This window comes from Hydrogenophaga sp., from assembly GCF_035481345.1.
In the GTDB taxonomy this organism is placed as follows: domain Bacteria; phylum Pseudomonadota; class Gammaproteobacteria; order Burkholderiales; family Burkholderiaceae_C; genus Hydrogenophaga.
This window is the reverse complement of record NZ_DATIGV010000106.1, coordinates 1-56,235: the sequence shown is the minus strand read 5'-3', so window position 1 is coordinate 56,235 and position 56,235 is coordinate 1. Positions and strand designations below refer to the sequence as shown.

51 protein-coding genes and 1 riboswitch (1 of these 52 only partly in view) are annotated in these 56,235 nt (G+C 69.5%); of the genes, 16 read left to right on the top strand and 35 right to left on the bottom strand.

From position 1 onward, the window contains the following. Window positions 1–383, bottom strand: the 5' portion of a protein-coding gene (rpsI, locus tag VLG41_RS11565; RefSeq protein ID WP_325349551.1) for a 30S ribosomal protein S9. 10 nt of this gene lie to the left of the window's left edge; the window shows 383 of its 393 coding nt (coding positions 1–383); it begins with the start codon at window positions 381–383; its stop codon lies off the left edge, out of view. 10 nt (window positions 384–393) lie between these two features. Further along, on the bottom strand, window positions 394–825 hold the full coding sequence (gene rplM / locus VLG41_RS11560) for a 50S ribosomal protein L13 (protein ID WP_009516680.1): 432 nt from the start codon (window positions 823–825) through the stop codon (window positions 394–396). Between the two features lie 176 nt (window positions 826–1,001). Between rplM and VLG41_RS11555 the strand changes: the two genes are divergently transcribed. Next, window positions 1,002–1,919, top strand: a complete 918-nt coding sequence (locus tag VLG41_RS11555; protein WP_325349550.1) for a 23S rRNA (adenine(2030)-N(6))-methyltransferase RlmJ — start codon at window positions 1,002–1,004, stop codon at window positions 1,917–1,919. A gap of 12 nt (window positions 1,920–1,931) precedes the next feature. Here VLG41_RS11555 and VLG41_RS11550 read toward each other — a convergent pair whose 3' ends face one another. Beyond that, on the bottom strand, window positions 1,932–2,489 hold the full coding sequence (locus tag VLG41_RS11550) for a CAP domain-containing protein (RefSeq protein ID WP_325349549.1): 558 nt from the start codon (window positions 2,487–2,489) through the stop codon (window positions 1,932–1,934). Between the two features lie 146 nt (window positions 2,490–2,635). On the opposite strand from VLG41_RS11550, the gene paaA reads away from it, so the two are divergent. The 5 genes from paaA to VLG41_RS11525 all read left to right on the top strand — a co-directional run bounded on the left by paaA (window position 2,636) and on the right by VLG41_RS11525 (window position 6,530). Beyond that, window positions 2,636–3,646, top strand: coding sequence for a 1,2-phenylacetyl-CoA epoxidase subunit PaaA (paaA, locus tag VLG41_RS11545; protein ID WP_325349548.1), 1,011 nt, complete (start codon window positions 2,636–2,638; stop codon window positions 3,644–3,646). Between the two features lie 121 nt (window positions 3,647–3,767). Beyond that, entirely contained in the window at window positions 3,768–4,064 is a 297-nt protein-coding gene (paaB, locus tag VLG41_RS11540) for a 1,2-phenylacetyl-CoA epoxidase subunit PaaB (protein ID WP_325349547.1), read from the top strand. After that, window positions 4,064–4,903 carry a 1,2-phenylacetyl-CoA epoxidase subunit PaaC gene (gene paaC, locus VLG41_RS11535; protein ID WP_325349546.1) on the top strand — a complete coding sequence of 280 codons (840 nt, stop codon included), beginning with the start codon at window positions 4,064–4,066 and terminating at the stop codon, window positions 4,901–4,903. Before paaB ends, paaC begins: the two co-directional genes overlap by 1 nt. Beyond that, window positions 4,903–5,421 carry a 1,2-phenylacetyl-CoA epoxidase subunit PaaD gene (gene paaD / locus VLG41_RS11530; RefSeq protein ID WP_325349545.1) on the top strand — a complete coding sequence of 173 codons (519 nt, stop codon included), beginning with the start codon at window positions 4,903–4,905 and terminating at the stop codon, window positions 5,419–5,421. The genes paaC and paaD overlap by 1 nt, the downstream gene beginning before the upstream one ends. Window positions 5,422–5,423: 2 nt before the next feature. Next, the gene (locus VLG41_RS11525; protein WP_325349544.1) at window positions 5,424–6,530 is read left to right on the top strand and encodes a 2Fe-2S iron-sulfur cluster-binding protein; all 1,107 of its coding nucleotides are present in this window, start codon (window positions 5,424–5,426) and stop codon (window positions 6,528–6,530) included. A gap of 12 nt (window positions 6,531–6,542) precedes the next feature. Here VLG41_RS11525 and VLG41_RS11520 read toward each other — a convergent pair whose 3' ends face one another. Genes VLG41_RS11520 through ahcY form a run of 4 tightly spaced genes read right to left on the bottom strand, consistent with a single transcriptional unit; the run spans window position 6,543 to window position 9,993 of the window. Next, entirely contained in the window at window positions 6,543–6,968 is a 426-nt protein-coding gene (locus tag VLG41_RS11520) for a septal ring lytic transglycosylase RlpA family protein (protein ID WP_414652487.1), read from the bottom strand. Window positions 6,969–6,971: 3 nt separating this feature from the next. After that, a complete protein-coding gene (metF, locus tag VLG41_RS11515) occupies window positions 6,972–7,802 on the bottom strand; it encodes a methylenetetrahydrofolate reductase [NAD(P)H] (protein ID WP_325349543.1) in 831 nt (276 codons plus the stop codon). Then, window positions 7,799–8,554, bottom strand: a complete 756-nt coding sequence (locus VLG41_RS11510) for a TlyA family RNA methyltransferase (RefSeq protein ID WP_325349542.1) — start codon at window positions 8,552–8,554, stop codon at window positions 7,799–7,801. The genes metF and VLG41_RS11510 overlap by 4 nt, the downstream gene beginning before the upstream one ends. Before the next feature lie 8 nt (window positions 8,555–8,562). Further along, window positions 8,563–9,993, bottom strand: a complete 1,431-nt coding sequence (gene ahcY, locus VLG41_RS11505; RefSeq protein WP_325349541.1) for an adenosylhomocysteinase — start codon at window positions 9,991–9,993, stop codon at window positions 8,563–8,565. 66 nt (window positions 9,994–10,059) lie between these two features. Continuing rightward, window positions 10,060–10,151, bottom strand: a riboswitch (S-adenosyl-L-homocysteine riboswitch). A gap of 94 nt (window positions 10,152–10,245) precedes the next feature. On the opposite strand from ahcY, the gene VLG41_RS11500 reads away from it, so the two are divergent. The 4 genes from VLG41_RS11500 (at window position 10,246) to VLG41_RS11485 (ending at window position 13,724) form a co-directional block, all read left to right on the top strand. Continuing rightward, window positions 10,246–11,046, top strand: a complete 801-nt coding sequence (locus tag VLG41_RS11500) for an HAD-IIB family hydrolase (protein ID WP_325349540.1) — start codon at window positions 10,246–10,248, stop codon at window positions 11,044–11,046. After that, complete coding sequence (locus VLG41_RS11495; protein ID WP_325349539.1) at window positions 11,043–12,266, top strand: MFS transporter; 1,224 nt, start codon at window positions 11,043–11,045, stop codon at window positions 12,264–12,266. The genes VLG41_RS11500 and VLG41_RS11495 overlap by 4 nt, the downstream gene beginning before the upstream one ends. Before the next feature lie 39 nt (window positions 12,267–12,305). Further along, a complete protein-coding gene (locus VLG41_RS11490) occupies window positions 12,306–12,686 on the top strand; it encodes a hypothetical protein (protein WP_325349538.1) in 381 nt (126 codons plus the stop codon). Window positions 12,687–12,803: 117 nt separating this feature from the next. Continuing rightward, entirely contained in the window at window positions 12,804–13,724 is a 921-nt protein-coding gene (locus VLG41_RS11485) for a hypothetical protein (RefSeq protein ID WP_325349537.1), read from the top strand. On the opposite strand, the gene mdeB is transcribed toward VLG41_RS11485, so the two are convergent. After that, the gene (gene mdeB / locus VLG41_RS11480) at window positions 13,703–16,288 is read right to left on the bottom strand and encodes an alpha-ketoglutarate dehydrogenase (protein WP_325349536.1); all 2,586 of its coding nucleotides are present in this window, start codon (window positions 16,286–16,288) and stop codon (window positions 13,703–13,705) included. The genes VLG41_RS11485 and mdeB overlap by 22 nt on opposite strands. A gap of 105 nt (window positions 16,289–16,393) precedes the next feature. On the opposite strand from mdeB, the gene VLG41_RS11475 reads away from it, so the two are divergent. After that, on the top strand, window positions 16,394–16,861 hold the full coding sequence (locus VLG41_RS11475) for an Lrp/AsnC family transcriptional regulator (protein ID WP_325349535.1): 468 nt from the start codon (window positions 16,394–16,396) through the stop codon (window positions 16,859–16,861). A gap of 21 nt (window positions 16,862–16,882) precedes the next feature. Here VLG41_RS11475 and VLG41_RS11470 read toward each other — a convergent pair whose 3' ends face one another. The 3 genes from VLG41_RS11470 to VLG41_RS11460 all read right to left on the bottom strand — a co-directional run bounded on the left by VLG41_RS11470 (window position 16,883) and on the right by VLG41_RS11460 (window position 24,221). Further along, window positions 16,883–17,212 carry a hypothetical protein gene (locus VLG41_RS11470; protein WP_325349534.1) on the bottom strand — a complete coding sequence of 110 codons (330 nt, stop codon included), beginning with the start codon at window positions 17,210–17,212 and terminating at the stop codon, window positions 16,883–16,885. 10 nt (window positions 17,213–17,222) lie between these two features. Beyond that, window positions 17,223–23,045, bottom strand: coding sequence for an excinuclease ABC subunit UvrA (gene uvrA, locus VLG41_RS11465; RefSeq protein ID WP_325349533.1), 5,823 nt, complete (start codon window positions 23,043–23,045; stop codon window positions 17,223–17,225). Window positions 23,046–23,255: 210 nt separating this feature from the next. Next, window positions 23,256–24,221, bottom strand: a complete 966-nt coding sequence (locus VLG41_RS11460) for a Bug family tripartite tricarboxylate transporter substrate binding protein (RefSeq protein ID WP_325349532.1) — start codon at window positions 24,219–24,221, stop codon at window positions 23,256–23,258. Between the two features lie 256 nt (window positions 24,222–24,477). Here VLG41_RS11460 and VLG41_RS11455 point away from each other — a divergent pair, with 256 nt between their 5' ends. The 3 genes from VLG41_RS11455 to VLG41_RS11445 are packed head-to-tail and all read left to right on the top strand — an operon-like array spanning window position 24,478 to window position 29,177. Beyond that, window positions 24,478–24,921, top strand: a complete 444-nt coding sequence (locus VLG41_RS11455; protein ID WP_325349531.1) for a CesT family type III secretion system chaperone — start codon at window positions 24,478–24,480, stop codon at window positions 24,919–24,921. A 22-nt stretch (window positions 24,922–24,943) separates the two neighbouring features. Then, on the top strand, window positions 24,944–25,462 hold the full coding sequence (locus tag VLG41_RS11450) for a CesT family type III secretion system chaperone (protein ID WP_325349530.1): 519 nt from the start codon (window positions 24,944–24,946) through the stop codon (window positions 25,460–25,462). A 34-nt stretch (window positions 25,463–25,496) separates the two neighbouring features. Then, window positions 25,497–29,177 (top strand): hypothetical protein, encoded by a 3,681-nt coding sequence (locus VLG41_RS11445; RefSeq protein WP_325349529.1) that lies wholly within the window; start codon window positions 25,497–25,499, stop codon window positions 29,175–29,177. A gap of 224 nt (window positions 29,178–29,401) precedes the next feature. Here the strand turns inward: VLG41_RS11445 and VLG41_RS11440 are convergent, their stop codons facing one another. The 6 genes from VLG41_RS11440 to VLG41_RS11415 all read right to left on the bottom strand — a co-directional run bounded on the left by VLG41_RS11440 (window position 29,402) and on the right by VLG41_RS11415 (window position 39,746). Then, window positions 29,402–29,839 carry a universal stress protein gene (locus VLG41_RS11440; protein WP_325349528.1) on the bottom strand — a complete coding sequence of 146 codons (438 nt, stop codon included), beginning with the start codon at window positions 29,837–29,839 and terminating at the stop codon, window positions 29,402–29,404. Window positions 29,840–29,909: 70 nt separating this feature from the next. Further along, complete coding sequence (locus tag VLG41_RS11435) at window positions 29,910–32,738, bottom strand: molybdopterin-dependent oxidoreductase (protein ID WP_325349527.1); 2,829 nt, start codon at window positions 32,736–32,738, stop codon at window positions 29,910–29,912. Then, window positions 32,735–34,459 carry an NAD(P)H-dependent oxidoreductase subunit E gene (locus VLG41_RS11430; RefSeq protein WP_325349526.1) on the bottom strand — a complete coding sequence of 575 codons (1,725 nt, stop codon included), beginning with the start codon at window positions 34,457–34,459 and terminating at the stop codon, window positions 32,735–32,737. The genes VLG41_RS11435 and VLG41_RS11430 overlap by 4 nt, the downstream gene beginning before the upstream one ends. A gap of 87 nt (window positions 34,460–34,546) precedes the next feature. Then, on the bottom strand, window positions 34,547–38,542 hold the full coding sequence (locus VLG41_RS11425; protein WP_325349525.1) for a hypothetical protein: 3,996 nt from the start codon (window positions 38,540–38,542) through the stop codon (window positions 34,547–34,549). A 67-nt stretch (window positions 38,543–38,609) separates the two neighbouring features. Next, window positions 38,610–39,092, bottom strand: coding sequence for a hypothetical protein (locus tag VLG41_RS11420; RefSeq protein WP_325349524.1), 483 nt, complete (start codon window positions 39,090–39,092; stop codon window positions 38,610–38,612). Window positions 39,093–39,176: 84 nt separating this feature from the next. After that, complete coding sequence (locus tag VLG41_RS11415) at window positions 39,177–39,746, bottom strand: type III secretion system chaperone (RefSeq protein ID WP_325349523.1); 570 nt, start codon at window positions 39,744–39,746, stop codon at window positions 39,177–39,179. 182 nt (window positions 39,747–39,928) lie between these two features. On the opposite strand from VLG41_RS11415, the gene VLG41_RS11410 reads away from it, so the two are divergent. Continuing rightward, window positions 39,929–40,999, top strand: coding sequence for a substrate-binding domain-containing protein (locus VLG41_RS11410; protein ID WP_414652489.1), 1,071 nt, complete (start codon window positions 39,929–39,931; stop codon window positions 40,997–40,999). An 8-nt stretch (window positions 41,000–41,007) separates the two neighbouring features. Here VLG41_RS11410 and VLG41_RS11405 read toward each other — a convergent pair whose 3' ends face one another. From VLG41_RS11405 to VLG41_RS11320, 18 genes are all read right to left on the bottom strand, one after another. Next, on the bottom strand, window positions 41,008–41,679 hold the full coding sequence (locus VLG41_RS11405) for a 2-hydroxychromene-2-carboxylate isomerase (RefSeq protein WP_325349521.1): 672 nt from the start codon (window positions 41,677–41,679) through the stop codon (window positions 41,008–41,010). A gap of 58 nt (window positions 41,680–41,737) precedes the next feature. Beyond that, window positions 41,738–41,962: a DUF1289 domain-containing protein gene (locus tag VLG41_RS11400; RefSeq protein WP_325349520.1), complete on the bottom strand. Its 225-nt coding sequence runs from the start codon at window positions 41,960–41,962 to the stop codon at window positions 41,738–41,740. Beyond that, entirely contained in the window at window positions 41,959–42,474 is a 516-nt protein-coding gene (locus VLG41_RS11395) for a YbaK/EbsC family protein (protein WP_325349519.1), read from the bottom strand. The genes VLG41_RS11400 and VLG41_RS11395 overlap by 4 nt, the downstream gene beginning before the upstream one ends. Beyond that, window positions 42,471–42,887: a type II toxin-antitoxin system VapC family toxin gene (locus tag VLG41_RS11390; RefSeq protein WP_325349518.1), complete on the bottom strand. Its 417-nt coding sequence runs from the start codon at window positions 42,885–42,887 to the stop codon at window positions 42,471–42,473. The genes VLG41_RS11395 and VLG41_RS11390 overlap by 4 nt, the downstream gene beginning before the upstream one ends. Then, entirely contained in the window at window positions 42,880–43,104 is a 225-nt protein-coding gene (locus VLG41_RS11385; RefSeq protein WP_325349517.1) for an AbrB/MazE/SpoVT family DNA-binding domain-containing protein, read from the bottom strand. Before VLG41_RS11385 ends, VLG41_RS11390 begins: the two co-directional genes overlap by 8 nt. Window positions 43,105–43,161: 57 nt before the next feature. Continuing rightward, a complete protein-coding gene (locus VLG41_RS11380; protein WP_325349516.1) occupies window positions 43,162–44,073 on the bottom strand; it encodes a hydroxymethylglutaryl-CoA lyase in 912 nt (303 codons plus the stop codon). A gap of 13 nt (window positions 44,074–44,086) precedes the next feature. Next, window positions 44,087–45,007 (bottom strand): glyoxylate/hydroxypyruvate reductase A, encoded by a 921-nt coding sequence (locus VLG41_RS11375; protein ID WP_325349515.1) that lies wholly within the window; start codon window positions 45,005–45,007, stop codon window positions 44,087–44,089. A gap of 100 nt (window positions 45,008–45,107) precedes the next feature. Next, window positions 45,108–47,141 (bottom strand): acetyl/propionyl/methylcrotonyl-CoA carboxylase subunit alpha, encoded by a 2,034-nt coding sequence (locus tag VLG41_RS11370; RefSeq protein WP_325349514.1) that lies wholly within the window; start codon window positions 47,139–47,141, stop codon window positions 45,108–45,110. Then, window positions 47,134–47,844 (bottom strand): dethiobiotin synthase, encoded by a 711-nt coding sequence (bioD, locus tag VLG41_RS11365; protein WP_325349513.1) that lies wholly within the window; start codon window positions 47,842–47,844, stop codon window positions 47,134–47,136. The genes VLG41_RS11370 and bioD overlap by 8 nt, the downstream gene beginning before the upstream one ends. Then, window positions 47,844–49,073 (bottom strand): 8-amino-7-oxononanoate synthase, encoded by a 1,230-nt coding sequence (locus tag VLG41_RS11360; protein ID WP_325349512.1) that lies wholly within the window; start codon window positions 49,071–49,073, stop codon window positions 47,844–47,846. The genes bioD and VLG41_RS11360 overlap by 1 nt, the downstream gene beginning before the upstream one ends. Then, window positions 49,063–50,379: an adenosylmethionine--8-amino-7-oxononanoate transaminase gene (gene bioA / locus VLG41_RS11355; RefSeq protein WP_325349511.1), complete on the bottom strand. Its 1,317-nt coding sequence runs from the start codon at window positions 50,377–50,379 to the stop codon at window positions 49,063–49,065. The genes VLG41_RS11360 and bioA overlap by 11 nt, the downstream gene beginning before the upstream one ends. Continuing rightward, window positions 50,376–50,579 (bottom strand): hypothetical protein, encoded by a 204-nt coding sequence (locus tag VLG41_RS11350; RefSeq protein ID WP_325349510.1) that lies wholly within the window; start codon window positions 50,577–50,579, stop codon window positions 50,376–50,378. The genes bioA and VLG41_RS11350 overlap by 4 nt, the downstream gene beginning before the upstream one ends. A gap of 113 nt (window positions 50,580–50,692) precedes the next feature. Further along, complete coding sequence (locus VLG41_RS11345; protein ID WP_325349509.1) at window positions 50,693–51,475, bottom strand: enoyl-CoA hydratase/isomerase family protein; 783 nt, start codon at window positions 51,473–51,475, stop codon at window positions 50,693–50,695. A 1-nt stretch (window position 51,476) separates the two neighbouring features. Further along, window positions 51,477–52,613: an acyl-CoA dehydrogenase family protein gene (locus tag VLG41_RS11340; RefSeq protein WP_325349508.1), complete on the bottom strand. Its 1,137-nt coding sequence runs from the start codon at window positions 52,611–52,613 to the stop codon at window positions 51,477–51,479. Window positions 52,614–52,641: 28 nt separating this feature from the next. Continuing rightward, window positions 52,642–53,169, bottom strand: coding sequence for a DinB family protein (locus VLG41_RS11335; RefSeq protein ID WP_325349507.1), 528 nt, complete (start codon window positions 53,167–53,169; stop codon window positions 52,642–52,644). Continuing rightward, window positions 53,157–53,564 carry a type II toxin-antitoxin system VapC family toxin gene (gene vapC / locus VLG41_RS11330; protein WP_325349506.1) on the bottom strand — a complete coding sequence of 136 codons (408 nt, stop codon included), beginning with the start codon at window positions 53,562–53,564 and terminating at the stop codon, window positions 53,157–53,159. The genes VLG41_RS11335 and vapC overlap by 13 nt, the downstream gene beginning before the upstream one ends. Then, entirely contained in the window at window positions 53,561–53,887 is a 327-nt protein-coding gene (locus VLG41_RS11325) for a type II toxin-antitoxin system VapB family antitoxin (RefSeq protein WP_325349505.1), read from the bottom strand. The genes vapC and VLG41_RS11325 overlap by 4 nt, the downstream gene beginning before the upstream one ends. A 44-nt stretch (window positions 53,888–53,931) precedes the next feature. Continuing rightward, window positions 53,932–55,539 (bottom strand): carboxyl transferase domain-containing protein, encoded by a 1,608-nt coding sequence (locus tag VLG41_RS11320; RefSeq protein WP_325349504.1) that lies wholly within the window; start codon window positions 55,537–55,539, stop codon window positions 53,932–53,934. A gap of 120 nt (window positions 55,540–55,659) precedes the next feature. Between VLG41_RS11320 and VLG41_RS11315 the strand changes: the two genes are divergently transcribed. Further along, the coding region (locus VLG41_RS11315; RefSeq protein WP_325349503.1) for an AraC family transcriptional regulator at window positions 55,660–56,235 on the top strand (576 nt) is incomplete at its 3' end.

Below are 56,235 nucleotides of genomic sequence, written 5' to 3'. Positions count from 1 at the left end.
CTGAACTGCTTGCGGCGCCGCGCGGAGCGCAGACCGACCTTCTTGCGTTCGACTTCGCGGGCGTCGCGCGTGACGAAGCCGGCTTGCGACAGTTGGGACTTGAGCCCCGCGTCGTAGTCGATCAGCGCGCGGGTGATGCCGTGGCGCACCGCGCCGGCCTGGCCCGACTCGCCGCCGCCATGCACGTTGACCTGAACGTCGAAGGTCTCGGCGTTGTCGGTCAGCAGCAGGGGCTGCTTGGCGATCATGATCGAGGTCTCGCGGCCAAAGTAGGCGGCGATGTCCTTGCCATTCACCGTGATCTTGCCGCTGCCCTTCTTGAGGAACACGCGGGCGACGCTGGATTTGCGACGGCCGGTGCCGTTGTTCCATTCACCAATCATTCAGGGCTCCTTAGATGTCCAGCGTTTGCGGCTGTTGAGCGGTGTGCGGGTGCTCCGCGCCGCCGTAGACCTTGAGCTTCTTGATCATGGCGTAGCCCAGAGGACCCTTGGGCAGCATGCCCTTGACGGCCTTCTCGAGCGCGCGGCCGGGGTGCTTGGCCTGCATGTCGCGGAAGTTGGTCGAGTAGATACCGCCCGGGAAGCCCGAGTGGCGGTAGTACATCTTGTCGGTGGACTTGGTGCCGGTCACGCGCAGCTTGGCTGCGTTGATGATGACGATGTAGTCACCCGTGTCGACGTGAGGCGTGTAGATGGCCTTGTGCTTGCCGCGCAGTCGGAGAGCCACTTCACTGGCAACTCGTCCGAGGACCTTGTCGGTCGCGTCAATCACAAACCACTCGTGCTTCACGTCAGCGGGTTTGGCGCTGAACGTTTTGGTCATGTTGAACCTGATAGCGAGGGTTTGGCGGCCCTTTTCCACGGTCGGTGGTTCTCTGGTGGAACCCTCTTAGGTGGTGGTTTGAACTTCGCCGCGGGGCCAGCAGAAAACGCTGCGAAGCCCTCGATTGTACGAAATCGGCGCCGGCCGGGCAAATCCGGCGCTACCATCGCCGGCCCATGTTCTCCTACCGCCACGCTTTCCACGCCGGCAACCACGCCGACGTGCTCAAGCACCTCGTGCTGATCGCCACCCTGCGCCACCTGCAGCTCAAGGAGCCGTCGATCACGCTGATCGACACGCACGCGGGGGCCGGCCTGTACCGACTGGACGGCGAGTTCACCGACAAAGGCGGCGAGGCGGTGGACGGGGTGGTGAAGCTGCTCGCTGCCTGCCGGCCGGCGTCGGGTGCGCCGGCCGTGGAGACGACGCCCCTGATCGACGACTACCTCGACATGGTCGCGGGCTTCAATCCCTCGGGCTCGCTGCGCGTCTACCCGGGCTCGCCGTTCGTGGCCCAGCGCCTCATGCGCACCGAGTCGCGCGACCGGCTCAAGCTGTTCGAGTTGCACCCCACCGACGGCAAGACCCTCACGGCCAACATCGGCCAGCTCGACGCGGGACGCGCGGTGGTCGTGAAACGCGAAGATGGCTTCGAGGGGCTCAAGCCCCTGCTGCCCCCACCCGCCGACGCCAAAGGTTCTCGCCGGGCGCTGGTGCTGATCGATCCGAGTTACGAGGTCAAGAGCGATTACGCCAGAGTGAGCGCCTGCATACAGGACGCTCTCCAGCGTTTCGCCACCGGCACCTACATCGTCTGGTACCCGGTGATTCCGCGCCAGGAAGCCCACGACCTGCCGCGCAAGCTGCGCGGCCACGCGCAGCGCGCCGGGCGCCCCTGGTTGCACGCCACGCTGGCGCTCGGGCACCCCCCGCTGGAGCCGGACGAGCGCCCCGGCCTCACCGCGAGCGGGGTGTTCGTGATCAACCCGCCACACACCCTGGCGGCTGGGCTGAAGGCCGCCCTCCCCGTGCTCGTGGACGTACTGGGACGCGGTCGCGGGCAAGGCCAGGCCGTCGAGGCCTCGGCGAACTGAAGACCCTCCCGCTCAGGGCCGGGCCAGCACCATCGTCCAGTAAGGCGTCTGACCGCCGCCCTGTCGGCGCACGCAGGCCAGCCCCACCTGCGTCACTGTGGCCAGCATCAGGTTCTGGCAGTGGCCTGGGCTGTTCATCCAGCCGCTGAGCGCCACGGACAGGTCGCCCGGACCGGCCGCCAGGTTTTCGGCCACCACGGTCCAGGCATAGCCGGCGGCCGTCACCCGGCCGCCCAGGGTGGACGCCTGACTGCCCGTGTGCGAGAAGAAGTTGTTCGCGGCCATGTCGGTCGAGTGCGCTCGTGCGGCTTCCGCGAGGCGCGCGTCCCAACTGACGGCACCCACCGCGGAAAAGCTGTTCCCGCCACACACCTGCGCCACCGATCGCAAGGCATTGATGGCTGGAACGGCCGTGTTGCTCAGATCTCCCACCGGACACGGCTCCACCGGCACGGACCCCTGGGCCACGGGCGGTGCGGCTTCGTCACCACCACTGCCGCCACCGCCCCCTCCCCCACAGGCGGCAAGCAATACAGACAGGCTCAAGGTGGCAAGGCGGCTCTTGAACATGGAGATCCCAAGAATATGTAGAGCTTTGACACTACAAAACCGTGCCACTTGGCGTCGCAGCAATTGGTGACCAAAATTAACCGACCGACCGGTCGGCTAACTTGATAAACTGCGCCCAGCGAAAGCCCGCCCGCGAGGAGACCCACGTGTACACCCAATCCTTCAACGTGCCCGATGGCACCACCCCCGGCCCGCAGGCCGTGCCGGCCGTGGCCGACCCCGCCCTGCAGGCGCACTTCGACAGCGTCATCGACGCCGACGGCAAGATCGAACCGCGCGACTGGATGCCCGAGGCCTACCGCAAGACCCTCGTGCGGCAGATCAGCCAGCACGCGCACAGCGAGATCGTGGGCATGCTGCCCGAAGGCAACTGGATCAGCCGCGCGCCCAGCCTCAAACGCAAGGCCATCCTGCTGGCCAAGGTGCAGGACGAAGGCGGCCACGGCCTGTACCTCTACAGCGCGGCCGAAACGCTGGGCACCAGCCGCGACCAGATGTTCGACGCCTTGCACAGCGGCAAGGCCAAGTACAGCTCCATCTTCAACTACCCCACCCTCACCTGGGCCGACGTGGGCGTGATCGGCTGGCTGGTGGATGGCGCGGCGATCATGAATCAGATCCCCCTGTGCCGTTGCAGCTACGGACCTTATGCGCGCGCCATGATCCGCGTCTGCAAGGAAGAGAGCTTCCATCAGCGCCAGGGCTACGAATCGCTGCTGACCATGATGCAGGGCACGGCCGAGCAGAAGGCCATGGTGCAGGACGCGGTGAACCGCTGGTGGTGGAAGTGCCTGGCCATGTTCGGCCCGCCGGACGACAACAGCCCCAACAGCGTGCAGGGCATGCGCTGGGGCATCAAGCGCATCAGCAACGACGCCCTGCGCCAGAAGTTCGTCGACGCCACCGTGCCGCAGGCCGAGGTGCTGGGCGTCACGCTGCCCGATCCCGAGTTGAAGTGGAACGAGGCCAAAGGCCAGCACGATTTCGGCGCCATCGACTGGGACGAGTTCTGGCAGGTCGTCAATGGCAATGGCCCCTGCAACAAGGAACGTCTGGCCACCCGCGTGAAGGCCTGGGACGATGGCGCCTGGGTGCGCGAGGCCGCGCTGGCCCACGCGCGCAAGCAAGAACAACGCACGATGAAGGAGGCCGCATGAGACCCGCACGGCCGCCCGAAGGGGCTCACACCGCAGTGCGCTGCACGGAGGTGTTCCGAATTCGCCCCGCACGACCGCCCGAAGGGGCTTGCACCGCAGCTCGCTGCGCGGAGGTTTCCCAATGAACACGCCCGCATTGAAAGAATGGCCTCTGTGGGAGGTCTTCGTCCGCAGCAAGCAGGGTCTGGAGCACAAGCACTGCGGCAGCCTGCACGCCAGCGACGCGCGTCACGCGCTGCAGATGGCGCGCGACGTGTACACGCGCCGCCAGGAAGGCGTGAGCATCTGGGTCGTGCCCTCGGCCAGCATCACCGCGAGCGAACCCGATTCGAAGGACGCCTTCTTCGATCCCGCCGCCGACAAGGTCTACCGCCACCCGACCTTCTACGAGATCCCCGACAAAGTGGGGCACATGTGATGAGCGCCGCGCCGGTGGACTATCTGCTGCATCTGGCCGACAACGCCCTCGTGCTGGGCCAGCGCAACGCCGAGTGGTGCGGCCATGGGCCCATCCTTGAGGAAGACCTGGCCCTGGCCAACCACGCGCTCGACCACCTGGGTCAGGCACGCCTGCTCTACCAGCACGCCGCCACGCTCATCAACGCCGACGCCTCGCAGGCCAAGCGCTTCGTCCACCTGCAGGGCGCGCGCGCCGACGGTGCCGTGACCGAGGACACCCTTGCCTACTTCCGCACCACGCACGAGTTCCGCAACTTCACGCTGCTCGAGTTGCCGCACCATGGCCCGCTCGCCGGCCCCGCGCGCGCCGATCGCGACTTCGCCACCACCACCGTGCGCAACGTGCTGTACGCCGCGCTGATGAACCTGTGGTGGGAACGCCTGCAAGCCAGCGCCGACGCGCAGCTCGCGGGCATCGCGGCCAAGTCGCTCAAGGAAGCGCGCTACCACCTGCGCCACGCGGGCGACTGGCTGATCCGCCTGGGCGACGGCACCGACGAGAGCCATGCGCGCGCCCAGGCCGCGCTGGACCACCTCATGCCGCACACGCAGGAGTTCTGGATCGGCGACGAGGCCGAAGCCGCCGCCGTGGCCACTGGCACCGGCGTGGCCCTGGCCGAGCTGAAACCGGCGTGGGACGCGCTGGTGGATGAAGTCCTTGCCGAAGCCACGCTCAAGCGCCCCGCCGAGGGCGGCTACGTGACGCAGGGCCGCCGCGGCGTGCATTCCGAGCACATGGGCTTCCTGCTCGCCGAGATGCAGAGCCTGGCGCGCGAGCACCCGCAGGCGGTGTGGTGATGGACGCGGTGCGCCAACCTTCGCTGGACGCCGTGCGCGCGGTGATCGCGCACCTGAGCGACCCGGAAATTCCGGTGGTGAGCCTGGCCGAGCTGGGCATCCTGCGCGAGGTGCGCACGGGCGAGGACGGCGTGGCCGAGATCGTCATCACGCCCACCTACAGCGGTTGCCCCGCCATGGGCCAGATCGAGGACGACATCCGCGCCGCGTTGCATGGCGCGGGCCTGGCCGCGCGCGTGACGACGCAGCTATCGCCCGCCTGGACGACCGACTGGATGAGCGCCGAGGCGCGCGAGAAGCTGCGCGCCTACGGCATCGCGCCGCCCAACGGCCGCGCGGCCCACGTCAGCGACAAGGTGGTCAGCTTCGCGCGCCGCGCCGCCACACAGCCCGTGCCTTGCCCGCGCTGCGGCTCCACACACACCACCGAAACCTCTCCCTTCGGCTCGACCGCGTGCAAGGCGCTCTACCGTTGCCTGGACTGCCTCGAACCCTTCGACCTCTTCAAACCCTATTGACCATGAGCACCAGCCCCCGCGGATTCGTCGAGTTGCCCATCGCGCGCGTGAGCCCCGAGGCCGCGGGCTCGGTGGCCGTCACCCTGGCCGTGCCCGCCGAGCAACGCGGCGCCTTTGCCTTCGAGCCCGGCCAGTTCCTCACCGTGCGCGCGCGCATCGATGGCCAGGAGGTGCGCCGCAGCTACTCCATCAGCAGCCCGCGCAGCATTTACACCAGCAAGGGCGAACTCACGCTGGGCATCCGCCCGGTGGACGGTGGCGTGTTCAGCAACTGGGCCGCCACGCAGCTCAAGGCCGGGAACACGCTGCAGGCCATGCCACCCGACGGGCGCTTCACCGTGCACCGCCCGCGCGCCATCCACCGCGTGGGCTTCGCGGCCGGCTCGGGCATCACGCCCATCCTGTCCATCATGACCAGCACGCTGGAGGAATCGCCCACCGCCAAGTTCACCCTGGTCTACGGCAATCGGCGCATGGCCAGCGTCATGTTCAACGAGGCCCTGCAGGACCTGAAGGACCGCTACCGCGACCGACTCACGCTGATCCACGTCCTCTCGCGCCAGGCGCAGGAGGTGCCACTGCTCGAAGGCCGCATCGATGGCGACAAGGTGCGCGCCCTCATCGGCGCGCTGCTGCCCGTGCCCAGCCTGGACGAGGTCTTCATCTGCGGCCCCGAGGCCATGATCGAGGCCACCGAGCAGGCCCTGCTCGGCGCGGGCGTGAAGCCCGAGCGCATCCACACCGAGCGCTTCACCTCGCCCACGCTGGAGGCCATGCCGCGCGCGCAACGCGCCGGCGTACAGCTGAGCCATGTCGAGCGCAGCGAGGGCGAGGTTGCCCTCACCGTGGTGCTCGACGGCAAGCCGCACGAGCTGCGCATGGGCCGCGACGAGCGCGTGCTCGACGTGGCGCTGGAGGCGGGGTTAGACCTGCCCTGGTCCTGCCGCGGCGGCGTGTGCTGCACCTGCCGCGCCAAGGTGATGGAAGGCCAGGTGGAAATGGAGCGCAATTTCACGCTCGAACCCTGGGAGATGGAGCAGGGCTTCGTGCTGAGCTGCCAGGCGCGGCCGACCACGGACCGCGTGGTCGTGAGCTACGACGAGCGCTGAACGATCCGCCGCTCAGTCGGCGTAGAGCACCACGGGCCCCACGCCCGCCTTGACCAGACCGATGCGTTCGGCGGCCTCGCGGCTGAGGTCGATGACCCGCCCCGGCTTGAACGGCCCGCGGTCGTTGATGCGCACCACCACCGCTTGGCCCGTGGCCGGGTTCTCCACGCGCACGCGCGTGCCGAAGGGCAGCGTCTTGTGCGCGGCAGTGAGCGTGTTCATGTCGAAGACCTCGCCGTTCGCGGTACGCCGACCGTGGTGCGGTTCGCCGTACCAAGAGGCCAGGCCGCGTCCGATCTCGCGCGCTTGATGGGCGGCCGGCCCGCTGTCCGACGGTGCCTCCGTCCCCGAGCCTTCGCCTGGCAGCCCACCCCGGCTCGCACAGCCCACGAGGGCGATGGCGAGCGCGGCGAGAACCAGGCAGCGGGCGATGTTCATGCGTCAGGCGGCGTCAAGGCGGCGCAGGATCTCCAGCGTCGCCGCGCTCTGGTTCATCGTATAGAAGTGCAGGCCCGGCGCGCCGCCGCGAAGCAATTGCTCACACAAGGACGTGACCACATCGAGGCCGAAGGACTTGATCGAGGCCGTGTCGTCGCCATAGGCCTGCAGGCGCAGGCGGATCCAGCGCGGGATCTCCGCGCCGCAGGCGTCCGAGAAGCGCATCAACTGCGTGGAGCTGATGATGGGCATGACGCCCGGCACCACGGGGATGTCGGCACCGAGGCGGCGCGCATCGTCCACGAAGCGGAAGTAGGCGTCGGCGCTGTAGAAATACTGCGTGATCGCCGAGTGCGCGCCGGCCTTCACCTTGGTCACGTAGGCCTTGAGGTCGGCCTCGGGCGACTTCGCCTGCGGGTGCACCTCGGGGTAGGCCGCCACCTCGATGTGAAAGTCCTCGCCGGTCTCGGCGCGGATGAAGGACACGAGGTCGCTGGCGTAGTGGAACTCGCCGCCCAGGCCGTAGCCGCTGGGCAAATCGCCGCGCAGGGCCACCAGGCGCTTGACGCCCATGGCCTTGAGCTGCGCGAGCTGCTCGCGCACGCTGGCGCGCGTGGCGCCGATGCACGAGAAGTGCGAGGCCGCGTCCACGCCCTCGGCGAGGATGTCGCGCACGGCGCCGAAGGTGCCTTCCTGCGTGGAGCCGCCGGCGCCGTAGGTCACGGAGCAGAACAGCGGCTGGCGCGCGTAGAGCTGCTGGCGCACGGCGCGCAGCTTCTCGGTGCCTTCAGGCGTCTTGGGCGGAAAGAATTCGAAGCTGAGGGGCAGGTTCATGCCGGTTTCCGAATGAAGACGAAGAACTCGCGGTTGCCATCGCCACCAGCGATGGGGCTGTCGAAATGGTCACGCACCTCCAGGCCCAGGCCTTGCAGCGCAGTGGTGATGCGCTCGCGCACCAGCGCGTAGGACGCGGCGTCCTTCACCAGGCCGCCCTTGCCGATGTGCTCGGGCTGCAGTTCGAACTGCGGCTTCACGAGCATCAGGCCATGGCCGCCCGGCTTGAGCAGCGGCACCAGCGCGGGCCACACCAGGGTCTGCGAGATGAAGGACAGGTCGCCGACGATCAGGTCGAACGGTGGCTCGGCCCCGGCCTCGCGCAGGCGTTGCGCCGTCAGCTCGCGCGCGTTGCAGTGCTCGATGGCGATCACCCGCGGGTCGCCGCGCAGGCGCGGGTTGAGTTGCCCGCTGCCCACGTCCACGCCCACCACCTGCGCAGCACCGCGCTGCAGCAGGCAATCGGTGAAGCCGCCGGTGCTCTGGCCCACGTCGAGCGCGCGCAGGCCATGCACCTCGAACCCGGTGTGAACCAGCGCGCCTTCCAGCTTCAGGCCGCCGCGCGAGACGAAGCGCGTCTCGGCCGTGTCGAGCAGTTCCAGCTCGGCGGTGCCAGGCAACTCGTCGCCGTTCTTGGCCACGGGCTTCCACTCGCCGCCAGCCCGCCAGCGCACGCCGGCGGCGATCAGCCGCTGGGCCTGCGAGCGCGACGCCGCCAGCCCGCGCTCGACGAGCAACTGGTCGGCGCGCACGGTGCCGATCAGTACCGGTAGGTGTCCGGCTTGTACGGACCTTGTTTGGGCACGCCGATGTAGGCGGCCTGGTCGTCCGTCAGCTCGGTGAGCTGGGCGCCGACCTTCTTCAGGTGCAGGCGCGCCACCTTCTCGTCCAGGTGCTTGGGCAGCACATAGACCTTGCCCACGTCGTAGCCCTCGGGGTGCGTGAACAGCTCGATCTGCGCGATCGTCTGGTTCGCGAAGCTGGAGGACATGACGAAGCTCGGGTGGCCCGTGCCGCAGCCCAGGTTCACCAGCCGGCCCTTGGCCAGCAGGATGATCTTCTTGCCGTCCGGGAAGATCACGTGGTCCACCTGGGGCTTGATCTCTTCCCACTGGCACTTCTCTTCCAGCCTGGCGACCTGGATCTCGTTGTCGAAGTGGCCGATGTTGCAGACGATGGCCTGGTCCTTCATGGCGGCCATGTGCTCGAAGGTGATGACGTCGCGGTTGCCCGTGGTCGTCACGAAGATGTCGGCCTTGTCGGCGGCGTACTCCATGGTGACGACGCGGTAGCCTTCCATCGCGGCCTGCAGGGCGTTGATGGGGTCGATCTCGGTCACCCACACCTGGGCCGACAGCGCACGCAGCGCCTGGGCCGAGCCCTTGCCCACGTCGCCATAACCGGCCACCACGGCCACCTTGCCGGCGATCATCACGTCGGTGGCGCGCTTGATGCCGTCCACCAGCGATTCGCGGCAGCCATAGAGGTTGTCGAACTTGGACTTGGTGACCGAGTCGTTCACGTTGATGGCGCGGAACATCAGCGTGCCCTTGACCGACATTTCCTTCAGGCGGTGCACGCCCGTGGTGGTCTCTTCGGTCACGCCGATGATCTGGGCGCTCTTGCGGCTGTACCAGGTGCTGTCTTCGGCCAGCTTGGCCTTGATGGCCGCGAACAGGATGCGCTCTTCCTCGCTGCCCGGCTTGGCCAGCACCGACGGGTCCTTCTCGGCCTGCTTGCCCAGGTGCATCAGCAGCGTGGCGTCGCCGCCGTCGTCCAGGATCATGTTGGGGCCTTCGCCTTCCGCGCCCTTGGGGCCGAAGTCGAAGATGCGGTGCGTGTAGTCCCAGTAGTCCACCAGCGTCTCGCCCTTGACGGCGAACACCGGCGTGCCGGCGGCGGCGATGGCGGCGGCCGCGTGGTCCTGGGTGGAGAAGATGTTGCACGAGGCCCAGCGCACCTGCGCGCCCAGCGCCTGCAGCGTCTCGATGAGCACCGCGGTCTGAATGGTCATGTGCAGCGAGCCGGTGATGCGGGCGCCCTTCAGGGGCTGCTTGGCCGCGTACTCCTCGCGGATGGCCATCAGGCCGGGCATCTCGGTCTCGGCGATGCGGATTTCCTTGCGGCCCCACTCGGCCAGGCCGATGTCGGTGATCACGCAGTCGGTGGTCGGGTTGATTCGTGCATTCATGTGGCGCTCCAAAACGTTGAAAGCCACCGCACGGGAAAGGGAGATGAAGGAACCCATCGCACGTGCAGTGGATGAGCGTCGTTGCCGGTTGAAGGGTCCGAGCCTCACGCCCGCGGCCCGCTGTGGGCGGGTGGGGCGCTGCAACGCTCCTCGGATGGGCGCGGATTCTACCCGGCCCCAGGGCCGCATGGGGACATCGCCCCGGGGGTATCCGACGGGTGTGCCACCCCTGTGAGAAACTGCCGCCCCGCCATGCAACCCACGCCCCTGGCCGACTGGCCCTTGCCCGAACGCGCGCGCATCCACGGCGTGCTCACCGACATCGACGACACCCTCACGGCCGACGGCGCGATCGCGCCCGAGGCCGGGGCCGCGCTGCGCCGCCTGCGCGCGGCCGGCCTGCCGGTGTTCGCCGTCACCGGCCGGCCCGCGGGCTGGAGCGAGCCCTTCGCCCTGGCCTGGCCGATCGACGCGATCGTGGCCGAGAACGGCGCGGTGGCGCTGTGGAACGAAGGCGGCCAACTGCGCAAGGCCTACGCCCAGGACGCGACCACGCGGGCGGCCAACTTCACCCGCCTGCAAGCCGCCGCCGCGCGCGCGCTGCGCGAACTGCCGCACGCGCGCCTGGCCACCGACAGCGCCGGCCGCGAGACCGATATCGCCATCGACCACAGCGAACACGCGCACCTGAGCGAGGCCGACGTCGCGCGGATCGTGGACATCCTGCGCGACGAGGGCCTCACCGCCACCGTGAGCTCCATCCACATCAACGGCTGGATCGGCGCGCACGACAAGCTCAGCGGCGCGCGCTGGATCGTGCGCGAGCGTCTCGGTCGCGACCTCGACGCCGAGATCGACCGCTGGGTCTACGTGGGCGACTCCACCAACGACGCCGCCATGTTCGCGCGCTTTCCGCACAGCGTGGGCGTGGCCAACATCGCGCGCTTCTGGAATCAGCTGGCGCACCACCCGCGCTACGTGGCGCCGCGCGAGCGCGGCCAGGGCTTCGCCGACGTGGTCGAGGCGGTGCTTGCGGCGCGCACCAACGCATGAGCGAACACCCATTGCCCGCCAGCGGCGCAGCGGTGGCGCCGCCCGCCCACGCCCGCCTGGGCCTGGTCGCCATCTTCGGCGCCACCTTCTTCGAGCTCGTGGGCTACTTCATGCTCACGCCCCTGCTGCTGCTGCGCCTGAAGGACGGCGGCGAGTCCACCGCGCTGGCCGGCGTGTTCGCGGCCAGCGGCTGGTTCGGCATCTTCCTGATGGTGCCCTTCGCCTCGGCCGTCACGCGCGCACTGGGCCGGCGGCCCACGCTGTGGCTGTCGGCGCTCATCCCCACACTGGCCACCATGGGCTTCGCGCTCTCGTCCTGGCTGTCGCTGTGGTTCGGGCTCAAGCTCGTCGCCGGCATGGCCTCGGGCCTGCGCTGGGTGCTGGCCGAGGCGATCGTGGCCGAGTTCGCGCCACCCGCGCAGCGCGGGCGCTACGTGGGCCTGTTCGAAACCCTGGTGGGCGTCACCTTCGTGGTGGGCCCGCTGCTGCTGGCCTGGGTGGGGCCGCAGAGCGACGCCGCCATCTGGCTCGCCTTCGGCTGCATGGCCATCGGCCTGGGCTGGAGTCTGCTGATCCCGCGTGTGCCGCCCGCCGCCGACGCAAACGAGGCGCGCGTGGGCCTGGGCGGCGTGTGGCACGCGCTGGCCGCGCACCCGCTGATCATGACGGTGGGCTTCGTGGGCGGCTTCTTCGAAAGCGGGCTCACCGCCATCCTGCCGCTCTACGGCCTGGCGCTGGGCCTGGGTGCGGTGGTGGCGGCACTGCTGGTGTCGGCCAGCGGCCTGGGCAGCGCGCTCATGATGCTGCCCGCCGGCGTGCTGGCCGACCGCATGGCCCACCACCCGCGCCAGCGCTGGGGCGATGCCCGCGCCGCCCGGCTCACGCTCATGCGCGGCTGCGCCTGGGTCACGCTGCTCGGCACGCTGCTGATCCCCTTCGTCGCGGGCACGCCCTGGCTGGCGGCGCCCGTGGCCTTCGTCTGGGGCGGCGCGGGCGGCTGCCTCTACACGCTGGCGATGATCGACATCGGCTCGCGCGAGCAGGGCATCACCCTGGTGAACAGCACCGCCGTGCTGGTGATGAGCTACACCCTGGGCGGCGTGCTGGCGCCCGCGCTGGGCGCGGCGGCGCTGCAGTGGTCGCCTGCGCTGGGCTTTCCGGCGCTCCTGGTGGGCGTGGCGGCCGTGGGGGTATGGTTGCTGCGGCGGCGGGAACCCTGAGGCCCGCCCCTCGCTCCCACCCGCAACGAGGACCTGACCATGGCCATCCCCTGGATCGCCGCGCTGAAGATCATTCCCTGGGGCGACGTGATCGAACACGCGCCCAAGGTGCTCAACGCCGCACGCAAGCTGCTCGACAAACAGAAGGCCCCGACTGTGCAGGTGCCCCCGAGCCCGCCCATGGATCTCTCGGCCGAACCACCCAGCCTGGGCGAACTGCGCAACCGCCTCGTCGAGGCGCGCCAGCTCATCGACCAGCAGGCCGCCGCGCAGCAGCAGATGGCGCAGACCCTGAGCGAACTGGCCGAGCAGAACGCGCGGCTGGTGGAAGCCGTGCAACTGCTGCGCGTGCGCACCCGGGTACTGATCGTGGTAGTGGCGGTGCTGGTGGTGGGCGTGGCGGTGCTGCTGGCGCGGTGAGAAAGCCGGGCGACGTGCGCCTCCGGCCAATGGGCCGATGCAGGAACCGCGTCATGGGGACAGCGACTCAGGCGGGCGTGATCGCGCGTCCGCTCAACCCTCCGTGCATCGAACCCCATGATCAAGAACTCCCCCAACGCCAAGTACCTGGCTGTGCAGAACCTGAACGCTCCCTCACTCGACGACGTGGGCAAGGTACGGGCAGCCGTGGAGCAGAACAGCAAGACACCGAGCGATGGTCCACTCCGCGTGAAAGAAGACGGCAACGGGTTTCTGTTCCTGTCATCCAAGCTCATCGACAAGCATCAGGCCCCCAGCGCCTATAAGGCCAGCGTCACCGGCAAGGACCGGAACATCGCTCATGACTTCTTCAGAGACATGTGTGATGCCATCAGCGGAGACACCAACAACACCGACTCCGTGGTGAAAGCCTCCGACGAACTCGCCCGGCACATCCACGACACGCAACCCAAGCACGGCGAGCAGCGCACGGTCGACGACACCAAGGCATTCCGTCAGAAGCTGATCGCGCTGGACGAGGCCCGCAAAGCCCAGAACCGCGAACGCGCACTGCAGAACACGCCAACGCGCGACGCGCGCCATGAAAGCCGCAAAGCCACGCTGGAGACGTTCCGCAGCCCCTTGCCGTCCGAGAACGAGGGGATCGAGCTGGAAGCGCATACGCTGGAGCTCCCGAGCTTCAAAGAGGACGCCACCACCTCCACGCAGCGACCTCAAGGGAAAAGAAAGCTGCCACGCCGCCGCCCAGCCGAAAAACCTGCGGTGCCCGATTCGAGCGTGAACGTCGACAAGGCGATGAGCGGTTACATCGCGAGCCCGGCCATTCGCCAACTGAGCATCGACACGGTGCGCAGGCTTGCGACGAAGGAGTCGCTCACCGACAACGAAAAGCTGCAGTTGGCGGTGGCCAGGTCGTACCTGAAAGAGTCTGCACCCATCGGCAAACCCTGGGACCCGATGACTGAAATCCGGCTGGAGGTCGATCTCCCGCCTGACTACTTCCCGCCCAGGAAGTAAGCCTGCGCCGCATCGGCGATGCTCGCCGCGTCCACCTGGAAGAACGCGCGCAACGCGGCGCGCGTGTCGCTGCGGCCGAAGCCGTCGGTGCCCAGCGTGCGGTACGCGCGGCCCGGTGGCAGCCAGGCCCGCAGCGCTTCGGGCACGGCGCGCACGTAGTCGCTGGCGGCCAGCACGGGGCCGGCGGTCTCGGCCAGCATCGCGTGCAACCACGGCGCGCGGCCTTCGGCATCGGCGGCCTGCGCCTCGCGCGCCAGTTCGCTCCAGCTCGTGATGCTGCAGACGTGCACGCGGTGCCCTTCCCGCGCCAGCGCGTCGGCCGCGCGCAGCACCTCGGTGAGGATGGCACCCGAGCCCAGCAGCGTGATCGGCGCGCCATCCGCCGGCCCGAAGCGGCCGACGACGTACCCCCCCTTGAGCACACCCTCACGCGCCGCGCCCGGCAGATCGGGCTGCGCGTAGTTCTCGTTCATCAGGGTGACGTAGTAAAAAACGTCGCGCTGCTCCACCAGCATCTCGCGCATGCCGGCATCGACGATGAGCGCGAGCTCGCCCGCGAAGGCCGGGTCATACGCCTTGCAGTTGGGAATGGTCGCGGCCACCAGGTGGCTGCTGCCGTCCTGGTGCTGCAGGCCTTCGCCGCCCAGCGTGGTACGGCCTGAGGTAGCGCCCAGCAGGAAGCCCCGCGCGCTCTGGTCGGCCGCGGCCCAGATGGCGTCGCCCACGCGCTGGAAGCCGAACATGGAGTAGTAGATGTAGAAGGGCAGCATCGCCAGGCCGTGCACGCTGTAGCTGGTGGCCGCGGCGGTCCAGCTCGCAATGGCGCCGGCCTCGCTGATGCCCTCCTCCAGGATCTGCCCGTCCAGGGCCTCGCGGTAGCTCAGCACCGAGCCGATGTCTTCGGGCGCGTAGCGTTGGCCCACGCTGCTGTAGATGCCGACCTGCTTGAACAGGTTGGCCATGCCGAAGGTGCGCGCCTCATCGGCCACGATGGGCACGAGGCGCGGGCCCAGCGCACCGTCCTTGAGCAGGTTGCCCAGCAGGCGCACGAAGGCCATGGTGGTGCTCATCTCCTTGCCGGCGGCGTTCAGGGCAAAGCCGGCATAGGCATTCACCTCGGGCACGGGCACCACGGCACACGCCGTCTCTCGGCGCGGCATCGAACCACCCAGGGCCGCGCGCTTCTCGCGCAGGTAGCGCAGCTCGGCGCTGTCCTCGGCGGGCTTGTAGAAGGCCAGGCCCGTGGCCTGCTCGTCGCTCAGCGGCAGCGCGAAGCGGTCGCGAAAGGCCAGCAGGTCCTCCGCGTCGAGCTTCTTCTGGCTGTGCGTGGTCATGCGGCCCTGCCCGGCCGATCCCATGCCGTATCCCTTCTTGGTGTGCGCCAGGATCACCGTGGGCTGCCCCCGGTGCGCCACGGCGGCGGCGTAGGCGGCGTGGATCTTCACCAGGTCGTGCCCGCCGCGCTTGAGGCGGTCGATCTGCTCGTCGCTCAGGCCCTGCACCAGCGCGGCGAGCGCGGGGTTCTGACCGAAGAAGTTCTCGCGGTTGAAACGGCCGTCCTTGGCGGCGAAGGTCTGCATCTGGCCGTCCACCGTGTCGCCCAGCGCCCGCGCGAGCGCGCCGCCCGGGTCGCTGGCGAACAGGCCGTCCCAGTCGCTGCCCCACAGCAGCTTGATCACGTTCCAGCCCGCGCCCGCGAACAGGCGCTCCAGCTCGTCGATGATGCGGTCATTGCCGCGCACCGGGCCGTCCAGCCGCTGCAGGTTGCAGTTGACCACCCACACCAGGTTGTCGAGCTTCTCGCGCGCCGCCAGCGTGAGCGCGCTCATGCTCTCGGGCTCGTCCATCTCGCCGTCGCCGAACACGCCCCACACGGTGCGGCCGCCGGTGTCCAGCAGGCCGCGGTGCGACAGGTAGCGCATGAAGCGCGCGTGGTAGATCGAACTGATCGGCCCGATGCCCATGGAGCCCGTGGGGAACTGCCAGAAGTCCGGCATGAGCCAGGGGTGCGGATAGCTGGACAGCCCACGCGCGCCGTGGGCGGGCGCGACGATCTCCTGCCGGTAGTGGCGCAGGTCGTCTTCGCTCAGGCGCCCTTCCAGGAAGGCGCGCGCGTACACGCCGGGCGCGCTGTGTGGCTGGAAGAACACCAGGTCGCCGCCGTGCGTGGCGCTGCGCGCGCGAAAGAAGTGGTTGAAACCGGTCTCGAACAGATCGGCCGCGCTGGCGTAGCTGGCGATGTGGCCGCCCAGTTCGCCGTAGGCCTGGTTGGCGCGCGCCACCATCGCCAGCGCGTTCCAGCGCATCAGCGAAGCCAGGCGTTCCTCGATGGCGAGATCGCCCGGGAACGGCGGCTGCTGCTCGGCCGCGATGGTGTTCACGTAGGGCGTGTTCAGGCTCGGCCGCCAACCCACGCGGTGCTGCCCCGCCAGCGCCACCAGGCCATCGAGCATCTGCCGGGCGCGCGTGGGGCCTTCGGTGCGCAGCAGCGACAGGAAGGCCTCGTGCCACTCGGCGGTTTCCTGCGGGTCGGGGTCGGAGGCGATGAGGTCGTGCGGGTTCATGGCGGCGCACTCTAGACGTGAGCGACCGGCATGTGCTGCTGAAATGGCCGGCATTTGCCCGATGTGAGGCAGATAATTCTGCAAATCAAGAAGTCAACAGCACAAATGACCATGGACGCCATCGACCGCCGGATCCTCCACGAGCTGCAGCACGACGGCTCCCTGTCCAACGTGGCCCTGGCCCAGCGCGTGGGGCTGTCGCCCTCGCCCTGCCTGGCGCGCGTGAAGGCGCTCGAACAATCGGGCGTGATCCGGCAGTACGTGGCCCTGGCCGACGCCGCCCGCCTGGGCCTGGGGCTCAACGTGTTCATCAACATCAGCCTCACCACGCAAAGCAAGGAGGCGCTGGCGCGCTTCGAGCAGCGCATCGCCGACCTCGACGAGGTGATGGAGTGCTACCTGATGACGGGCGACTCCGACTACCTGCTGCGTGTGGTGGTGCCCGACATCGGCGCGCTGGAGCGCTTCATCCTCGACCGGCTCTCGCCCTTGCCCGAGGTGGAGAAGATCCGATCGGGCTTTGCGCTGAAGCAGGTGCGCTACAAGACCGCCCTGCCCTTACCGCGCGGGTGAGGAGGCACACGCGGCGAAGCATCATGCGCGCGGAGGCGCCACATCGAGGTCGGCATCGCAACCGGCACCGGCCGCGATCCAGCGCCGCGCCAGCCGGCGCAGCAACGGCGCCGCAAACGCCCAGCGCGCGCCGAGCACACCCGCCGCGTCGGTGATCGCGCCACATCGGTAGACCCTCAAGGCCGCATCCCAGCGCAAGGCGTCACACGCGCCCACGCGCTTGCGCGAGATCACGCGCCCCAGCGGGCACGGCTCGGCCAGACAACACACGCCGCATCCGTTGCACGGCGCGCCCAATGCGGGCTTGGCCGGCGCGACGGGCTCGATGTGGATCACCTGGCCCGCGCGCACCGCCGCCGCCTCACTGCCGCGCCAGCACAGGCGCCAGCACGCGCCCCGTGTGCGTGTCCGCCGCCACCACCGCCTCGGGCGCCGCTGCGGCCACCACGCGGCCACCGCCCGATCCGCCCTCGGGCCCCAGGTCGATGATCCAGTCGGCTTCGGCCATCACGTCCAGGTCGTGCTCGATCACCACCACGCTGTGGCCGCCGTCCACCAGGCGGTGCAGCACGCGGATGAGCTTTTCCACGTCGGCCATGTGCAGGCCCACCGTGGGCTCGTCCAGCACATACAAGGTGTGCGGCGCCTTCTGTCCGCGCCGGCCCACCTCGTCGCGCACCTTGCTCAGCTCGGTGACGAGCTTGATGCGCTGCGCCTCGCCGCCGCTCAAGGTGGGCGAGGGCTGACCCAGCGTGAGGTAGCCCAGCCCCACGTCCTTGAGCAATTGCAGCGGGTGGCTGATGGCGGGCATGGACGCGAAGAAGTCCACCGCCTCGTCCACCTCCATCTGCAACACGTCGCCGATGCTCTTGCCCTTCCAGGTCACGGCCAGCGTCTCGGGGTTGAAGCGCGCGCCGTGGCAGGTTTCGCAGGGCACCTTCACGTCGGGCAGGAAGCTCATCTCGATGGTGCGCACGCCCTGGCCTTCGCAGCTCGGGCAACGGCCTTCGCCGGTGTTGAAGCTGAAGCGGCCCGGACCGTAGCCGCGCGCCTTGGCCTCCAGCGTGTCGGCGAAGAGCTTGCGCACCGTGTCCCAGAAGCCGATGTAGGTGGCGGGGCAGGAGCGCGGCGTCTTGCCGATGGGTGTCTGGTCGACTTCGAGCACGCGGTCCACCACCTCGCTGCCGATCAGCCGCTCGCAGCCCGACCAGGCGGGCCGCTCGCCCTTGTCCCAGGCCTTCTTGCCGGCGGCGGTGCCGCGCATGGAGACCGCCTCGGCCACGTTGGTCAGCAGCACGTCGCGGGCCAGCGTGCTCTTGCCCGAGCCGCTCACGCCGGTGACCACCACCAGCCGCTTGAGGGGGATCTTCACGTCCAGTTTCTGCAGGTTGTGCAGGGCCGCACCGCGCAGGTCGAGTTCGGGCTCGTCGGCCCGCACGGCGCGGCGCGTCTGCAGCGGGTGCTTCATGGCGTGCAGCAGGTAGCGCCCGGTCACCGATTCGGCGTTGGCCGACAGGTCCGCCACCGTGCCCTGCGCCACCACGCGCCCGCCGCGCTTGCCGGCACTGGGGCCGATGTCGATCACGTGGTCGGCGCGGCGGATGGTGTCCTCGTCGTGCTCCACCACCACCAGGGTGTTGCCCTGCGCGCCGAGCTGGTGCAGGGCGTCGAGCAGGATCTGGTTGTCGCGCGGGTGCAGGCCGATGGTGGGCTCGTCGAGCACGTAGCACACGCCCTGCAGGTGGCTGCCCAGTTGCGCCGCGAGGCGGATGCGCTGCGCCTCGCCGCCGCTGAGCGTGGGCGCGCCCCGGTCGAGCGTGAGGTAGTTCAGGCCCACCTGCTCCAGAAAGGCCAGGCGGCTTTCGATCTCGGGCAGCAGGTCGCGCGCGATGTCGGCCTCGCGGCCGGACAAACCACTGCCATCCATGAGTTCACGCACCCAGCGCCGCACCTCACTGACGGACAAGCGCGCGATGTCGGTGATGGCCACCCCGCCAAACCGCACCGCACGCGCCTGCGCGTTCAGGCGCGTGCCTTCACACGTGGGGCAGACCTCATTGCCCACGCCCTCCACCTCGGGCTCGGCGAAGCTCTGCTCGCGGCCTTTCTCGTCCGCGTCACGCACCGAATCGTCCAGCGCCTTGCGCTGCTCGCGCGAGAGCTGGGTGCCCGTGCCCACGCAGTCGGGGCACCAGCCGTGCTTGCTGTTGTAGGAGAACAGGCGCGGGTCCAGCTCGGGGTAGCTGGTGCTGCACACCGGGCAGGCGCGCGCGGTGCTGAACACCTCCACCGCGCCGATCTCGCGCGTGGAGCGGCCATCGGCGATGGCGTCCTTCAACCCGTCCAGCGGGTGCAACAGGTGCAGGATGCCCTTGCCGTGCTCCAGCGCCTTCGCCAGTTCGCTGCGCAGGTGGCCCTCGTTGGCGGGGTCGACCACGAAGTCGGCCACCGGCAGTTCAATGGTGTGTTCCTTGAAGCGATCGATGCGCGGAAAGCCCGTGGTGGGCAGGAACTCGCCGTCCACGCGCAGGTGGCTGTGGCCGCGCGGGCGCGCCCAGTCGGCCAGTTCGGTGTACACGCCCTTGCGGTTGACCACCAGCGGCGCGAGCAGGCCCACGTGCCGCCCCGCGTGCTTGCGCAGGATGGCGGCGGCGATGCTGTCGGGGCTCTGGGGTTTCACGGCCGCGCCGTCGTGCACGCAGTGCTGCGTGCCCAGCTTCACGTAGAGCAGGCGCAGGAAGTGCCAGACCTCGGTGGTGGTGCCCACCGTGCTCTTGCGCCCGCCGCGCGAGAGTCGCTGCTCGATGGCCACCGTGGGCGGAATGCCGTAGACCGCGTCCACCTCGGGCCGGCCCGCGGGCTGCACGATGCTGCGCGCGTAGGCGTTGAGGCTTTCCAGGTAGCGGCGCTGGCCTTCGTTGAACAGGATGTCGAAGGCCAGCGTGCTCTTGCCCGAGCCGCTGACGCCCGAGATGACGTTGAACTTGCCGCGCGGGATGTTCACGCTGAGCTGCTTGAGGTTGTGCTCCTTGGCGTTGACGATGCGGATGGCCTCGTCGTGCGGGCCGCGCCGCTTGGCCGCGCGCGCACCGTACGACACGGCCGGCCGCTCGTTGACCGCGTGCACCTGGTCCATGGCCATCGCGTACTCGCGCAGGGCCAGCGCGGTGTGGCTGCTGGGGTGTTCGCGCACCTGCTCCGGCGGGCCTTCGGCCACCACCGTGCCGCCGCCCGCGCCGCCTTCGGGGCCCAGGTCGATGAGCCAGTCGGCCGCGCGGATCACGTCGAGGTTGTGCTCGATCACCACCAGCGAGTGCCCCGCGTCCAGCAGCTTGCGCAGCGAGCGCATGAGCTTGGCGATGTCGTCGAAGTGCAGGCCGGTGGTGGGCTCGTCGAACAGGAAGAGCGTGCCCTTGCGCGCCACCGATTGGCGGCTGGCGCTCGCGGACCTGGCCGCTTCGGCGAGGAAGCCCGCGAGCTTCAAGCGCTGCGCCTCGCCGCCCGACAGCGTGGGCACGGGCTGGCCGAGCTTCACGTACTCCAGGCCCACGTCCACGATGGGCTGCAGCGCACGAATGACCTCGCGGTCGTTCGCGAACAGGTGCGCGGCTTCGTTGACCGTGAGGTCGAGCACGTCGGCCACGTTGAGCATGCGCTGCCCGCGGTCGATCTTCACCTCCAAGATCTCGGGCCGGTAGCGCTTGCCGTCGCAGTCGGGGCAGCGCAGGTAGACGTCGGAGAGGAACTGCATCTCCACGTGCTCGAAGCCGGAGCCGCCGCAGGTGGGACAGCGCCCGTCGCCGCTGTTGAAGCTGAACTTGGCCGGCGTGTAGCTGCGCTGGCGCGACAGCGGCGCGTCGGCGAACAGGGCGCGAATGGCGTCCCAGGCGCCCACGTAGCTCACCGGGTTGGAGCGCGCCGTCTTGCCGATGGGCGACTGGTCGACGAAGACCACGTCGGCCAGTTGCTCGGCGCCGAGCAGGCGGTCGTGAGCGCCGGGCGATTCGGTGCTCTGGCCGAAGTGGCGCATCAGCGCGGGCGCCAGCACGTCCTGGATCAGCGTGGACTTGCCCGAGCCCGAGACACCCGTCACCACCACCAGGCGCTGCAGCGGGAACTCCACCGACACGTTCTTCAGGTTGTGCTCGCTCGCGCCTTCGAGGATGAGGCGCGGCGTGCTGTCCGTCACTGCCCGCTTGAAGCCCATGCCGATGGTCTTGCGCGCGCCGAGGTAGGCGCCGGTGAGCGTGTCGGCCGCGCGGATCTGCTCGGGCGTGCCGTCGAACACGATGCTGCCGCCGCGCTCGCCGGGGCCCGGGCCCATGTCGATGAGGCGGTCGGCCGCGAGCATCACGGCCGGGTCGTGCTCCACCACCACCAGGGTGTTGCCGGCGTCGCGCAGGCGCTTCATCGCGTCCACGATGCGCGCCATGTCGCGCGGGTGCAGGCCGATGCTGGGCTCGTCGAGCACGAACAGGGTGTTCACCAGCGAGGTGCCCAGCGCGGTGGTGAGGTTGATGCGCTGCACCTCGCCGCCGCTGAGCGTGCGGCTCTGGCGGTCCAGCGTGAGGTAGCCGATGCCGACCTCGCAGAGGTAGCGGATGCGGGTGTTGATTTCTTCCAGCAGCAGCTTGAGCGCCTGCTGCTCGCCGGAGCTGCCCGCCTGCGCGGGCGCGATGGAGTCGAAGAAGCGCCGCAGGTCCGTCAGCGGCATGAGCATCAGGTCGTGCAGGCACAGGCCGGGCAACGCCTCCAGTTGCGCGCGCGACCAGGCCACGCCAGCGGGCAGGTAGCGCTTCGCGGGCTCCAGCACCGCGTCGGCCTGCGCGCGGGTGCCCACACGCCACAGCAGGCTGTCCGTCTTGAGGCGCGCGCCCCGGCACACGGGGCATTCGGTGTAGCTGCGGTACTTGGACAAGAGCACGCGGATGTGCATCTTGTAGGCCTTGCTCTCCAGGTACTCGAAGAAGCGGCCCACGCCGTACCAGTGCTGGTTCCACTTGCCATTCCACTGCGGCGAGCCGTTCTTCACCCAGGCCTGCTGCTCGGGCGTGAGCTTGGCCCAGGGCGTGTCGCGCGGAATGCCCGCCGCCTCGGCGTGGCGCATCAGGTCGTCCTGGCACTCCTTCCACGCGGGCGTCTGGAACACCTTGATGGCGCCGTTGCGCAGCGTGAGCTTTTCGTTCGGAATCACGAGGCCGTAGTCCACGCCGATCACGCGGCCGAAACCGCGGCAGGTGTCGCAGGCGCCCACGGGCGAGTTGAACGAGAACATCGAGGGCGTGGGCTCGGTGTAGCGGATGTCGCTCTCGGGGCAGTGCAGCCCGGTGGAGAATTTCCAGATCTCCGCCTCGCCCTCGTCCTTCAGCGCGTACACCGTGAGCCGGCCACCACCGCGCTTGAGACCGGTCTCGATGGCCTCCATCACGCGCGCCGGCTCGGCCCCGGCGATGCGGAAGCGGTCGGCCACCACGTCGAGCAGTTTCACGGCCTCGATCGCAGGCTTGGCCTTCTTGCCCTTGGCGGGCGCCTCGTCCTTCACCTCGCGCTGCACGGTGCGCTCGGCCTGCACGCGGGTGTAGCCACTGGCCGAGAGCCACTGCTCGATCTCCTCGGGCGTGGTGTTGGCGGGCAATTCCACCGGGAAGGTCAGCACCAGTCGGGGATCGTCCCGTTCGGCCGCCCGCCGCCGCAACTCGGCCGCGATGGTCTCGGGCGAGTCGTGCCGCACCGGCAGCGCGGTCTCGCGGTCGAACAGCTCGGCGCCGCGCGCGAACAGCAGCTTCAGGTGGTCGTTGAGCTCCGTCATGGTGCCCACGGTGGAGCGCGAGGACCGCACCGGGTTGGTCTGGTCGATGGCGATCGCGGGCGGCACGCCCTCCACGCGGTCCACGGCCGGCTTGTCCATGCGGTCCAGGAACTGGCGCGCGTAGGCGCTGAAGGTCTCGACATAGCGCCGCTGCCCCTCGGCGAACAGGGTGTCGAACACCAGGCTGGACTTACCCGAGCCGCTGGGCCCGGTCACCACCGTCAGCTCACCGGTGCGGATGTCCAGGTCCAGGCCCTTGAGGTTGTGCTGCCGCGCCCCGCGGATGCGGATCAGGCCCTCGGCGGCCCCGTCGTCGGCCGCCCGTTCGTCGGGTTCGGCCTGGTGGGCGTGGTCGGGGCGGTGATCGTCGGACATGCGGGGGGCTCCTGAGCGGGAAGCGGAAGATTCTAGGGACCGTCCGTGTCCGCTGCCGCGCCCTGCGTCATTTCCACACTGGTGCCCCGGGGGAGCATCCGCACAGAGTCGCGCGCCCTTACAAAAGGAGACAAATAGGCGACGCGCCAGAGCTGACGCGGCTTGGCACCGTCACGCGCCCGACCGCCTGAAGGCCCCTGGGGCCGCGGGCTACAACATGCCCGAGAGGTACATGATCGCGCTCATCGCCGCAAACTCGAACTCGACGAAGGCGCCGAAGTCCTTCCCCGTGGTGAACGAGGACGTCCAGCCGTGGCGTTCGATGGCCTGGCGCCAGGCGGGCTGCTTGACCGCCTCTCCCACTGCTGCGATCAGGGCGTCGCGCTGAGCGGGTGAGATGCCCGGCGCGCCATACACGCCGCGCCAGTTGCCGATGATCACGTCGAAGCCCTGCTCCTTGAGCGTGGGCAGCATGGGCAGCATGGGCACGCGGCGCTGCGAGCTGATGCCCAGCAGGCGCAGCCTGCCGCTCGCGAGTTCGGGCGCAAGCTCGCCGTAGCCACTGCCGACCACGTCGATGCCGCCGCGCAGCAGCGTGGCCACGGCCTCGGCACCGCCCGCGTGCGGCTGGTAGACCAAGCCGCGCGGCGCCACGTGCACGCTGCGCGCGAACATCGCGGTCGCGATGTGCTCGGTCGAGCCCTTGGAGCCACCACCGAAGCGCACGCGCGTGGGCGATTCGTGCAGCGCGTCGGCCACGTCCTCCATCGACGCGAAGGCCGAGCCCGCCGCGACCGCGAACACGCTGTACTCGCTGGTGAGGCGCGCTACCGGCGTGGCCTGCTGCAGCCGCAGTGGCGACTTGCTCGACACCAGGCCTCCGACCATGACCGCGCCCATGACCAGCAAGGCGTTCGGGTCGCGCACCGATTGCTCGAGGAACTGTGCCAGGCCCAGCGTGCCCGCGGCGCCGCCCTTGTTCTGATAGGCCACTTCGCGGTAGCGCCCGGTCTGCAGCATCGCCGCGCCGAGTGCGCGGCCCGTGGCGTCCCAGCCGCCGCCCGCGCTCGCGGGGATCAGCAGCGAGAGCCGGTTCGGCGGGCTGTCGGCCCACGTGGACCAACACGCGCCGGCCAGGGTCGCGCCCAGGACTTTGATGAATCGATCCCGACGCATGGCGCCTCCCTTGAACACACCGAGCGATGGGCGCAAAGGCCCAGGGCCGGTGCGCGCGAGGCCTGCATGGTCGCGTGGCGCGCGGCGCCCGAGAAGTCATCCCAATGGCCAAGGCCATAGGACCTAAGCACCAACCCGATGTCATGCACCAAAACGGAACCTGCGGGTGGGCGGCCTACACAGATCCGCGCGCACTCGGCGCGAAGGCCTCGGTCAGAAGGCCATTCCCCTACCGAAACACCCAGCGGAGGCAGATATGCCCTTATCCCCCACCTGGCGGGATCGATTCGTCGATCTCGCGGCGGAGCTGTGCCGCGCGCGCGGCGAAGCGGAACCCATCCACCACGCAGATGCCCATCAGGCTTTGCAGCTCAGCCTGTGGGTCGACGGCATGCGCTTCGATGCCCTGCACCCGGACATCGACGACGAGACCGGTGACCGCATCGTCCTGCAGGGCCGGCTGGGGCCACTCCCTGGCACGCCACAGGACGCGCTCTGGAGGGCGGCGCTGGCCGCGAACCTCGCGCTGTGCCGGCAACAAGCCGGTGCTTTCGGGTGGGACGAGTCCCGTGAAGAACTCGTGTTCAGCGCCCACCGCTCCCTGGGCGACATGGACGGTACGGGCCTGCTGCGCGACCTCGGCGATATCGCGGCGCACCTCGCTGGGTGGCGCCAGGCCTCACACGCTTCATCGGCCTGAAGCCGCGTATCACGGCGACGCCATGCCGACGCACCCTTATCGACAACGCCTGCTGGCCTGGCTCGATGCCTTGCCCGAGGTCCTGCCGTTGTTGACCTTTGTCCCACGCACCCACCGCAAGCGGGCCATGGAGGCCGAGCACCTGGCCATCGCATTCAACCTGGGCGACCAGGCGTTTCGCATCACCCACAGCCGCATCAGCGAGCGGCAGGCCGCCGCTGCCCTCGTCGAATGCCGCTTCGGCCACGCGCCCCAGCACAGGGCCAGCGAGGCGCTCCAGCGCCTGCTGAGCACCAACTTCCAGGCCAGTGTCGCCATGCCCGCGGGCTTCTGCCTTGACGGCACCAGCGGCGAGGTGTGGCTGTGCACACCCATCCACCTCGAGCGCGACACGCTGGACGAGCTCGTGCACGCCATTGTCTCGGGAGCTCAGCTGGCGTCACTCTGGCGCGAACGCCGCCTCCTGGACCGGCCGACACCGGCCGGCTGCCCGGTGCTGACCGCCGCGGCGACCCGCGGCACGGTCTTCCTAAGGGCCTGAAAGCTTCCTCACCTTCTTGACGCCACGGATCCCCATGCTCAAAAACTGCCTCTCGCATCTACCGACCCTGCCAAGCCTGTTCACGACCGCGGCCGACCTCCGGAATCGATCGACCCATGGAGCCAGCCAAACGGCGCAACACCCCGTCCTCAAGACCGCCGGGGGAATCATTGCCGCCTCGCTGCAGCTACTGAAGAACGACGCTGACCTTGCCACATCGGCGCCATGGCGCCCACTGACCCCCGCCCAGATCGAGGCCTACAAGAATGCGATCGCCCAGGAACAGAACTTCTGGGTCGACATGCTGAAGAACGACCCCAAGTTCAAGCACCGCCTGCTCGATTTCATCGCTCGACAGCAAGCGTTCCACCGGGCCAAGAACGCCGGTGAACTCAGCATCGTGGACATGCACAAGGCGGCCGACGAACTGGCCACCGCGGCCCTGGTCCTCTTCCGCCTGGCCGACGAGAAGGGCTGGACACTGGAAACACGGGTGGCGAGCGTGGAGAGCGGGTATGCGTACGTGCAGGCCTCCATCAACGCCTTTCGCACGGCGACCAACCCCAACAAGGCGCGGATGGTGTGGTCGGTCCTGCACCAGGTGGTCAAGGCCAAGACCTCGATCGACTACCACATGCCCCTTCAGTACCTGCGGTGGGTCCTCGATCTGGCCCTCTACGTCCCATGGCAAGCCGGTGCCTTGCTGCGATCCGTGGTGGACAACGCCCATTTCCAGAGTCCGCAGGTGGGCGAGCAGAACTCGAAGCAGGCGTACTTCGTCCTCAATGTCCCCTCCAACCAGTGGAAGACGGTCAATCCCACGACGGGCAAGGAAGAAGAGCATGCATTTCGCTCCACGCGCTCGGTCCAACGGGACCTCGACGTGGTGGCGGACTGCATCAAGGCCATCCGAAGCGGCGACGACAAGGTGCAGAAGGCGCAGCTGTCATGGCTCAGGACGGCCATGCGCCGGTGCGAAACCAAGATGCAGCTGCTGGCCAGCAAGTACCGTGAGCAGATGCAAGCGCAGCAAGGCACGTTGACGCCGGAGGAAAAGGCCGTGCGCGACGCCATGGGGGACATGGAACGCTTGCAAGCCATGCTGGCGGTGAAGGACACGCCCAACGCCTGCTATGCACGCTCTCGCAAAGCCATCACGTACGTTCTGCGGCAGTATGCGTTCTACGGTCACTTGTGCGACGAACTCACCGCCGCCTCGAAGAAAGACAAGGGGGCCAAGACTGAGGCTGAGTCTCAGGACGAGGTCGAGGTCGTGGTCGATGACGGCAGGACCGCGGAGGCGGCGCCCAGCGGCCCACCAGACCCGAAAGACGCCCCCCTCCCCTTCACCAAAGGTCACCGCCGGGACGAACTGCTGACCAAGGTTCCGGGCATCTCCGATTCGCTTCGCCAGCAGTACATCGAGCTTCTGGCCCAGGTGTTCACCCTGGAAGGCTTTGACGGGCTCAATTTCCAGGAAGAGCTGAGCGACAGCCGCTCGCTGCGCGCGCTTCTGCAAGCGATCATCACCCTGCTGTCACTCACGCCAAACATCATGGCCTTGAAGGGCATCCTCGAGGGAGGCCTCACCCCGACGGCCTTCGACCTGGCGCCGTCGTCCCTGGGGTTCGGCTTTGTCATGGACGTCGCCCTGCTGTTCACCGTGTGGATCACGCCCGAGATCTATGCGTTGACCCACACCCACCTGGCGAAGGGCGACATGCTGGCCAAGGAGGTGGCCAAGGCCAAGCTGTTCGCCCCCCTCTCGGTCGGCCACCTGCTCGGCACCGACGGCCTGCTCAGCGAACAGAAGCTCAAGAACGCCACCAAAGGCAACATCGGGCAGCAGTTCGAACACCTCCGCTTGACCCTCGAGTACGACGGGGCCATCTACCGGGAAGCCATGCTGGCCTATGCCGTCGACCCGAGCACGCGGGACGAGCACCGGGCGCATCGGGTCAAACTCACCGTCAACGGCGAGACCGTCACCGTGCCACGCACCTACCGTGCGCTCTCGCGGGCCTTCGAACAATGTGCGTCGATGGACCACAGAAAGCAGTTCATTCACCACCTGGGCGTCTCGATGCAACTGCCAGAGCACACCCGCGAGTCCATGGAATTCATCCTGGCGCTGTACGAGAACAACCTGTTGAACTGCGAGCACGCCAAGAGCAAGAACGTGAAGGCCCTGCTGGGGCCGCACTCCACCCTGCCGCCCCATTCCCAGAAGATCGTCGAAGGCGCCCTGCGTTACGCCGTGATGCGCTTCCAGATGTACCTGAGCGGCGACCTGTCCACGTCACCGGATTTCGAAGAAGCGCAGGCCCATTCCATCGCGCTCGGCCACAAGAAGGGCAGCGCCGAAAGCAACAGCATGGTGGGGGCGTTCCAGACCTCCCAGAAGGCCGTCGCCCTCCACCCCTTCGGGGGTTCGCTCCTGCCGGCACTCACCAAGCTGCTGTCGGTCGGCACCACGGGGGCCATGGAGGTCTCGGGCCAGTTGCTCTGGCATGGCACGGCGGTGAAGGCCGCCGTCAACCTGTTCACGCTGGTGAGCAACCTGGTCGGCATCCTGCTGGCTTACAGCAACAAGAAGAACATCAAGAAGAAGAACGACTGGCGCCTGGAGTTCAAGCTGGACGGTCAGCAGGACATCGCGGGCACATCCATCCGCTCGCGCCACGGCCTCTTCACGCTGAACGTGGCCCGCCTGAAAGCGGTGGTAGACGACTACGGCACCCTGTTGGCCGAGCCCATTCCGCAGGAACACCAGCCGAGCGTCGCCGAGCGCGCGAAAGCCATCGTCTGGCACATCCTGTCGCCGGTGTTCGGACCCGCCGCGGCGCCCGGTGGGCACGCCGACGGCAAGCCATTCGTGGTGGCGCCAATTCCCGACATGCCGTTCAACAAGACCATCCACGTCCTGGAAGACGCCTGGTCCCAGGTCAAGGCGGCCAACATCCAAGAAATCTTCACGTCGATCCTGGATTCCAACAGCGAGCTCAACGAGGACGAGCTCAAGCGGGCCCTGCAGTCGTCATTGAACGAATTGGAGGATCTGTACCTGCAGGCGCAGGACAACTCGGACGAGACGAGCGCCTCATCCTCGACCACCCTGATCTCCAGTTCGTCGGGCGGCGACTCCGGCGCCAATGACCCGCTCGATTTGAAGACGATCCGCAACGACCTCGTCACCATGGGCTTCCTGTCGGACGACAACCAGCGATTCACGGTGACGGAAAAGAAGCAGCGCATCGGCGAGGCCATCCGGTACTTCCACCAGAAAGTCCCCCTTGAGGCCAAGGACGAATGGCGCCGGGTGTGGCAACGGCGGATCGGTGTTCTCCGCTCGGCGGCCGATGCACTCGACGAAGGGACTCCCCGGCGCCAGGACTACGAACAGGCCATCGACATGCTCGAAGAGATGCTCAAGAGCACGCGCGGGAAGGCCCGCCCCTCGGGCGACACCCCGCCGTCGGGCGAGGGGTTGCGGGTCAGGACCGACAAACACACCCCCGGCCTGCAGGCACCGACAGGCAAGCACAGGACCCAAGCCACTCGCCACCCGTCCACCGCCGTGATCATCCCCTCCGAGATCCTCCACGTGCCCAGCGATCCGCCGACACCGAGGGCGCAAGGCGGTGCGCCCACTCGGCGCAAGGGGGGCCGTCCGGTCGGCACCGCCCCGCTCGATCGGACGCAGGACACGAAGTAGGCCCAGGCCGATCGCGCCGCGCGCGGCATGAGAAAGACCTTGACGCAGTTGCGATTGGTGCAGGCAGCGGACCTGCTGCGCAGCACAACAAGCCCAAGCACCAGCGACAACTGACGGCCAACGCCGATCGCGTCGCCGCGGTCCACCGCAAGCTGCGAGACCGGCTCGCGAACCAGGCGTCCGTGCAATGAGGGCAATGCCGGACCCCGCGGGCCGGCTGCCCCTCAAGCCTTCACGATCAGCACCGGCACGTGCGCATGCGTCAGCACCTTCTGCGCGACGCTGCCGAGGATGAGCGCCTTGACGCCCTGGCGGCCGTGCGAGCCCATCACGATCAGGTCGCAACCCTCGGCCTTGGCGGTCTCCAGGATGCCCTCCCACACCAGGTTGCGCTCGATGGTGTCGCCCGCGAAGGGCACGTTCTGGGCGCGGCAGGCGCTGGCCACGCCCTCCAGCGCTTCGCCCGCCACGCGCTTGGCGTCGCTCAGGTAGGCCTGCAGGCCCACGGCGGAGGCGTCGCCGATGCCGATGTAGGGGAACGGGTCGATGACGTACACACCGACGACCTGACCGCCCGCCTCCCGGGCCATTTGCGCCGCCGTGGCGGCGGCCTGGTGTCCGACATCGGAGCCGTCGGTGGGGACGAGGATCTTCTTGAACATGCGGGCCTCCTGCTGTGGGTGATCGATGGCCCATGATGGGCCAGGGTCACGACCCGCGGCTTGAGGCAGATCAGGAAGTGGCTGCCTGCGCGGCCGCGGGCCGCACGTCCACCGCACAGTACTTGAGTTCGGCGATCTTGCCCAGCGGGTCCAGCGCCGGGTTGGTGAGCAGGTTGGCCGCGGCCTCCGCGTAAGCGAAGGGCACGAAGGCGGTGTCGGACGGCATGCCGTCGTCGATGCGCACCGGCAAGGCAATGGTGCCGCGCCGCGAACTCACCTGCGCGAGCGCGCCCGCGCTCAGCCCCAGGCGCTCGGCCGTGGCGGGGTGCAGGCTCACCACCGGGCCCGGCTCGATCGCGTCGAGCACCACGCTGCGGCGCGTCATGCTGCCGGTGTGCCAGTGCTCCAGTTGCCGGCCGGTGATGAGCACCAGCGGGTACGCGGCATCGGGCGCCTCGGCCGGTGGCACCAAGGCGGCGGGCACCAGGCGCGCGCGGCCCTCGGGCATGGGGAAGCCGTGGGTGAAGACCACCGGTTGGCCGGGGTCCTGCTCGTCGCGCACGGGGTAGGTCACCGCACCCTCGCGCCACAGGCGCGGCCAGGGCAGGCCCGCGATGCTGGGCATGAGCGCGCGCATCTCTTCGTACACCGCGCCGATGCCCTGCGCGCCATCGCCGCTGCCCGAGCCGTCGGGCGCGATGCCGTAGGCCCAACCGAGGCCCAGACGCACCGCGAGTTGCTCGGTGATCCAGGCGTCGGCGCGCGCCTCGCCGGGCGAGCCCACGGCCTTGCGGCCCAGTTGCACGCAGCGATCGGTGTTGGTCACGCTGCCGGTCTTCTCGGGCCAGGCGGTGGCGGGCAACACCACGTCGGCCAGCGCAGCGGTCTCGGTCAGGAAGATGTCCTGCACCACCAGGTGCTTCAGTCCCGCGAGCGCTTGGCGCGCGTGCGCGGCGTCGGGGTCGCTCATGGCGGGGTTCTCGCCCTGGACCAGCATGGCGGTGATGTCGCCGCGGTACGCCGCGTCGATGATCTCGACCACGGTGAGGCCGGGCTCGGCGCCCAGGGTGCCGGGCGCCAGGTGCCACAGCGCCTCGGCGCGTTCGCGCGCGGCCACGTCGCCCACGCGGGCGTAGTCGGGCAGCACCATGGGGATGAGGCCGGCGTCGCTGGCGCCTTGCACGTTGTTCTGGCCGCGCAAGGGGTGCAGGCCGGTGCCGGGGCGGCCGATCTGGCCCGTGATGAGCGAGAGCGCGATCAGCGCGCGCGCGTTCTCGGTGCCGTGCGCGTGCTGGCTCACACCCATGCCCCACAGGATCATGGCGCTCTTCGCGGTGGCGAAGGCGCGCGCCACTTCGCGGATCGTGTCGGCGTCGATGCCGCAGACCGGCGCCATGGCCTCGGGCGTGAAGGCCGTCACGTGGTTCTTGATCGCGTCGAAGTCGCGCGTGTGCGCGGCGATGTAGGCGGGGTCGCCCAGGCCCTCGCTGACGATGACGTGCAGCATGGCGTTGAGCAGCGCCACGTCGCTGCCGGGCGCAAAGCCCAGGTAGCGCCAGGCGTGGCGCGCGAGTTCGGTGCGGCGCGGGTCGGCCAGCACCAGCCGCGTGCCGGCGCGCAGGGCGTTCTTGATCCAGGTGGCGCCCACCGGGTGGTTCTGCGCGGGGTTGGCGCCGATCAGCAGCACCAGGTCGGCGTGCGCCACGTCGCGCAGCGGGTTGCTCACCACGGCCGAGCCCAGGCCCTCCATGAGCGCGGCCACGCTGGAGGCGTGGCACAGGCGGGTGCAGTGGTCCACGTTGTGGGTGCCGAAGGCCGTGCGCACCAGCTTCTGGAACAGGTAGGCCTCTTCGTTGGTGCCCTTGGCCGAGCCGAAGCCCGCGACCGGGCTCGCGCGGCCGCGCGCGGCGGTGGCCGTGAGCGCGGCGCGGAAGCCGGCGGCGGCGGCGTCCAGCGCCTCGTCCCAGCTGGCCTCGCGGAACAGCTCCTTCCAGTCGCGCCGTTCGATGGCCGCCGGGTCCTTGGGCGCGTCGGCGCGGCGGATCAGGGGGCGCGTGAGGCGCTCGGGGCTGTGCGCGTAGTCGAAGCCGAAGCGGCCCTTGACGCACAGGCGGCCTTCGTTGGCCGGGCCGGCTATGCCTTCGACGTGCGCGATGCGGTCGTTCTGATCGACGTGGTAGCGCAACTGGCAGCCCACGCCGCAGAAGGGGCAGACCGAATCCACCTGCTTGAGCGATGGCCTGGCGAAGGCGCCGTTGGCCGGCGCGATGGCGCCCGTGGGGCAGGCCTGCACGCACTCGCCGCAGGCCACGCAGGTGCTCGATCCCATGGGGTCGTTCTGGTCGAACACGATCTGCGCGTGGCCGCCGCGAAAGGCCAGGCCCAGCACGTCGTTGCCCTGCGTCTCGCGGCAAGCGCGGATGCAACGCGTGCACTGGATGCAGGCGTCGCGGTTGACGGTCATGGCCGGGTGGGAGTGGTCGTCGCCGACCACCTGGCGCAGGGCAAAGCGGCGCTCTCGCGCGCCGCTCGCGCGTGCCCAGTGCGCGAGTTCGCTGTCGTGCTTGAGCGCATTGGTCGTGGGCGCGTCGGCCAACAACAGTTCAAGCACCGTGCGGCGCGCGTTCACGGCGCGCGGCGTGTCGCTCCTGACCACCATGCCCGCCGTCGGCGCGCGGCAGCACGAGGGCGCGAGCACACGCTCGCCCTCGATCTCGACCACGCAGGCGCGGCAGTTGCCCGCCGGGCGCAGACCCTCGCTGGCGCACAGGCGCGGCAACACCACGCCCGCGCGTTCGGCGGCGCTCAGCAGGGTCTCGCCGGGCGCGGCTTCCACCGCGCGGCCGTCGAGCGTGAAGGCGATCGGCGCCGCTTCGCGCGGCAGGTCGTTCGTGTTCACAGGCCCACCTCCGTCGGGAAGAAGCGGCGCACGCTGTCCACCGGGTTGGGCGCGGCCTGGCCCAGGCCGCAGATGCTGGCCTCGCGCATCACGGCCGAGAGTTCGTCCATGCGCTCGGCGTCCCAGCGCGGCGCCTGCATCAGGCGCACCAGTTGGCCCGTGCCGGCGCGGCAGGGCGTGCACTGGCCGCAGGACTCCATCTCGAAGAAGCGCATGAGGTTGAGCGCGGCGTCGCGCGTGCTGTCGTGCTGGCTCATCACCACCACGGCCATGGAGCCCACGAAGGCGCCGTGCTCGGCGAGCGTGTCGAAGTCCAGCGGCACGTCGGCCAGGGCGGCCGGCAGGATGCCGCCCGAGGCGCCGCCGGGCAAATAGGCGTGCAGCGTGTGGCCCTCGGCCATGCCGCCGCAGTGTTCGTCGATGAGCTCGCGCAGCGTGATGCCCGCTGGCGCGAGGTGCACGCCGGGCCGGTTCACGCGCCCCGACACCGAGAAGCGCCGCAGCCCGTGGCGCCCGCGCCGGCCCAGCGCGGACCAGGCCGCCCCGCCCTGCTCCAGCAGCGCGGGCACCCACCACAGCGTCTCCAGGTTGTGCGCCAGCGTCGGGCGGCCGAACACGCCGTTCATGGCGACGATGGGTGGCTTCAAACGCGGCAGGCCGCGCTTGCCTTCGATGGATTCGATGAGCGCGGATTCCTCCCCGCAGATGTAGGCGCCCGCGCCGCGCCGCAGCTCGATGCGCGGCGGCTGGTATGTCGGGAAGCGCGCCTTCAGGGCCTGCAGGCGCGGCGCCAGGGCGTCGATCTCGCGCTGCAGCCTCGGCCGCAGGTCGTGGTACTCGTCGCGCAGGTAGAGCCACACATGGTCCAGCCCCACCACCTCGGCGGCGATCAGCAGGCCTTCGAGCACCTGCGACGCGCCCGTGCTGAGCACCTGCCAATCCTTGAACGTGCCGACCTCTCCCTCGTCGATGTTGACCACACCATGGCGCGGGCCGGGTTGCGCGCGCACGGTGTCCCACTTGCGCCAGGCGGGAAAGCCCGCGCCGCCCAGGCCGCGCAGGTTGGCGGCCTTGAGTTCGGCGATGACGCCATCGGGCGTGAGCTCGCCCGCCAGCAGGCGCTGCAGCTGCGTCAGGTCGTTGGGCAGCGGCTCAGGCAATTGGCGCGCACCGGTCTCGCCGCGCGCCACGTGGTCGGCAATCGACTCGGCCGTGGCCTGAGGCAACTGCCGCTGTCCCACGCAGGCCGCGGGCGCCTGGTGGCACTGACCGATGCAGGGCGCTTCTTCCACCGCCACCTCAGTGCGGCTGGCGAGCGCCTCGCGGGTGCGGGTCAACAGCCCCTCTCCGCCGGCCATGGCGCAAGCCAGGCTGGTGCACACGCGCACGGTGGTGGTGGCCACGGCCGCGTCGTCGTCCACCACGTGGAAGTGGTGGTAGAAGCTCGCGACCTCGTAGACCTCGACCTGGCTCAGGCGCAGCCGCTCGGCCAGCGCGGCCAGGTGCCCCCGGCGCAGCGCGCCCTCGGCGTCGTTGAGGCAATGCAGGTGCTCGATCAGGAGGTCGGCGCGCGGCGCCAGATCCGCGCACAGCGCGGCCACGCGCTCGCGCGCGGCGGGCGCCACCTGGCGGCCCTTGGGGGTGCGGCGTACGGCCCCACGCGCCTGCCGGTCCAGCGGGCGGATGGGGATGAGCGCGCGGGTGTCGTGGGGCGGGTTCATCGTGCCGGCAGGCTAGCACCATGAAACGCACTTAATATGTTTTCTCCTGCCTATATGGACTTTCCAGGGCTCGGGAGCGGCGCAAGCTCACCGCTCACTGAAATCGTCCGGAGGCGGATCGATGGGCGTCCTCTGCAATCGAGGGGTCCCGTCGGACAGATCGACCAGGGGGCCGGAGTATTCGCTGTCGTCGTCCGGCCGGGGCATTCGCTTCATAACCGGGGTCCTTTCCACCGGGGTCCCACCCGACAGACCGACGAGCTGCTGCGAACCCTCCTCATCGGCATCCGGGGCATCCTCCTCCTCCGGCCGGCTGTCGGGGGCGGCGCTGCGCCCTCGGGACGACTGCACCAGCGTGTTGGCCCGCCCGCGCATCACTTCTCGCGCCTGCGGCGGCAGCACCACCCCCATCTGATGAGACCCCGCCACCAGGCCCAGCCAACGCGCCGCCTGGCGCGCCTGGGACAGGACCCCGGACGCCGCGTACCCCATCGCCACCAGCAGGCCATCGGGGTTTCGGGGGGGGGTGAACCCATCGTGCACCGCCACCGCCGAGGCCCTTGGGTCGGTGGTTCTCATGTAGGTCAGCTCCCGGCCGCGCAGAGCACCCATGAACGCGTTCAACAAGGTCGCCATCCACCGGAAGAAGAGGGCAAGGCCGGGCTGTTTCAGGTGAACGGCCAACGCCGCGGCGGCCAGCACAGAGTCCATCAAGCCCACCATGGTGATGCGCCCGGCGATGTGGTCCTGCATATGGCGTGGAACATCCGCCCATTGCATGGGCACCCCGGGCTGCAGCATGAGGTCGTCCTCCCCCAGCCCCAAGGCGCCCTTGAGCCAGGACACGAACCTGGCCGACAGGATAGTGATGTCGGGGTTCATGCCATCGGCCGCTTCGTTCAGCGCCGAGGACGTGGATACCATGCCCAGATACCGCATGACCTCGGCCGCGGACCCCGGCGGCCCCCATTGCGCCACCAGCCCATTGAGGTAGTCCGCGAAGTAAATCAGGAAGCTGACCGTGCTGACCAGATAGGCCGCGTCCCGGCCGCAGTTCACGTAGAAGGCCACCTGGGACGACAAACCGGCGCCCCGCCGATCGGTCAGGCGGAAGAGGCGCGCCAAGGGCTGCGTCCCGCTTTGCATCAACTGTCGCAGCAGGCGCATGATGTTCATGAGATACAGCGCCTCGCCGATGTCCAAGGGGACATTGATGCCATGCGTCACCGGCAGGATGCCCGTGCACAGGAAGAGGCTCGACAAGGCCACCGTGTTCAAGCTGGGCACCAGACGGATCAGGTTGTCGAGCAGCGGGCTCGGGTTCAACCGATAGTCCGGGGATTTGGCTTGCTCGAGGTGATGCCAGGCCCACAGCGACAAACCGCCGCTGACCACGCCCATCACGGGGACCGCCCAGGGACCGACGTAGTAGGCGGCAACGCGCGCACCGAACAAGGCCAGCCCATGCGCCCCGCCTTCGCGAAGGCCATTGGCCACCACACCCAGCATTCGCCAGACGATGTCGCGTGCGGACATGGGCTTGTTGCGGCCGCCGTAGTTGCGCTCCGAATACAGCAGCTCCGACAGCAGGCGCCGGGCCAGGAGGTACATCTCCCGGTCATCCGGGTCTTTGCAGGACTGCACGATGACCAGCAGCGCCAGTTCCACCCGTTTGGGTGGCAATTCCATCGCGCAGAGCAGTCGATCGCACTGCTCGCCTGCCGTGAGCGCGACGGTGCCCTGTCCATCCGGCGCGGACTTCGTGCTCGGTGGGGCGGACAACCATTCCCGGACCTTGCGCTGGTCGCCGGCGACCAAGGGTTCCTCGACCGTCCATTTGTCCACCAGCTCCCGGTAGCGGTCCCAGGTCGCCGGGGGATCGCTCAGTTTCGGCTTCCTGGGATAGAAGATGTTCAGTTGCTGAGGCACCTGGGTCTTGCCGTACGGCACGGCGATGCAAGGCAGGCTGTGGTTGTGTGTGGCGATCAGGATGGCGGCAGCCCGGTAGAGCAAGCCTTGCTGGTTCTCATCGAAGGTGCGCAATTCCGCCAGGGCGGCCGTGAGCGCCAGGCCGACGTTCGAGTCTTTGCCCAGGCGCTCGCGCAAGGCCTCCAGCAGCGAATGTCCGCAGACCGACACCTTCAATGCGGCCGACACCGAGTCGAGCCACAAGGCCTCGCCATGTTCCCGGTCCGTCTTGACGCCCAGGGCCTTCTGGTACCTGTCGAGGGCGCGGCCCAGTTCGTCCCGCTGACCCGAGCGTTCCGGGTAACGCCGATAGAGCGTGATCCACAACAGGTGGATCCACTCCTGGGGCTCGAAGCCCGCGGGCACGGCAGGCGGCGCGGGCGGCACGCGGGACTGGGTGGACAGCAGCCGATACCAGTTGCGCACGCGTTCCAGGGGTTGGTCTCCGCGCTGGCGGGCGACGTAGCTCCGGTAGACCATCGCCTCCAGGGCCAGCAAATCCGGGTATCGGCCTTGCAGCACCGGGTCTTCCACCAGGGTGGCCATCACGTGCCATTGCTGCTGCGGCGCCAGGTGCGCGAGCAGGCGCGGCATGGCCTTCACGCCACCGAGCTCCAAGGTCCTCCTGAACGCGTCGATCCTCACGTCCGCCAGCGGCCGGCGCCTGACCAACTGCCGCGGCTGCCGCTTGCGCGCTTCGATCTCCACGATAAGACGGTCCAGCACGTCCAGCGCGGGCCCGGGTGGCTCCATGTGAGGCGCGGATTCCTGCGAAGCATCGGCGGACCCGAGCATCTGCTCGACTTCAGCGATCAGCGCGTCGATGGTCGCGTCACTCGCCTGACTTTCGCGCGTCAGCCGCTGCCGGAACGACTCAAGGCAGGCGAGTACCTCCTCGCGCTGCTCCGTCGGCACCCTGGCGTGCTGCCCGGAACGGGCATCCTCGTGGAGAGCGGCTTCGACCCCGTCGAGTGCGCTCCAGAGCGCGTCCCCCGTGCATCCGCCAAACAGCTCGATCATGGCCGTGCTGTCGTCCTCGACGTGTTTGCCTTTGAGCAAACGATTGATCACGTCCCATGGCTCCGGCGGCACGCTGGACGACGGCGTCTTTGCTCTGAGCACCTCCGCGGTGGGAAGGTCTTTCTCGTCCACGTGAACGCTCTGCCGCATCTGCTCGATGCAGGCGCTGATCTTCTGGCGATCACGATCGCCGATCAAATCCTTCAACACGGGGTCGTACAAGGCCTGCTCGACCTCATCGAGTGCCGTCAACAGCGCCAGCCCCTGGCGCTCCCCGAACAGGGCCCATAGGCCGCTGACGTCGGCTCCCGGTGGATGATCGAGCAGCGCGTGCACCACGTGCCTCGGCTGGAAGCACCCGGTGCCCGCGTTTGACGGGGGGCGGGCGAGCGGATGCGGCGAAACGCCACCGTCGAGCAAGGCATCGGCTTCGGCCATCAGCACCAGTTGCCGGACGCTGGCGATGTCGGCCCGCAACCGCTTGCGGTCGTTTTCGCCGATGGTGAGTTCCGGATCCTCCATGATGGCGTCCTCGACCAGATCCAGCGCGGTCCAGAGCGCTTCTCCGATGCGCCCGCCGAACCATTCCAGCGCTTTCGCGACGTTGTTCTGGTGCTCGTTGTTGTACAGCGCGTTGACGATGCGCTTGATGCTCAGAGGCGCTGGCATGGACGGTGATGCCGTGTGGCCACCGGACGATTGCGCAACCGCGACGCTCGCCGCGTCCAGCAGCGGCTGGAACAGGTCGATGAAGTGCTTCTTGTCGGACGGCTTGGCCTTGAGTTCGCGCTGCCCCACTTTCATCACCTGGGCAATCGCCTTTTCCAGCGCGCCCGCCTGCAATGTGCCGAACAGGCTGGTGCCTGCATCCCTGTCGTCGTAGTCCCCGATCCAATAGCGGTGGTACACGGCCTCGGGATCGAACGCCTCGCCCGCCAGCAGCGTGTTCACGGACTGCAGGATGTTGCTGCCCCACAGCTCGTGCGCCGAGGTACCGCCGTCGGGTCTCTGTCGCGACTTGTCATCGGGCGAACCGGGCCGTGCAACCGAAGGCGACGAGAACGAACGCAGGAAGGTGGAGATTCGATAGGCCATGGGAAGGTCGGGAAGGGGAACAAGGGCGTTGAGGCAAAGCGGCGATGGCGTCGACGGGCGTGGGGACTCATGGCCCTGCATCGGCGAACAGCCGGCCTTCTTGCCAGCGTTCGACCTGGCTGGCCAGGTGATGCAGGCGCACTCGAAAGGCCTCTTCGGCGCCCTCGGCCAGCGACAGTTCGTCCGTCAGGCACACGGCGTCGGCCCCCGCCTCCAGGCCGAGCACGGCGCCGCTGCCGCGCAGGGCGATGATCAGATTGGCCTGCAGCAAGCGCAGCAGCATCGGCACCACGCCACCCCGCGGCAGCGGCCCCAGCACGCAGATCACGCGCGCGTGGTCGGGGCGGTTGTCGAGGTCGTGCTGCAGCAGCACCGTCTGCGTGCCGACCTTGCATTGCGCGGCCAGCAGCGCGCGCGGATCCAGCGAGGGATTGAGCTCGGGGTCGAGTTCCACCGGGTACCAGACGCAGTTCATGGCCGCCAGCCAGTCGATCAGGTGACGGCGAGGGTCGTGCGTGGCGATGCGAAACATGGGTTCTGTCTGTTGCATGGGCGTGCGAGGTCCTGCCGATCGGGGCGGCGTTGGCGTTCAGGAAGAGGATGGAATGGGCGCCAGAGGCGCGCGGCGTCCCGCTCAGGCGCGCAGGCCAGCGTTCAGTTCGTCGGCGCGGGGTGCGGGCGGGGCGCCGAGGAATTTGTCGCCCCGCCATTGCCGCGCCAGCCCGACCAGCCCCGCCATCGCAGCCACCAGCAGGCGCGCGCTCGCGGTGATCAGCGGCTCCACGTGCAGCAGATGCAAGCAGCGGTCAACGGGTTCGTAGCCGGCCGTGGTGCCCGAGCCCGCCGCGAGGTGGCAGGCCCGCAGCAACTGCCGAAGCACGGCATCGGCCTGGGCGCCGTCCTCGGGCACGGGCCCGAGCGGACAGGACACGGTGAGGCAGAACGGCTTCTGCGAAGGGTCGCACAGCAGCTTCACGGCTTGCGATTCGATCTCGAAATCGAAGACAAAAGGACCATCGCCCGACAGCGGGGCAATGGGCTGGTCTGCGGGCAATTCCTCGGACAGCGCCTTCAACAGGCGTTCGAGCAGTTCGCGGGCTTCGGTTTCGTCCATGAAGTAGGCATCCCGTGTGCGGGTGTGTTGACCGAGCGCTCGCGATGCGTACCGCCATCCCTTCATCGCAAACGCATGACCGTCGTTCATCCAAAAGGCGATCGATGGGTATCCAAACGGCCGATTCCGGTTCTCCACCAATTCATCACGTCAGAACAAGGAAACGATGGGTCCGACCCCGCCGGCGGCCCGGGGCGGCAGACCACTCCTCTAACATGTTTGGTCCTGCACATCAGCACCGCACCGTGGCCAGTCCATCCGCCCCCGATCCCATGCGCGTGAGCCTTCAGCCGCGCTGGCACATGGGCCGCGCCGACGGCAAGCCCTTGGACGCCACCGCCCTGCTGGAGCTGCTGAGCACCGTTCAGGGCACGGGCAGCATCGCCCAGGCCGGACGCGAGGCCGGGCTGTCGTACCGCCACGCCTGGGGCCTGCTGCGCCAGGCCGAGGCCCTGTTCGGCGAGCCGCTGCTGGTGCGGGGGCGCGGCCGCGGATCGGCGCTCACCGCATTGGGCGAGAAGCTGGTGTGGGCCGATGCGCGCATCGCCGCGCGGCTGCAGCCGCTGATGGAATCGCTGGCCTCGGAACTGGAAGACGAGTTGGGCCGCGTGCAGCGGCGCCCACCCGCGGTGGCGCGCTTGCACGCCAGCCACGGCTTTGCGGTGGCCGCGCTGCGCGAGCAGCTCGCGGCGCGCCAGGTGCCGGTGGACCTGCGCTACCGCTCCAGCCTGGAGGCCGTGTCGGCGCTGGCGCACGGCGAGTGCGATCTGGCGGGTTTCCACGTGCCGCTGGGCGAGTTCGAGGCGGCGGCCGCGCAGCGCTACCTTGCCTGGCTGCGGCCCGAGCAGCACCAGCTCGTGCACCTGGCGGTGCGCACGCAGGGCCTGTTCCTGGCGCCCGGCAATCCCTTGGGCCTGCAGGGGCTGCAAGACCTGGCGCGCCCCGGTCTGCGCTTCGTGAACCGGCCCGAGGGCTCGGGCACGCGCGTGCTGATCGAGCTGCTGCTGCAGCGCCAGGGCATCGCGCCGCGTTCGCTGCTGGGCTACGACAACACCGAGTTCACGCACGCGGCCGTGGCGGCCTACGTGGCCAGCGGCATGGCGGACGTGGGCATCGGCGTGCAGACGGCGGCGCACCGCTTCGGCTTGCACTTCATCCCGCTGCTGCGCGAGCGCTACTTCTTCGCGGTGCCGGTCGACGCCATGCAGCGCCCCGGCCTGCGCCCGGTGCTCGCGGTGCTGCGCTCACCGGCGTTTCGCGCGCGGGTGGCGGCGCTCAAGGGCTACGAGGCCGCGCAGACCGGGCGCGTGCTGGCGCTGGGCGAGGCCTTCGAGAAGGCCTGAGGGTCGGTTCAGCGCCGCTGCACGCCCACCGCCGTGCGCGCCGGCGCTTCCCAGGCACCGCTGTCGAACCAGGCATCGCCGTCCAGCCAGGCCTTGAGCATGGGCAGGGCATCGAAGCCCCAGAAGATCCGCCCGTCCACCACCAGCGCGGGCACCCCGAACAGGCCCAGGGTCAGGGCCTCGTCGGTGTTGGCGCGCAGGCGCTGCTTGACGGTGTCGCTGTCGGGCTCGACCCAGTGCCGGCCGCGTTGCGCCACGTGGTCCTGCAAACGGGCCTGCAACTCGGCCAGGCGCGCGGGGTCGGCCGCGTCGGCGCCGCCGTGCCACACGTGCTGGAACAAGAGCTCGGTGACGTAGCGGCTGGTCTCGCCGGGCGCCTCGTCGGTGGCGCTGGCCAGGCCCAGGCGCAGCAGGGGCAGTGGATTGAACGGGTGGGTGGCGGGCAGCTCGAGCCGGATGCCATGCGTGTGCGCGAGCCACTGGATCTGGCGGTAAGTCCAGTCGCGCTTGGCGGGAATTTCGGCCGGGCCGAGCTGACCGTGCGCCTTGAGCAGACCCGCGAACAGCACGGGGCGGTAGTGCAGCACCACGCTGTGGCCCATCAGCGCCTGCGGCAGCGCCGCGAAGGCCAGGTGCGCGTAGGGGGAGATGGGGTCGTAGAAGAACTCGATGTCGGTCATGTGGAAACCTCCGCGCGGCGCGCTGCGGTGCGAGCCCCCTCGGGCGGCCGGGCGGCGCTCATTCGACGATCAACTCCCGCGTCTCGAGCTGCGCCCACACGGCCAGCTTGTCCTCGTCGCTCATGCGGCTCCAGGCGCCGATCTCGCCCAGCGTGCGCAGGCAGCCCACGCACACGCTGCGGCGCTCGTCGAGCCGGCACACGCTCAGGCAGGGGGACGGCACGGCCACGCCGGGCTGGCGCATGCGGGCGCGCTTGAGGCTGGGGCGTTCGGGCGTGTTCATTCGGCCAGGACCTGTACAACGTCGGCCACCGGCGCGCCGGTATAGCGCTCCAGTTCCTGCGGCGTGAGCGGGAACACCGCGTGCGGATGCCCCGCCGCGGCCCAGACCACGTCGAAGCGGAACAGCTCGCGGTCGATCAGCGTGACGGGTTCGTTCGCGTGTGCCAGCGGCGACACGCCACCGATGGAAAAACCCGTCTGCGCTTTCACGAATTCGGCGTCGGCGCGGCCGAGCTTGTGGCCCTCGCCGCAGACCAGGGCCTGCACACGCTTCTCGTCCACGCGACGGTCGCCCGAGGTGATCACCAGCACTGCGCGCTCGTCGCCCTTGCGGCGGAAGATGATGCTCTTGGCGATTTGCCCCAGCGCCACGCCCAGCGCGTCGGCCGCCTGCTGCGCGGTGCGCGCGGCGTCGTCGAGCATGACGGGCGCGTGCGCGTGACCCAGTGCGGCCAGGCAGTCGGCCACGCGGCGGATGGCGGGAGAGGTTTGCAGTTCGGAAACAGGGGTCATAGAGTGGTGGCGCCGTTGAGGCGGGCAGCGGCGCGGTCAAAGGTGAGCATGGTGTCGCATCCCATGTCGCGGTAGCGGGCGAGATGCAGGCAATCGGCGAAATCGGCCGAGCCCTGTTCCCAGGCGTACACGGCGCGCTCCACACTGGCCTCGTGTTCGATGCGCAGATCCCGTGTTTCGAGCAAGCCCTTGAACACACGGAGCACCGCGGCCTTGTCCAGGCCCGCGCGGCTGCGCAGCACCCATTCGAGTTCGAGCAGAACGCCCAGCGCGATCATCACGAGCTGCCCGCGCGTCGCGGCCCTGGCCAGCAGGCGCCGCGCGCGACGCGTCTGCTCGGCGTCATCGGCCAGCACCAGGCGTGCGATGACGTTGGTGTCGAGCCCGACCGGACCCTCGTTGCCTTCAGCCACCCCGCGGCACCTTGAGCTGTTCGACCGGAATCGGCTTGCCCTTGTACCCGGCGAGGCCCGCGAGATCCTTCAGGCTGCGGCGCTTGGCCCGCATGATGACCGTGCCATCGTCCATCAGCGTGAAGTTGAGCTGGTCGTGCGGCTGCAAGCCCAGGCCTTCACGCACTTCCTTCGGAATCGTGGTCTGGCCCTTGGAGGTGAGGGTGGCGTTGTACATCCCGAATCCTTACTTTTTCTCAATTGGTAAGGATTCTAGATCGACCACCGTCGCGGCTCAAGCCTTGCGCTTGGCCAGCACCGCGCGCGCCACGCGCGAGTTGGTGGGCCGGCCCAGCTGTTCGCTGATGTAGGCGCCGGCGTCGATCAGCGCGTCGAGGTCGATGCCGGTGTCGATGCCCATGCCGTGCAGCAGGTAGACGACGTCTTCGGTGGCGACGTTGCCGGTGGCGCCCTTGGCGTAGGGGCAGCCACCCAGGCCGGCCACGGAGGCGTCGAACTGCCACACGCCCATCTCCAGCGCGGCCAGGGTGTTGCCCACGGCCTGGCCGTAGGTGTCGTGGAAGTGGCCCGAGACGGAATCGATGCCGTAGTGCTTGAGCGTGGCGTCGAAGGCGGCCTGCACCTTCTTCGGCGTGCCCACGCCGATGGTGTCGGCCACGCCCACGTGCTCCACGCCGATGCCCTTCATGAGGCCCGCCAGGTACTCCACGCGCGAGGGCGGGATATCGCCCTCGTAGGGGCAGCCCACGGTGCAGCTCATGGCGCCGCGCACGGCGATGCCCTTGGCCTTGGCCGCTTCCACCACGGGCGCGAAGCGCTCGATGCTCTCGGCGATGCTGCAGTTGATGTTCTTCTGGCTGAAGGCCTCGCTGGCGGCACCGAAGACCACGATCTCGTCGGGCCGGTCGGCCAGCGACGCCTCGAAGCCCTTCAGGTTGGGCGTCAGCACCGAGTAACGCACGCCGCTCTGGCGCTGGATGCCCTGCATCACCTCGTGGTTGTCGGCCATCTGCGGCACCCACTTGGGGCTCACGTAGCTGGTGACCTCGATCTCCTTCAGGCCGGCGGCCTGCAGGCGGTGCACCAGTTCGATCTTGACCGCGGCGGGCACGGGCTGCTTTTCGTTCTGCAGGCCGTCGCGCGGGCCGACGTCGACGAGCTTGACGCGATGGGGGAGCGTGTTCATGGGGGTGTCCTTTTCAATAGCCGCGCAGGCGGTCGACCTCGCCCGCGACGGATTCGCCGCGACCCAGGGCGGCGATCTTGCGGGCGATCTGCTCGATGCTTTCCTCGCGCAGGGTGCGGGCCGAGGTGTGCGGCGTGACCGTGATTTTCGGGTGGTTCCAGAAACCATGCGCGGCGGGCAGGGGTTCGGTGCGGAAGACGTCGAGCGTGGCGCCGGCCAGGTGGCCGCTGTCCAGCAGGGCGAGCAGGTCATCGTCGACCAGGTGCGCGCCTCGCGCGAGGTTGATGAGGTAGCCGCCGGGCTTGAGCAGGCTCAGGGTGCGTCGGTTCAGTAGGTTCTCGGTCTCGGGCGTGAGCGGCAGCAGGTTGATCAGCACCCGGCAGCTCGCCAGGAAGGCGTCGAACTGCGCCTCGCCCGCGTGGCAGGTGACGCCGTCGATGGCCTTGGGCGAGCGGCTCCAGCCATGCACGGGAAAGTCGAACACCGTGAGCGCGCGCGCCACGCGCTCGCCGAGCACGCCCAGGCCCATGACGCCCACCGGGTAGTCGGCGCGGGCGCGCGGCTTGCGGTAGCTCCAGCGGCCCTCGCGCACGTCGGCCTCGTAGCCGTCGAGCTCGCGGAAGTGGCGAATCACCGCGTGGCAGGCGAACTCGGCCATCTGCACCGACATGCCGGCGTCGTCGAGCCGCACGATGCGCGTGGCCGGCGCGATGCGCAGCTTGAGCAGCGCGTCCACGCCGGCGCCGGTGTTGAACGCGGCCTTCAAGCCGGGCTGTTCGTCGAAGAAGGCCTGGGGCGGCGCCCACACCACGGCGTAATCGGCGGGCGGGCTGCCGGGCTGCCACACGCTGACGGTGGCGTCGGGGAACGCGGCCTGTAAGCCTTGCTGCCAGGGTTCGGGCTTCTGTTGGCTGACGCAGACGGTGATGTGCATGGGGGGGATGCTAACGAGCGGCGCCGCCGCGGGGCCGCCCCAAGGCGACTCGCGCCCCCTCGGGGGGCAGCGACGACACGCAGTGCGGAGCGTGGGGGCGTCAGTTCGCGCCCGCCAGCTTGAGCAATTCCGCCCCCTCGGCCACCTGGTCGCCCGGCGCGTAAAGCAGCTCGGCCACGGTGCCGTCGGCCGGCGCGGCGATGGTGTGTTCCATCTTCATGGCCTCCATCACCGCCAGCGCCTGGCCTTTCTTCACCGCGTCGCCGGCCTTCACGGCGAAGGACACCACCTTGCCGGGCATGGGCGCGGTGAGGCGGCCGCCCTCGCCCTCGCCTTCGCCCGCATGGGCCAGCAGGTCGATCTCGATCAGGCTGGTGGCACCGCGCGTGGTGAACACGTGCACGGTCTCGCCGGTGGTCCAGGTCTGCACGGTGTCGCGGCGGCCGGCGAACTGCAGGTCGAAGCGGCCGTCGTTCAGGGGCTCGACCACCAGCGGGCCCTGCACGTCGCCCAGCGCGAGCGTGAGCGCACCGTCGCGGCCATAGGTGAGCGTGGCCTGCAAGGTGGCGCCGGCCAGCTCGAAGTCGAAGCGGCGCGTGGTGAGGCCGTGCGAGCGGAAGCCGTCGCGGCGCGAGAAGGGATCGGCGCCCTCCATCGCGCGCTCGCCCAGCAGGGTCTGCGCCACGGCGGCGGCCACCGCCGTGGGCGTGCCCACGCGGTCTTGCTGGAACAGCACGGCCGATTCGCGTGGGATCAGGGCCGTGTCGAGCCGCGCCTTCGCGAAGGACTCGCTGCCCACCACGTACCGCAGGAACTGCACGTTGGTGGCCAGGCCCACGATGCGCGTCTCGGCCAGCGCCGCGTCGAGGCGCGCCAGCGCCTGCTCGCGGGTGTCGCCGTGCACGATGAGCTTGGCGATCATGGAGTCGTAGAAGGGGCTGATGGCGTCGCCCTCGCGCACGCCATCGTCGAAGCGAACCCCGGCCGCCAGGCCGTTCCCGTCCGTGCGTTCGAAGGCGGCATGCGCCGGCTTGCGGTACACGCGCAGCGTGCCGGTGGCGGGCAGGAACTGGTTGTCGGGGTTCTCGGCGCAGATGCGCGCCTCGATGGCGTGACCGCTCATGCGCAGCTGGTCCTGCCGCAGCGGCAGCGGCTCGCCGCCGGCCACGCGCAACTGCCACTCCACCAGGTCGAGGCCGGTGATGGCTTCGGTCACCGGGTGCTCCACCTGCAGGCGCGTGTTCATCTCCATGAAGTAGAAGCGCATGGCCTCGGGGTGGTCGTAGCCCTCGGGCTGCTCGACGATGAATTCCACCGTGCCGGCGCCCACGTAGTTCACGGCCTTGGCCGCCGCCACCGCCGCCTCGCCCATGCGCTGGCGCAGCTCGGGCGTCATGCCGGGCGCGGGCGCTTCCTCCAGTACCTTCTGGTGGCGCCGCTGCACCGAGCAGTCGCGCTCGAACAGGTAGACGCAGTTGCCGTGCGTGTCGCCGAACACCTGGATCTCGATGTGGCGCGGGCGTTGCACGTACTTCTCGATCAGCACCGCGTCGCTGCCGAAGCTGTTGCGCGCCTCGCGCTGGCAGCTCGCCAGCGCGGCGGCGAAATCCTCGCTCTTCTCGACCACGCGCATGCCCTTGCCGCCGCCGCCCGCGCTGGCCTTGATGAGCGCGGGGTAGCCGATGCGATCGGCCTCGCGCTGCAGCAGGGCCGGGTCCTGGTCGGTGCCGTGGTAACCGGGCACCAGGGGCACACCGGCCTTTTCCATCAGGCGCTTGGATTCGGCCTTCAGGCCCATGGCCTCGATGGCCGACGAGGGCGGGCCGATGAAGACCAAGCCGGCCTTCGCGCAGGCGTCGGCGAAGGCCTCGTTCTCGCTGAGGAAGCCGTAGCCGGGGTGAATGGCCTGCGCGCCCGTGGCCTGGGCGGCCGCGATGATGCGCTCCCATTGCAGGTAGCTCTCCTTGGGCGCGGAGCCGCCGATGTGCACGGCTTCGTCGCAAGCCGCCACGTGGCGGGCGCGCGCGTCGGCGTCGGAGTAGACGGCGACGGTCTTCACGCCCAGGCGGCGCGCGGTGGCGGCGACGCGGCAGGCGATTTCGCCGCGGTTGGCGATGAGGATCTTGTCAAACATGGGAGGGTCTCCGCGTTGAGGCCCACGCCGGTGCGTGGTCCAGGGTGAGGTGGCGCGCGACGGCGCCAGGCGTGGGATCGGCCAGGCGCGGCAGGCACGCCCAGCGGGGCGCCTGCAGCAGGTCTTGCAGCGAGCGCAGGTTCTCGTCGAGGGGGGCGAACGCCGGGTCGATGGTGTTGGCGACCCAGCCCGCCAGCCGCAGGCCGCGCGCGCGCACGGCCTCGGCCGTGAGCGCGGCGTGGTTGAGGCAGCCCAGGCGCAGGCCCACCACCAGCAGCACGGGCAGGCCGAGGTCGACGGCGAGGTCGGCCGTGTCCCAACCCGGCAGCAGCGGCACGCGAAAACCGCCCACGCCTTCGACCACCAGCAGGTCGGCGCGCGATGCAAGCGCGCGCGCCGCCGCCAGCACGGCCTCGCGGTCCAGGGGCCGGCCTTCGTGAGCGGCCGCGATGTGCGGCGCGCAGGCCTCGCGCCACTGGAAGGGGCCGATCTCGGCCTCGCTCAGGCCCAGGGTCTGTGCGGCGTGCAGGTGGCGCACGTCTTCGTTGAACCAGGCGCCGTCCGCGCCGCGCCGCTGGCCGGCCGCCAGGGGCTTGAAGGGCGCCACGCGCCAGCCCCGCGCTTGCAGCGCGTGCACCAGGCCGGCGCTCACGCAGGTCTTGCCGATCTCGGTGTCGGTGCCGGTGACGAAGAGGCCTTGCATCAGGCGGTCTCCTCGGACAGCGACAGGGCGGCGAGTTCGAGCGCGTGCAGCAGGCGCTCGACGTCTCCGGCGCTGTGCTCGGCGCACAGGGTCACGCGCAGGCGCGCGGTGCCCACCGGCACCGTGGGCGGCCGAATGCCCGCCACGCGCAGGCCCTGGGTCTCAAGCCGCGCCGACAAGGCCATGGCCCGGGCGTTACCGCCCACCACGAGGGCCTGCACCGGCGTGTGCGACTCGAGCAGGTGCCAGCCCAGTTCGGGGTGGCGCGCCAGCAGGGCCTGTGCGCCGGCGCGCCACTGCGCGATGCGCTCGCGCAGCGCGGCGCGGCGCCGCGCCCCCTCGGGGCCGTGGATCAAACGCAGGGATGCGAGCACGGCGTGTTCCAGCGCGGGCGGCGTGGCGGTGGAGAAGATGTAGTGGCGCGCGCGCTGCAACAGGAACTCGACGACGCGGTCCTGCGCCACCACGAAGGCGCCCGCCACGCCCGCGGCCTTGCCCAGGGTGCCCACGAGCACCAGCCGCTCGCTGCGCAGGCCCAGGTGCTGCAGGGCGCCCAGACCCTGCTCGCCCAGCACGCCGAAGCCGTGCGCGTCGTCGACCATCAGCAGCGCGTCGTGCGCCTCGGCCAGGACCAGCAGTTCGCGCAGGGGCGCGATGTCGCCGTCCATGCTGAAGACGCTGTCGGTGGCGATGAGCTTGCGCGGCGCGGCGCTGGCGGCCAGCCGCGCGGCCAGGGCGTCGATGTCGGCGTGCGGGTAGACGCTCACCCGCGCACGGGCCAGGCGCGCGCCGTCGATGAGGGAGGCGTGGTTGAGCTGGTCGCAGAACAACTCGACATCGGCGTCGCCGAGCGCGGTGAGCACACCCATGTTGGCCATGTAGCCGGTGCAGAAACCCAGCGCGCGGGCCTGGGGAATGTGCCCGGCGAAGGCCTGCGCCAGCCAGTGCGCGACGGCCTCGTGGGCCGCGCTGTGACCGCTCACCAGGGGCGAGGCGCCCGAGCCGCCGCCCCAGTGGCGAGCGCCCTCCACCAGGGCCTCGGCGATGGCGGGGTGCGCGGCCAGGCCGAGGTAGTCGTTGCTGCAGAACAGCAGCAACTCGCGCGAGTGGCCTTGGGCATCGCGCACGCGCTGGCGTGGCGCCGTGCCCGTCTCGGCGACGCGCAGATGGCGCCGCAGGCCGCCCGCATCGAGTTCGTCCAGGCGCTGGCGCAGGTGCTCAGACCACATCGTTGAGCGTCGCCGTGACCGAGTCGGCCAGCCAGGCCGCGATCGGTGGGGTGATGAGGTAGGGCGGCATGAGGTAGACCGTGCGCCCGATGGGACGGATGAGCAGCTCGCGCGTGCGCGCCGCGAGGTGGAAGCGCTCGGCGAAATCGGCTGGCGCGCCCGGCACGTCGAAGGCAAGGAGGGTGCCGCGCTGGCGCGGATGCGCCACGCGGGGATCGCGCGCCAGCGGCGCAAAGGCCTCATCGAGCCAGCGGGCCTGCTCGGCGCAGCGCGCCTCCTGGCCGGCGTCGAAGCGGTCGAGCACGGCGTTGGCGGCGGCGCAGGCCAGGGGGTTGCCGGTGTAGGAATGCGAGTGCAGGAAACCGCGCGTGGGGTCGTCGGACCAGAAGGCCTGGAACACGGCCTCGGTGCTCAGCACCACCGACAGCGGCAAGGTGCCGCCGGTGATGCCCTTGGACAGCAGCAGGAAGTCAGGCCAGTCCGCCGGGCCGGCCGGCTCGGTGTGCGACCAGGCGAAGAAGCGCCCGGTGCGCCCGCAGCCCACCGCGATCTCGTCGGCGATCAGGTGCACGCCGTGCGCGCTGCACAAGCGGCGCAGCTCGCTCAGGTAGCGCGGCGAATGCATCACCATGCCGGCCGCGCCCTGCACCAGCGGCTCCACCAGCACCGCGGCCAGGCGGTCGGCCTCGCGTTCGAGCAGCGCGGCCAGGGTGGCCAGGGCCTGGTCCTCGTTGCCGAGGCGGGTGTCGGGCGCGTCCACCAGGTGGCTGCGCATCAGCAGGGGGTCGTAGGCGTCGCGAAAGATCGCGACGTCGGTGACGGAGAGCGCGCCCAGGGTCTCGCCGTGGTAGCCGCCGCGCAGGGCAACGAAGCCGCGCTTGCCTTCCAGGCCCAGGTTGCGCCAGGCGTGAAAGCTCTGCTTGAGCGCGATCTCCACCGCGCTGGCGCCATCGCTGCCGAAGGAGGCGTGCGCCAGCGCGCCACCGGTGCGCGCGCACAGCCGTTCGGCCAGGCGCACCACGGGCTCGTGCGTGCAGCCGGCCAGCATGGCGTGCGGCAGTGTGTGCAGTTGCGCGGTGATGGCCGCGCGCAGGCCCTCGTCGCTGTGGCCGAAGAGATTGACCCACCAGGACGAGATGGCGTCGAAGTAGCGGTGGCCCTCGGTGTCGAACAGCCAGGGGCCTTCGCCGCGTGCCAGGGGCAGCGGCGGGCGGCGGGCGGCGCGCGCCATCTGCGTGCAGGGGTGCCAGACGCGCGCCAGGCTGCGGGCGGCCAGCTCGGGCCATATCAGGTTGTTGTTGTTCATGCCGGTTCTTGCGCCCGCCCCAGCACGCGCCGCCACAGCGCGTGCAGGAAACGGAACAGCGTCCACGTGATCCACCACATGGCGAGCACGATAACCACCAGCAACACGGCAAACACCAGGGGGTGATTCGTGGCCAGCCACAGCGGGGCCACCAGCGCCAGCGGCTCAGGGGTGCCCAGGGATTGCAGTGCGTCATTCATGTCGCGTTGCCCCAGAGCACCCGAGGAACTGGCTTTCCAGGCCTCTGGGTGCGCCCCATTCCCGCCGCAGGCGAGAGAGGGGAGCCGCGAAGCGGCGCGGGGGGTGCTTCATTTCACAACCAGTTCGGCGCGCGTTTGTTGAGGAAGGAGGCCAGGCCTTCGCGGCCCTCCTCGCTGGCGCGGACGTCGGCGATGCGGCGCGCGGTGTCGGCGCGCAGTTCGGCCGTGATCGGCTGGCCCGCCACGTCGCGCACCAGGGCCTTGCAGGCGCGCGCGGCGGCGGGGCCGTTGTTGACCAGGGTGGTGACGATCTCGTCGACCCGGGCGTCCAGCGTCTCGGGCGTGGCCAGTTCGTGCACCATGCCCAGGGCCTGGGCCTGTGCGGCGCTGAAGCGCTCGGCCGTGACCATGTAGCGGCGCGCGGCCTGCGCGCCCATGGCGCGGATGACGTAGGGGCTGATGGTGGCGGGCAGCAGGCCCAGGCGCGCCTCGGACAGGCAGAAGGTCGCGCCCTCCACCGCCACCAGCACGTCGCAGATGGCCGCCAGGCCCATGCCGCCCGCGTAGCAGTCGCCCTGCACGCGCCCCACCACGGGCACGGGGCACTGGTCCAGGGTCCAGAGCATGTCGGCCAGGCGCTGCGCGTCGGCGCGGTTGTCGTCCCAGGAGTAGCCGGCCATGGCCTTCATCCAGTTCAGGTCGGCACCGGCGCAGAAGGCCTTGCCGTGCGCGCCCAGCACCACCACGCGCAGGTCCTTGTCCTGCGACAGGGCGTCGAAGGCGCGCGTGAGCGCGGCGATCACCTCGTCGTTGAAGGCGTTGCGCACGTCCGGGCGGTTGAGCCACACGCACGCCACGTGGGCGCTGGGGCGGGACACATCGATCACGTCGCTCATCTCAATACCTCTTCGCTACTTCTTCCAGCATCACTTCCGTCGCGCCGCCGCCGATGGCCAGCACGCGCGCGTCGCGCCACAGGCGCTCGATGGCCGTCTCGCGGATGAAGCCCATGCCGCCGTGGAACTGCTGGCAGGTCTGCACGACCTCGTTCACCAGCTCGCCGGTCAGCGCCTTGAGCATGGACACCTGCTGCACGATGTCCCTGCCCTGCGTCACGCTCCAGGCGCAGTGGTACATGAACTGGCGCGCCGCGCGCACCTTGGCGTCGAGCATGGACAGGCGCTGGCGGATCACCTGCTGATCCCACAGCGGCCCGCCGAAGGCCTGGCGCTGTCGCACGTGGTCCAGTGTGAGCTGCAGCGCGCGCTGGCAGTGGCCCACGGCCATGGCGCCGAGCGCGATGCGCTCGGTCTGGAAGTTCTTCATCACCGCGTAGAAGCCCTTGCCCTCTTCGCCCAGCAGGTGGGCGGCGGGCACGCGCACGTTGTCGAAGACCAGCTCGGCGGTGTCGGAGCTGAGCCAGCCCGTCTTGTGCAGGGCCCGGCCCACGCTGAAGCCGGGCGTGCCCTTCTCGACGATGAACATCGAGACCTCGCGCTTGCCGGGCCCGGTCTTGGCCGCGACGAAGTACAGGTCGGCGTGCACGCCGTTGGTGATGAACATCTTGGTGCCGTTGATGACCCAGTGGTCACCGTCGCGCTTCGCGTTCGTGCGGATGCCCGCGACGTCGGAGCCCGCGCCGGGCTCGGTGATGGCGACCGCGCAGATCGATTCGCCGGCACAGACCCTGGGCAGGTGCTTCGCCTTCTGCGCGGCGTTGCCCGCGTGGTGCAGGTGCGGGCCGGCCATGTCGGTGTGCACGAGCACGGTGATGACGAAGCCGGCGAAGGTGCTCTGCGACAGGGCCTCGGCGAACACCAGGTTGGTCAGCGCGTCGGCGTCGCCGCCGCCGTGCTCGCCCTCGAAGGCAATGCCCAGCAGGCCGGCCTGGCCCATGCGGCGCAGCACCTCGCGCGGCACGAAGCCCTGTTCTTCCCAGGCCTGGGCGTGCGGCTCCACCTCGCGCGCGATGAAGCGCGCCACCTGCTCGCGCAGGGTCTGGTGCTCGGGGGTGTCGTAGATCGTGGTTTCCACAGCTTTGTCTCCGTCGAGGTCGCCGGCTTCAGCCGGTCTTGGCTTCCTGTATCTGCAGGAAGTAAACGAGGTCCAGTTCAGGGCCCGGCTGCCCGAGCATGGTGAGCGCCGCGGTGATCTGGCCGCGGTGATGCGTGGCGTGGTTGAACACGTGAGCCAGCGTGGGGGCGAAAGGCAGGTCCACGACGGCCCCGGTCATGCGCGTATAGCGGATGCGGCCATCGAAGCGTTCTGCGGGCCAGGCCGCGATCGCGCCTTCCCAGGCGATGGCGCCATCGAGCACCGCCCGCGCCAGCCGGGCACGATCGGGCTCGGCCTCCGCATCCAGCCGCAGCGCGGGCGATTCGCCGTGCGCGAAGCGTCTGAACCACAGCAGGCACTCGCCCACCAGCAGGTGGTTCAGCGTGCCGTGCACGCTCTTGAAGAACAGGCCGACGTTGCGCCGGTAGGCCTCGCCGTCGAGCGCGGCCACCGCGTCCAGCAGGCGCCGTGTGGCCCAGGCGTGGTAGCGCGCGAGGGTGAGGAAGTGGGTGGGCCAGGGGCTCAGTGCGGCCACGTGTCCAGCCCTCCCAGGCCCTTGAGGGCCTCGAAGTCAGCGTCGCGGTGCAGCAGCACGTGGCCATGCGTCATGCAGTAGCTGGCCAGCAGCACGTCGATGGGACTGCGCACGGTGCGGCCCGTCTCGCGCAGGCGGCGGTACAGCGTGGCCGCTTGCAGGGCGTTGTCCACGCCCCCGATCTCCACCACTTCCAGCGCCAGCAACAGATCGCGCGCCCGGGCCTGTGCCCTGGCCGTGGCAAATCCGCGCACCACTTCAAACACCACCAGATCCGCCACGCCAATGTCTTGCGGACCGTCCTGCCCGGACAGCCAACGCTCCAGTTGCCGGGTCTGGGCGTTCGCGGTGCCGCGAAAGTGGTCGATCCATACGCTGGAGTCCACGAGGATCATGCCGACTTGCCCCGTGCCCGCTTGGCCGGCTTCGCGGCCGCTGTCTTTTGCACTTTCGCGCGCGACGCGCCGGCCTTCGCCCGATAGGGTGTCGCGGCCACTTCGGCGACCGCCAGAGACTGGGCTTCTTCACGGGCCTTGGCCCATGCTGCATCCGAGTCGTCCCAAAAGAGGGTGCCACGCGCGGCGAGCAAATCGGCGTAGGCCTTGCGCCGCTTGATCAGGCGCAAGCCCTCTTCCACCGCTTCCCGTTTGGTCTTGAATTCGCCGGCCGCCATGGCAGCCGCCATCAAGTCGTCATCAATGTCGATGTTTGTTCGCATGCCAATCACACTTGAATGTGTATGAAACATTCAAATCATACACATCACATGCGGAACACGCCAAACTTCGGCTCGCCGATCGGCGCGTTCAGCGTGGCCGACAGGGCCAGCGCCAGCACGCGTCGCGTGTCGGCGGGGTCGATCACGCCGTCGTCCCACAGGCGGGCGCTGGAGAAATACGGGTGCGACTGGTGCGCGAACTGGTCCAGCAGGGGCTGCTTGAACTTGGCTTCCTCGTCCGCGCTCCACTGCCCGCCCTTGGCCTCGATGCCGTCGCGCTTGACGGTGGCCAGCACGCTCGCGGCCTGCTCGCCGCCCATGACGCTGATGCGCGCGTTGGGCCACATCCAGAGAAAGCGCGGGCTGTAGGCGCGGCCGCACATGCCGTAGTTGCCCGCGCCGTAGCTGCCGCCGATGATGACGGTGAACTTGGGCACCTGCACCGTGGCCACGGCCGTCACCATCTTGGCGCCGTGGCGCGCGATGCCCTCGCTCTCGTACTTGCGGCCCACCATGAAGCCGGTGATGTTCTGCAAGAACAGCAGCGGCACCTTGCGCTGGCCGCACAGCTCGATGAAGTGCGCGCCCTTCTGCGCGCTTTCGGAGAACAGCACGCCGTTGTTGGCCACGATGCCGATGGGCATGCCCTCGATGTGTGCGAAGCCGCAGACAAGGGTGCTGCCAAAGCGCGCCTTGAACTCGTGGAACTCGGAGCCGTCCACCAGGCGCGCGATGATTTCGCGCACGTCGTAGGGCTTGCGCACGTCGGTGGGGATGACGCCGTAGATCTCCTCGGGCGCGTACTTCGGCGCGCGCGGCTCGATCAGCGCCTGCGCCACCTCCTTGCGGTGGTTGAGCGTGGCCACGGCCTGGCGCGCCAGCGCGATGGCGTGCGCATCGTTCTGCGCCAGGTGGTCGGCCACGCCCGAGAGGCGCGTGTGCACGTCGCCGCCGCCCAGGTCCTCGGCGCTCACGATCTCGCCGATGGCGGCCTTCACCAGCGGCGGGCCGCCCAGGAAGATGGTGCCCTGGTTCTTGACGATGATGGTCTCGTCGCTCATGGCGGGCACGTAGGCGCCACCCGCCGTGCATGAGCCCATCACCACCGCGATCTGCGCGATGCCCTGCGCGCTCATGTTGGCCTGGTTGTAGAAGATGCGGCCGAAGTGGTCGCGGTCGGGGAAGACCTCGTCCTGGTTGGGCAGGTTGGCGCCGCCCGAATCCACCAGGTAGATGCACGGCAGGTGGTTCTGCATCGCCACCTCCTGCGCGCGCAGGTGCTTCTTCACCGTCATGGGGTAGTAGGTGCCGCCCTTCACGGTGGCGTCGTTGCAGACGATCAGGCAGTCGACCCCGCTGACGCGGCCGATGCCGGCGATCACGCCGGCGCAGGGCGCGTCGCCGTGGTACATGCCGTGCGCGGCCAGCGGCGCCAGCTCCAGGAAGGGCGTGCCCGGGTCCAGCAGCATCTGCACGCGGTCGCGCGGCAGCAGCTTGCCGCGCTTGACGTGCTTGGCGCGCGCGGCCTCGCCACCGCCCTGCGCGGCCTTGGCGAGCTGGACCTTGAGGTCCTCCACCTGGGCGCGCATGGCCTCGGCGTTGGCCTGGAAGTCGGCGGAGCGGGGGTTGAGCTTGGTCTCCAGGATGGGCATGGCCGGTCTCGTCTTGTGTGTGTGCGAACGCCGGGAGGGTACACCCGGGGGCGGTTGGGCCGGTCGCCACGGCGGTTGCAAATTGCGCCACACCCCGGTTCGCGATGGCACACTCGCCCCATGCCCGCGGACACCACCGAACTGCTGCAAGGGCCGGCCCTTACCCCCATTGCGCTGGTCAAGGCCATGGCACTGGCCTACCGGGCGCGCGGCATGGACCCCGCCCACGCACTGGCACAGGCACAAATTCCGCCAGAACGGCTGAACGATTCGCGGGCGCGCATCACGGCCGCGCAGATGGAGGCCGTGTCCTACGCGGCCATGCGCGAACTTGACGACGAGGCCCTGGGCTGTTTCGAGCGCGCGCTGCCTTGGGGCAGCTATGGGCTGCTGGGGCGCGCCTCGCTGTCGGCGCCCACGCTGGGCGTGGCGCTCAAGCGCTGGTGCCGACACCACGGGCTGCTCGCCAACGCCATCGCGCTGGGCGTGGAGGCCAGTGGCGAGCGCGCCGAGATCGTGCTGCGCCTGCACCGCGACCCGGGTGCGCTGACCGAGCTGTGCGTGGTCTCGGTGCTGCGCAACATCCACGGCCTGGCGGCCTGGTTCGTGGACTCGCGCATCCCCTTGCTGGAGGCACGCTTTCCCTACGCGCCGCCGCCACACGTCGACGCCTACCCGGTGCTGTTCGATGCGCCG

Coding starts and splice junctions, on each gene's coding strand:
- VLG41_RS11445 (WP_325349529.1), top strand. CDS start 25,497: ATGCTCAAAAACTGCCTCTCGCATCTACCGACCCTGCCAAGCCTGTTC.
- VLG41_RS11405 (WP_325349521.1), bottom strand. CDS start 41,679: ATGACCGACATCGAGTTCTTCTACGACCCCATCTCCCCCTACGCGCAC.
- vapC (WP_325349506.1), bottom strand. CDS start 53,564: ATGATCCTCGTGGACTCCAGCGTATGGATCGACCACTTTCGCGGCACC.
- paaB (WP_325349547.1), top strand. CDS start 3,768: ATGAACACGCCCGCATTGAAAGAATGGCCTCTGTGGGAGGTCTTCGTC.
- VLG41_RS11380 (WP_325349516.1), bottom strand. CDS start 44,073: ATGAACACGCTCCCCCATCGCGTCAAGCTCGTCGACGTCGGCCCGCGC.
- VLG41_RS11395 (WP_325349519.1), bottom strand. CDS start 42,474: ATGACCCCTGTTTCCGAACTGCAAACCTCTCCCGCCATCCGCCGCGTG.
- paaD (WP_325349545.1), top strand. CDS start 4,903: ATGGACGCGGTGCGCCAACCTTCGCTGGACGCCGTGCGCGCGGTGATC.
- rplM (WP_009516680.1), bottom strand. CDS start 825: ATGACCAAAACGTTCAGCGCCAAACCCGCTGACGTGAAGCACGAGTGG.
- VLG41_RS11385 (WP_325349517.1), bottom strand. CDS start 43,104: ATGTACAACGCCACCCTCACCTCCAAGGGCCAGACCACGATTCCGAAG.
- VLG41_RS11410 (WP_414652489.1), top strand. CDS start 39,929: ATGCGCGTGAGCCTTCAGCCGCGCTGGCACATGGGCCGCGCCGACGGC.
- VLG41_RS11325 (WP_325349505.1), bottom strand. CDS start 53,887: ATGCGAACAAACATCGACATTGATGACGACTTGATGGCGGCTGCCATG.
- VLG41_RS11375 (WP_325349515.1), bottom strand. CDS start 45,007: ATGCACATCACCGTCTGCGTCAGCCAACAGAAGCCCGAACCCTGGCAG.
- VLG41_RS11345 (WP_325349509.1), bottom strand. CDS start 51,475: ATGAGCGACGTGATCGATGTGTCCCGCCCCAGCGCCCACGTGGCGTGC.
- VLG41_RS11555 (WP_325349550.1), top strand. CDS start 1,002: ATGTTCTCCTACCGCCACGCTTTCCACGCCGGCAACCACGCCGACGTG.
- VLG41_RS11485 (WP_325349537.1), top strand. CDS start 12,804: ATGATCAAGAACTCCCCCAACGCCAAGTACCTGGCTGTGCAGAACCTG.
- VLG41_RS11420 (WP_325349524.1), bottom strand. CDS start 39,092: ATGCAACAGACAGAACCCATGTTTCGCATCGCCACGCACGACCCTCGC.
- metF (WP_325349543.1), bottom strand. CDS start 7,802: ATGAACCTGCCCCTCAGCTTCGAATTCTTTCCGCCCAAGACGCCTGAA.
- VLG41_RS11460 (WP_325349532.1), bottom strand. CDS start 24,221: ATGCGTCGGGATCGATTCATCAAAGTCCTGGGCGCGACCCTGGCCGGC.
- VLG41_RS11495 (WP_325349539.1), top strand. CDS start 11,043: ATGAGCGAACACCCATTGCCCGCCAGCGGCGCAGCGGTGGCGCCGCCC.
- paaC (WP_325349546.1), top strand. CDS start 4,064: ATGAGCGCCGCGCCGGTGGACTATCTGCTGCATCTGGCCGACAACGCC.
- VLG41_RS11475 (WP_325349535.1), top strand. CDS start 16,394: ATGACCATGGACGCCATCGACCGCCGGATCCTCCACGAGCTGCAGCAC.
- VLG41_RS11320 (WP_325349504.1), bottom strand. CDS start 55,539: ATGCCCATCCTGGAGACCAAGCTCAACCCCCGCTCCGCCGACTTCCAG.
- VLG41_RS11525 (WP_325349544.1), top strand. CDS start 5,424: ATGAGCACCAGCCCCCGCGGATTCGTCGAGTTGCCCATCGCGCGCGTG.
- VLG41_RS11490 (WP_325349538.1), top strand. CDS start 12,306: ATGGCCATCCCCTGGATCGCCGCGCTGAAGATCATTCCCTGGGGCGAC.
- VLG41_RS11415 (WP_325349523.1), bottom strand. CDS start 39,746: ATGAACGACGGTCATGCGTTTGCGATGAAGGGATGGCGGTACGCATCG.
- VLG41_RS11430 (WP_325349526.1), bottom strand. CDS start 34,459: ATGAACCCGCCCCACGACACCCGCGCGCTCATCCCCATCCGCCCGCTG.
- VLG41_RS11425 (WP_325349525.1), bottom strand. CDS start 38,542: ATGGCCTATCGAATCTCCACCTTCCTGCGTTCGTTCTCGTCGCCTTCG.
- VLG41_RS11500 (WP_325349540.1), top strand. CDS start 10,246: ATGCAACCCACGCCCCTGGCCGACTGGCCCTTGCCCGAACGCGCGCGC.
- VLG41_RS11400 (WP_325349520.1), bottom strand. CDS start 41,962: ATGAACACGCCCGAACGCCCCAGCCTCAAGCGCGCCCGCATGCGCCAG.
- bioA (WP_325349511.1), bottom strand. CDS start 50,379: ATGAACAACAACAACCTGATATGGCCCGAGCTGGCCGCCCGCAGCCTG.
- uvrA (WP_325349533.1), bottom strand. CDS start 23,045: ATGTCCGACGATCACCGCCCCGACCACGCCCACCAGGCCGAACCCGAC.
- VLG41_RS11370 (WP_325349514.1), bottom strand. CDS start 47,141: ATGTTTGACAAGATCCTCATCGCCAACCGCGGCGAAATCGCCTGCCGC.
- VLG41_RS11440 (WP_325349528.1), bottom strand. CDS start 29,839: ATGTTCAAGAAGATCCTCGTCCCCACCGACGGCTCCGATGTCGGACAC.
- ahcY (WP_325349541.1), bottom strand. CDS start 9,993: ATGAATGCACGAATCAACCCGACCACCGACTGCGTGATCACCGACATC.
- VLG41_RS11455 (WP_325349531.1), top strand. CDS start 24,478: ATGCCCTTATCCCCCACCTGGCGGGATCGATTCGTCGATCTCGCGGCG.
- VLG41_RS11360 (WP_325349512.1), bottom strand. CDS start 49,073: ATGTGGTCTGAGCACCTGCGCCAGCGCCTGGACGAACTCGATGCGGGC.
- VLG41_RS11350 (WP_325349510.1), bottom strand. CDS start 50,579: ATGAATGACGCACTGCAATCCCTGGGCACCCCTGAGCCGCTGGCGCTG.
- VLG41_RS11520 (WP_414652487.1), bottom strand. CDS start 6,968: ATGAACATCGCCCGCTGCCTGGTTCTCGCCGCGCTCGCCATCGCCCTC.
- mdeB (WP_325349536.1), bottom strand. CDS start 16,288: ATGAACCCGCACGACCTCATCGCCTCCGACCCCGACCCGCAGGAAACC.
- VLG41_RS11450 (WP_325349530.1), top strand. CDS start 24,944: ATGCCGACGCACCCTTATCGACAACGCCTGCTGGCCTGGCTCGATGCC.
- bioD (WP_325349513.1), bottom strand. CDS start 47,844: ATGCAAGGCCTCTTCGTCACCGGCACCGACACCGAGATCGGCAAGACC.
- VLG41_RS11550 (WP_325349549.1), bottom strand. CDS start 2,489: ATGTTCAAGAGCCGCCTTGCCACCTTGAGCCTGTCTGTATTGCTTGCC.